Source organism: Rhodoglobus galactosidasius (genome assembly GCF_054957775.1).
This window is the reverse complement of record NZ_JBQIAV010000001.1, coordinates 339,359-397,029: the sequence shown is the minus strand read 5'-3', so window position 1 is coordinate 397,029 and position 57,671 is coordinate 339,359. Positions and strand designations below refer to the sequence as shown.

51 protein-coding genes, 1 tRNA gene and 4 pseudogenes (2 of these 56 running past the window's edge) are annotated in these 57,671 nt (G+C 59.7%); 43 read left to right on the top strand and 13 right to left on the bottom strand.

The features are described from left to right. The 6 genes and pseudogenes from ACTJJW_RS02025 to ACTJJW_RS02000 form a co-directional block, all read left to right on the top strand. Window positions 1-341, top strand: the final stretch of a protein-coding gene (locus tag ACTJJW_RS02025) for a dihydrodipicolinate synthase family protein (protein ID WP_462642331.1). 565 nt of this gene lie to the left of the window's left edge; the window shows 341 of its 906 coding nt (coding positions 566-906); its start codon lies off the left edge, out of view; its stop codon occupies window positions 339-341. Then, window positions 341-1,114 carry an SDR family oxidoreductase gene (locus tag ACTJJW_RS02020; protein WP_462642330.1) on the top strand — a complete coding sequence of 258 codons (774 nt, stop codon included), beginning with the start codon at window positions 341-343 and terminating at the stop codon, window positions 1,112-1,114. The genes ACTJJW_RS02025 and ACTJJW_RS02020 overlap by 1 nt, the downstream gene beginning before the upstream one ends. A gap of 28 nt (window positions 1,115-1,142) precedes the next feature. Then, the gene (locus ACTJJW_RS02015; RefSeq protein WP_462642329.1) at window positions 1,143-2,006 is read left to right on the top strand and encodes a fumarylacetoacetate hydrolase family protein; all 864 of its coding nucleotides are present in this window, start codon (window positions 1,143-1,145) and stop codon (window positions 2,004-2,006) included. 17 nt (window positions 2,007-2,023) lie between these two features. Next, complete coding sequence (locus tag ACTJJW_RS02010) at window positions 2,024-3,244, top strand: CaiB/BaiF CoA transferase family protein (RefSeq protein WP_462642328.1); 1,221 nt, start codon at window positions 2,024-2,026, stop codon at window positions 3,242-3,244. Between the two features lie 4 nt (window positions 3,245-3,248). Then, window positions 3,249-4,409 (top strand): acyl-CoA dehydrogenase family protein, encoded by a 1,161-nt coding sequence (locus ACTJJW_RS02005; protein ID WP_462642327.1) that lies wholly within the window; start codon window positions 3,249-3,251, stop codon window positions 4,407-4,409. A 74-nt stretch (window positions 4,410-4,483) separates the two neighbouring features. Beyond that, window positions 4,484-4,728: pseudogene (locus ACTJJW_RS02000) on the top strand (transposase); the annotation flags it as partial. Window positions 4,729-4,908: 180 nt separating this feature from the next. On the opposite strand, the gene yczE reads toward ACTJJW_RS02000, so the two are convergent. Beyond that, window positions 4,909-5,574: a membrane protein YczE gene (gene yczE / locus ACTJJW_RS01995; RefSeq protein WP_462642326.1), complete on the bottom strand. Its 666-nt coding sequence runs from the start codon at window positions 5,572-5,574 to the stop codon at window positions 4,909-4,911. A 61-nt stretch (window positions 5,575-5,635) separates the two neighbouring features. Here yczE and yczR point away from each other — a divergent pair, with 61 nt between their 5' ends. The 6 genes from yczR to ACTJJW_RS01965 all read left to right on the top strand — a co-directional run bounded on the left by yczR (window position 5,636) and on the right by ACTJJW_RS01965 (window position 14,789). Next, window positions 5,636-7,057, top strand: a complete 1,422-nt coding sequence (gene yczR / locus ACTJJW_RS01990) for a MocR-like transcription factor YczR (protein WP_462642325.1) — start codon at window positions 5,636-5,638, stop codon at window positions 7,055-7,057. Between the two features lie 114 nt (window positions 7,058-7,171). After that, window positions 7,172-10,327 (top strand): efflux RND transporter permease subunit, encoded by a 3,156-nt coding sequence (locus ACTJJW_RS01985; protein ID WP_462642479.1) that lies wholly within the window; start codon window positions 7,172-7,174, stop codon window positions 10,325-10,327. 65 nt (window positions 10,328-10,392) lie between these two features. Beyond that, window positions 10,393-11,541: a hypothetical protein gene (locus ACTJJW_RS01980; RefSeq protein WP_462642324.1), complete on the top strand. Its 1,149-nt coding sequence runs from the start codon at window positions 10,393-10,395 to the stop codon at window positions 11,539-11,541. A 322-nt stretch (window positions 11,542-11,863) separates the two neighbouring features. Beyond that, window positions 11,864-14,023, top strand: a complete 2,160-nt coding sequence (locus ACTJJW_RS01975) for a DEAD/DEAH box helicase (protein WP_462642323.1) — start codon at window positions 11,864-11,866, stop codon at window positions 14,021-14,023. Window positions 14,024-14,199: 176 nt separating this feature from the next. Beyond that, complete coding sequence (locus ACTJJW_RS01970; RefSeq protein WP_462642322.1) at window positions 14,200-14,451, top strand: toxin HicA; 252 nt, start codon at window positions 14,200-14,202, stop codon at window positions 14,449-14,451. Continuing rightward, entirely contained in the window at window positions 14,442-14,789 is a 348-nt protein-coding gene (locus tag ACTJJW_RS01965) for a type II toxin-antitoxin system HicB family antitoxin (RefSeq protein WP_462642321.1), read from the top strand. Before ACTJJW_RS01970 ends, ACTJJW_RS01965 begins: the two co-directional genes overlap by 10 nt. Window positions 14,790-15,125: 336 nt before the next feature. Here ACTJJW_RS01965 and ACTJJW_RS01960 read toward each other — a convergent pair whose 3' ends face one another. Further along, on the bottom strand, window positions 15,126-15,326 hold the full coding sequence (locus ACTJJW_RS01960; protein ID WP_462642320.1) for a hypothetical protein: 201 nt from the start codon (window positions 15,324-15,326) through the stop codon (window positions 15,126-15,128). 228 nt (window positions 15,327-15,554) lie between these two features. Between ACTJJW_RS01960 and ACTJJW_RS01955 the strand changes: the two genes are divergently transcribed. The 9 genes and pseudogenes from ACTJJW_RS01955 to ACTJJW_RS01915 all read left to right on the top strand — a co-directional run bounded on the left by ACTJJW_RS01955 (window position 15,555) and on the right by ACTJJW_RS01915 (window position 21,656). Further along, complete coding sequence (locus ACTJJW_RS01955) at window positions 15,555-15,887, top strand: hypothetical protein (protein WP_462642319.1); 333 nt, start codon at window positions 15,555-15,557, stop codon at window positions 15,885-15,887. Window positions 15,888-15,956: 69 nt separating this feature from the next. Beyond that, window positions 15,957-16,379, top strand: coding sequence for a type IIL restriction-modification enzyme MmeI (locus tag ACTJJW_RS01950; RefSeq protein ID WP_462642318.1), 423 nt, complete (start codon window positions 15,957-15,959; stop codon window positions 16,377-16,379). Continuing rightward, on the top strand, window positions 16,379-17,374 hold the full coding sequence (locus ACTJJW_RS01945) for a PIN domain-containing protein (protein ID WP_462642317.1): 996 nt from the start codon (window positions 16,379-16,381) through the stop codon (window positions 17,372-17,374). The genes ACTJJW_RS01950 and ACTJJW_RS01945 overlap by 1 nt, the downstream gene beginning before the upstream one ends. Beyond that, window positions 17,367-18,173, top strand: coding sequence for a DUF1883 domain-containing protein (locus ACTJJW_RS01940; protein ID WP_462642478.1), 807 nt, complete (start codon window positions 17,367-17,369; stop codon window positions 18,171-18,173). The genes ACTJJW_RS01945 and ACTJJW_RS01940 overlap by 8 nt, the downstream gene beginning before the upstream one ends. 197 nt (window positions 18,174-18,370) lie before the next feature. Beyond that, on the top strand, window positions 18,371-18,556 hold the full coding sequence (locus tag ACTJJW_RS01935; RefSeq protein ID WP_462642485.1) for a hypothetical protein: 186 nt from the start codon (window positions 18,371-18,373) through the stop codon (window positions 18,554-18,556). A 144-nt stretch (window positions 18,557-18,700) separates the two neighbouring features. Beyond that, window positions 18,701-19,768, top strand: a complete 1,068-nt coding sequence (locus tag ACTJJW_RS01930) for a type IV toxin-antitoxin system AbiEi family antitoxin (RefSeq protein WP_462642316.1) — start codon at window positions 18,701-18,703, stop codon at window positions 19,766-19,768. Then, the gene (locus tag ACTJJW_RS01925; RefSeq protein WP_462642314.1) at window positions 19,758-20,591 is read left to right on the top strand and encodes a hypothetical protein; all 834 of its coding nucleotides are present in this window, start codon (window positions 19,758-19,760) and stop codon (window positions 20,589-20,591) included. Before ACTJJW_RS01930 ends, ACTJJW_RS01925 begins: the two co-directional genes overlap by 11 nt. Then, a pseudogene (locus tag ACTJJW_RS01920) lies at window positions 20,592-21,185 on the top strand (helicase-related protein); the annotation flags it as partial. A gap of 102 nt (window positions 21,186-21,287) precedes the next feature. Further along, window positions 21,288-21,656, top strand: coding sequence for a PGPGW domain-containing protein (locus tag ACTJJW_RS01915; protein WP_462642312.1), 369 nt, complete (start codon window positions 21,288-21,290; stop codon window positions 21,654-21,656). A 10-nt stretch (window positions 21,657-21,666) separates the two neighbouring features. Here the strand turns inward: ACTJJW_RS01915 and ACTJJW_RS01910 are convergent, their stop codons facing one another. The 4 genes from ACTJJW_RS01910 to ACTJJW_RS01895 all read right to left on the bottom strand — a co-directional run bounded on the left by ACTJJW_RS01910 (window position 21,667) and on the right by ACTJJW_RS01895 (window position 25,540). After that, window positions 21,667-22,098 (bottom strand): HAD-IA family hydrolase, encoded by a 432-nt coding sequence (locus ACTJJW_RS01910; RefSeq protein WP_462642476.1) that lies wholly within the window; start codon window positions 22,096-22,098, stop codon window positions 21,667-21,669. A gap of 24 nt (window positions 22,099-22,122) precedes the next feature. Continuing rightward, window positions 22,123-22,329, bottom strand: coding sequence for a hypothetical protein (locus tag ACTJJW_RS01905; protein ID WP_462642311.1), 207 nt, complete (start codon window positions 22,327-22,329; stop codon window positions 22,123-22,125). A gap of 62 nt (window positions 22,330-22,391) precedes the next feature. Beyond that, window positions 22,392-24,395 (bottom strand): ABC transporter ATP-binding protein/permease, encoded by a 2,004-nt coding sequence (locus ACTJJW_RS01900; RefSeq protein WP_462642309.1) that lies wholly within the window; start codon window positions 24,393-24,395, stop codon window positions 22,392-22,394. Continuing rightward, a complete protein-coding gene (locus ACTJJW_RS01895; RefSeq protein WP_462642308.1) occupies window positions 24,392-25,540 on the bottom strand; it encodes a hypothetical protein in 1,149 nt (382 codons plus the stop codon). Before ACTJJW_RS01895 ends, ACTJJW_RS01900 begins: the two co-directional genes overlap by 4 nt. Window positions 25,541-26,203: 663 nt before the next feature. On the opposite strand from ACTJJW_RS01895, the gene ACTJJW_RS01890 reads away from it, so the two are divergent. The 12 genes from ACTJJW_RS01890 to recQ all read left to right on the top strand — a co-directional run bounded on the left by ACTJJW_RS01890 (window position 26,204) and on the right by recQ (window position 43,303). Continuing rightward, window positions 26,204-26,995 (top strand): hypothetical protein, encoded by a 792-nt coding sequence (locus ACTJJW_RS01890; protein WP_462642307.1) that lies wholly within the window; start codon window positions 26,204-26,206, stop codon window positions 26,993-26,995. A 138-nt stretch (window positions 26,996-27,133) separates the two neighbouring features. Next, a complete protein-coding gene (kynA, locus tag ACTJJW_RS01885) occupies window positions 27,134-27,991 on the top strand; it encodes a tryptophan 2,3-dioxygenase (RefSeq protein ID WP_462642306.1) in 858 nt (285 codons plus the stop codon). Further along, on the top strand, window positions 27,988-29,127 hold the full coding sequence (locus ACTJJW_RS01880) for an amidohydrolase family protein (protein WP_462642305.1): 1,140 nt from the start codon (window positions 27,988-27,990) through the stop codon (window positions 29,125-29,127). Before kynA ends, ACTJJW_RS01880 begins: the two co-directional genes overlap by 4 nt. Next, on the top strand, window positions 29,124-30,335 hold the full coding sequence (locus ACTJJW_RS01875) for a kynureninase (protein WP_462642304.1): 1,212 nt from the start codon (window positions 29,124-29,126) through the stop codon (window positions 30,333-30,335). Before ACTJJW_RS01880 ends, ACTJJW_RS01875 begins: the two co-directional genes overlap by 4 nt. Before the next feature lie 6 nt (window positions 30,336-30,341). Next, window positions 30,342-31,160 carry a PaaX family transcriptional regulator gene (locus ACTJJW_RS01870; RefSeq protein WP_462642303.1) on the top strand — a complete coding sequence of 273 codons (819 nt, stop codon included), beginning with the start codon at window positions 30,342-30,344 and terminating at the stop codon, window positions 31,158-31,160. Window positions 31,161-31,416: 256 nt separating this feature from the next. Further along, window positions 31,417-35,625, top strand: a complete 4,209-nt coding sequence (locus tag ACTJJW_RS01865; RefSeq protein ID WP_462642302.1) for an ExeM/NucH family extracellular endonuclease — start codon at window positions 31,417-31,419, stop codon at window positions 35,623-35,625. Window positions 35,626-35,789: 164 nt separating this feature from the next. Then, entirely contained in the window at window positions 35,790-36,728 is a 939-nt protein-coding gene (gene cysK, locus ACTJJW_RS01860; RefSeq protein ID WP_462642301.1) for a cysteine synthase A, read from the top strand. A 65-nt stretch (window positions 36,729-36,793) separates the two neighbouring features. Further along, window positions 36,794-37,363 (top strand): serine O-acetyltransferase, encoded by a 570-nt coding sequence (gene cysE, locus ACTJJW_RS01855; RefSeq protein WP_462642300.1) that lies wholly within the window; start codon window positions 36,794-36,796, stop codon window positions 37,361-37,363. A 260-nt stretch (window positions 37,364-37,623) separates the two neighbouring features. Continuing rightward, window positions 37,624-38,958 (top strand): ABC transporter substrate-binding protein, encoded by a 1,335-nt coding sequence (locus ACTJJW_RS01850; RefSeq protein WP_462642298.1) that lies wholly within the window; start codon window positions 37,624-37,626, stop codon window positions 38,956-38,958. A gap of 169 nt (window positions 38,959-39,127) precedes the next feature. After that, window positions 39,128-40,261 (top strand): carbohydrate ABC transporter permease, encoded by a 1,134-nt coding sequence (locus ACTJJW_RS01845; protein WP_462642297.1) that lies wholly within the window; start codon window positions 39,128-39,130, stop codon window positions 40,259-40,261. After that, complete coding sequence (locus ACTJJW_RS01840; RefSeq protein WP_462642296.1) at window positions 40,258-41,226, top strand: carbohydrate ABC transporter permease; 969 nt, start codon at window positions 40,258-40,260, stop codon at window positions 41,224-41,226. Before ACTJJW_RS01845 ends, ACTJJW_RS01840 begins: the two co-directional genes overlap by 4 nt. 73 nt (window positions 41,227-41,299) lie before the next feature. Beyond that, window positions 41,300-43,303: a DNA helicase RecQ gene (recQ, locus tag ACTJJW_RS01835; RefSeq protein ID WP_462642295.1), complete on the top strand. Its 2,004-nt coding sequence runs from the start codon at window positions 41,300-41,302 to the stop codon at window positions 43,301-43,303. Window positions 43,304-43,573: 270 nt separating this feature from the next. Here recQ and ACTJJW_RS01830 read toward each other — a convergent pair whose 3' ends face one another. Continuing rightward, window positions 43,574-44,188, bottom strand: coding sequence for a nucleotidyltransferase domain-containing protein (locus ACTJJW_RS01830; RefSeq protein WP_462642294.1), 615 nt, complete (start codon window positions 44,186-44,188; stop codon window positions 43,574-43,576). A 220-nt stretch (window positions 44,189-44,408) separates the two neighbouring features. On the opposite strand from ACTJJW_RS01830, the gene ACTJJW_RS01825 reads away from it, so the two are divergent. Beyond that, the gene (locus ACTJJW_RS01825) at window positions 44,409-44,939 is read left to right on the top strand and encodes a helix-turn-helix domain-containing protein (RefSeq protein ID WP_462642293.1); all 531 of its coding nucleotides are present in this window, start codon (window positions 44,409-44,411) and stop codon (window positions 44,937-44,939) included. Window positions 44,940-45,030: 91 nt separating this feature from the next. Here the strand turns inward: ACTJJW_RS01825 and trxA are convergent, their stop codons facing one another. Then, window positions 45,031-45,432 (bottom strand): thioredoxin, encoded by a 402-nt coding sequence (gene trxA / locus ACTJJW_RS01820; RefSeq protein ID WP_462642292.1) that lies wholly within the window; start codon window positions 45,430-45,432, stop codon window positions 45,031-45,033. 231 nt (window positions 45,433-45,663) lie between these two features. On the opposite strand from trxA, the gene ACTJJW_RS01815 reads away from it, so the two are divergent. After that, window positions 45,664-47,772, top strand: coding sequence for an acyl-CoA dehydrogenase family protein (locus ACTJJW_RS01815; RefSeq protein ID WP_462642475.1), 2,109 nt, complete (start codon window positions 45,664-45,666; stop codon window positions 47,770-47,772). A 79-nt stretch (window positions 47,773-47,851) separates the two neighbouring features. Here the strand turns inward: ACTJJW_RS01815 and ACTJJW_RS01810 are convergent, their stop codons facing one another. Both ACTJJW_RS01810 and ACTJJW_RS01805 read right to left on the bottom strand, forming a co-directional pair. After that, the gene (locus ACTJJW_RS01810) at window positions 47,852-48,649 is read right to left on the bottom strand and encodes a tryptophan-rich sensory protein (RefSeq protein WP_462642291.1); all 798 of its coding nucleotides are present in this window, start codon (window positions 48,647-48,649) and stop codon (window positions 47,852-47,854) included. Between the two features lie 174 nt (window positions 48,650-48,823). Beyond that, complete coding sequence (locus ACTJJW_RS01805) at window positions 48,824-48,958, bottom strand: hypothetical protein (protein WP_462642290.1); 135 nt, start codon at window positions 48,956-48,958, stop codon at window positions 48,824-48,826. 62 nt (window positions 48,959-49,020) lie between these two features. Between ACTJJW_RS01805 and ypfJ the strand changes: the two genes are divergently transcribed. Next, window positions 49,021-49,899 carry a KPN_02809 family neutral zinc metallopeptidase gene (gene ypfJ, locus ACTJJW_RS01800; protein WP_462642288.1) on the top strand — a complete coding sequence of 293 codons (879 nt, stop codon included), beginning with the start codon at window positions 49,021-49,023 and terminating at the stop codon, window positions 49,897-49,899. 73 nt (window positions 49,900-49,972) lie between these two features. Here ypfJ and ACTJJW_RS01795 read toward each other — a convergent pair. Together ACTJJW_RS01795 and ACTJJW_RS01790 are read right to left on the bottom strand one after the other, a co-directional pair. After that, window positions 49,973-50,601, bottom strand: a pseudogene (locus tag ACTJJW_RS01795) (formylglycine-generating enzyme family protein); the annotation flags it as partial. Window positions 50,602-50,694: 93 nt separating this feature from the next. Beyond that, on the bottom strand, window positions 50,695-51,138 hold the full coding sequence (locus ACTJJW_RS01790) for a hypothetical protein (protein WP_462642287.1): 444 nt from the start codon (window positions 51,136-51,138) through the stop codon (window positions 50,695-50,697). Between the two features lie 414 nt (window positions 51,139-51,552). Here ACTJJW_RS01790 and ACTJJW_RS01785 point away from each other — a divergent pair, with 414 nt between their 5' ends. The 6 genes and pseudogenes from ACTJJW_RS01785 (at window position 51,553) to ACTJJW_RS01760 (ending at window position 56,604) form a co-directional block, all read left to right on the top strand. Then, window positions 51,553-52,020, top strand: a complete 468-nt coding sequence (locus ACTJJW_RS01785) for a methyltransferase family protein (RefSeq protein WP_462642285.1) — start codon at window positions 51,553-51,555, stop codon at window positions 52,018-52,020. Window positions 52,021-52,165: 145 nt separating this feature from the next. After that, complete coding sequence (locus tag ACTJJW_RS01780; RefSeq protein WP_462642284.1) at window positions 52,166-53,122, top strand: GIY-YIG nuclease family protein; 957 nt, start codon at window positions 52,166-52,168, stop codon at window positions 53,120-53,122. Further along, window positions 53,119-54,630: pseudogene (locus ACTJJW_RS01775) on the top strand (type I restriction-modification system subunit M). The gene ACTJJW_RS01780 and the pseudogene ACTJJW_RS01775 overlap by 4 nt, the downstream one beginning before the upstream one ends. Beyond that, the gene (gene rhuM / locus ACTJJW_RS01770; protein ID WP_462642282.1) at window positions 54,627-54,995 is read left to right on the top strand and encodes a RhuM family protein; all 369 of its coding nucleotides are present in this window, start codon (window positions 54,627-54,629) and stop codon (window positions 54,993-54,995) included. The pseudogene ACTJJW_RS01775 and the gene rhuM overlap by 4 nt, the downstream one beginning before the upstream one ends. Before the next feature lie 25 nt (window positions 54,996-55,020). Then, window positions 55,021-55,503: a type II toxin-antitoxin system death-on-curing family toxin gene (locus ACTJJW_RS01765; RefSeq protein WP_462642280.1), complete on the top strand. Its 483-nt coding sequence runs from the start codon at window positions 55,021-55,023 to the stop codon at window positions 55,501-55,503. A gap of 348 nt (window positions 55,504-55,851) precedes the next feature. Next, entirely contained in the window at window positions 55,852-56,604 is a 753-nt protein-coding gene (locus ACTJJW_RS01760; RefSeq protein WP_462642279.1) for a type I restriction endonuclease subunit R, EcoR124 family, read from the top strand. A 91-nt stretch (window positions 56,605-56,695) separates the two neighbouring features. Here the strand turns inward: ACTJJW_RS01760 and ACTJJW_RS01755 are convergent. Further along, window positions 56,696-56,768 (bottom strand) — tRNA-Phe (locus tag ACTJJW_RS01755). Between the two features lie 875 nt (window positions 56,769-57,643). On the opposite strand from ACTJJW_RS01755, the gene ACTJJW_RS01750 reads away from it, so the two are divergent. Continuing rightward, window positions 57,644-57,671, top strand: partial view of a DUF305 domain-containing protein gene (locus ACTJJW_RS01750; protein ID WP_462642277.1) — the beginning only. It continues 557 nt past the right edge of the window; the window shows 28 of its 585 coding nt (coding positions 1-28); its start codon is at window positions 57,644-57,646; its stop codon lies off the right edge, out of view.

The following is a 57,671-nucleotide window of genomic DNA, read 5'->3' as shown; positions in this document are numbered from 1 at the left end:
CGGTATTCGGCGGGCTCGGCGGAGTAGGCCTGCTGGATGAGTTGGCTGCGGGCGCGGCTGGCGCGATGACCGGTTTCTCCCACCCAGAAGGCCTGCAGGCTGCGCTGACGGCCTGGGATGACGGCGGCTACCGCAGCGCCCGCGCGGCCTTTGCTCCGTGGCTGCCGCTGGTCAATTTCGAAGCCCAGCCGAGTGTCGGACTGGCACTGCGCAAGGAGGTGTTGTGCCGCCGCGGCGTGATCGCCGAAGCACTGGTTCGGCCTCCATCGCCAACACTGCCAGCGCAGCTCGCCGAACTCATTGACGCCCACCTTGAGGCCGTGAAGGTTGGGGCTGCCTGATGGATACCGGACTCAAGGGGAAGAACGTTTTGGTTCCGGGCGCCAGCGCGGGAATCGGGCTCGCTATCGCCAGGTCGCTCTCGGCAGAGGGTGCCAACGTGGTACTCGCCGCTCGCCGCGGTGATATGGTTCGCGCAGAAGCGGAACGCCTACCATCCGCCGTCGGCATCGAAATTGACCTGACGGCAGACGATGCGCCGACAACACTGGCTGCAGCGGCTGCTGAGGCGTTCGGGCCCGTCGACGTACTCATCCTGAACTCCGGCGGACCGCCGCCCGGCGGAGCCTCGGCTGTCAGCGACGAGCAGTTGCTGTCGGCGGTACACCTGCTGCTGCTCCAGCACGTGCGACTGACCTCCCTGATAGTTCCCGGAATGCGGGAGCGCGGATGGGGGCGGGTGGTGGCAGTCGGCTCCAGCGGTGTGCAGCAGCCGCTGCCAGGGCTGGCACTCTCCAACATTGGACGCGCGGGACTTGCCGGATATCTCAAGACCCTGGCATACGAGGTGGCTGGTGACGGCGTGACTGTCAACATGGTGCTGCCAGGACGCATCGACACCGACCGCGTTGGCTCATTGGATTCGGCAGCAGCCCAACGCACCGGACGCACAGCCCAAGAGGTACGCGCGGCATCCGAGGGCTCCATTCCAGCAGGCCGGTACGGAAAGCCAGAAGAGTTTGCCGCCGTCGTGACCTTCTTAGCCAGCACAGCGGCGTCCTACGTCACCGGGGAGCAGATCCGCTGCGACGGCGGCCTCGTTCGTGCCTACTAATCGCATGCTTATCTACTGATTGGACCCCATGTTTTCTAGCACCCTGCACCTCTGTTCCATCCGCGAGGGCTCAGAAGAGCTCCCCGCCGTCGTGCACCCGCAGCGTGGCGCAGCACTCATTCGCGACCTCATTCCTGGCTACTCGGGTGATGTTCTCGACGTGCTCGTCGCCGACAGGCTCGAAGAACTCGAGGCGTCAGCATCCAGCGCGGCGGACTCGATGTTTCGGGACCCGGAGTCAGTGGAATTCGGGGCGCCGTACCGGCACCCGCGCATGCTGTGGGGTATCGGGCTGAATTACGTGGAGCATGCCTCCGACCTTGCCGAGGGCGTACCGGACGAACCAGCGTCCTTCATCAAGGGCGACCACACGATCATCGGCCCCGGTGAGAATATCCCCATCCCGGAGCAGAGCGAACGCACCACCACGGAAGCCGAGATTGCCGTGGTGATCGGTCGCTACTGCCGCAATGTCGAGCCGGAAGATGCGTTGTCCTACCTGGCAGGCGTGGTGCCCGTTCTGGACCAGACGGCGGAAGACATCCTGCAGCGAAACCCACGGTTCCTCACCCGGTCAAAGAACTTCCCCGGCTTCTTCTCCTTTGGCCCCCGGATCATTCCGCTCGCTGAGGTGCTGGAATCAGTGGGTTCCCTTGCCGAGGTCGAGGTCTCCACTGTCGTCAACGGCGAGGTCCACCGCAGCAACACGGTGTCGAACATGCGCTACGATCCGGCATTCCTGATCAGCTTCCACAGCAAGGTGATGCCGCTGTACCCGGGGGACATCATTTCCACCGGAACGCCTGGAGCTGTGCACGTGCGATCCGGGGACGTGGCGGAGTGCTGGGTTGCCGGAGTGGGTGTGCTCAGCAATCCCGTCGTAGCTTCCTAATGACTGCGTCTTCAGAAATGCGTCATCATACCTGGGCCCCGCTGACCTCCACCGCTCCGGCCGGGCCACTGGACGGTGTGAAAGTTGCCGACTTCTCGCGCGTACTCGCCGGACCGTTTGCCTCGATGATGCTCGCGGACTTCGGTGCAGACGTCATCAAGCTCGAAAGACCATCCGGTGACGACACGCGCACCTGGCTGCCGCCCGTAGATGAATATGGCGTTGGAACGTACTTTTCCAGCGTCAACCGCAACAAGCGCTCCGTGGTGTGCGACCTCGGCACGGCGGACGGGCTCGCGGAGGCTCTGGCGATCGCCCTGAGCGCTGACGTCATCATCGAGAACTTTCGCCCGGGGGTAATGGAACGCTACGGACTCGACTATGAGTCCATTCGGGCGGAACGACCAGACATGGTTTACTGCTCGATCACCGGGTTCGGCAACACCGGTGGGGCGCACCTTGCCGGCTACGACCTTCTGGTGCAGGCAGTCGGGGGGCTCATGAGCGTTACCGGTTCGGAAGACGCGGAGCCCAGCAAGGTGGGTGTCGCCCTCGTGGACGTGATGTCGGGCCAGAACGCCGTGGTGGGAATCCTCGCCGCATTGAGGTCCAAGGAACAGACCGGTGTCGGCCAACGGGTTGACGTAAACCTGCTGTCCTCGCTGCTGTCCGGCCTTGTCAATCAGGCATCCAGCACTCTGGCGACCGGCGAGGCTCCACCGCGAATGGGGAATGCACACCCCAGCATTGCTCCGTATGAAACGCTCCATACTGCCGACGGCCCGCTGGCCGTTGCGGTGGGAACCGACAAACAGTTCGCAGGCCTGGTACGCGTGCTGGGCATCCCGGAACTGTCCAGCGACATCCGTTTCTCCGGCAACGCCAATCGGGTGGCCAACCGGATAGCGCTGAAGTCGCTGCTGGAAGGGCAGCTGCAGACCCGGTCGGCCGCGGAATGGTCCGCGCTACTCAGTGCTGCTGGCGTGCCTGCAGGCAAGGTGAACTCGATCGTAGAAGCCCTGGAACTAGCGACCGAGCTCGGGTTGGAGCCAGTTATTGAAATAGGCGACGAAACCCGGACCAGGACAAGCCAGCAGGTGGCCAACCCGATTCGCCTCTCCGAAACTCCTGCGCAGTACCGGCGGTTGCCCCCGCTCCTGGGCGAACACAACGGCGCAACGTTCGACGAGCCATCCAGCCCGTCGGCTGCCATCCAAGAACCGCTAACTGGAAAGTAGAACCATGAACGACACATCGGACCTGATCGGAATCGAATCACTCCTCACCCTGGAAGAAATCACGCTCCGGGACAGCGTGCGCTCCTTTGTGGACGCCGAAATCAAGCCGAACATTGCCCGCTGGTATGAAAACGCCGAGTTTCCGCTGGAGATCGTGCCAGAGATGGCGAAACTTGGCCTGCTCGGCATGCACCTCACGGGCTATGGCTGCCCCGGCCGCAGCGCTGTGGATTACGGTCTGGCCGCCATGGAGTTGGAGGCCGGGGACTCCGGCCTGCGTACCTTCGTGAGCGTGCAGGGCTCACTCGCGATGAGCGCCATCTCCAAGCACGGTTCGGAAGATCAGAAGAGTGAGTGGCTGCCGAAGATGGCAGCCGGGGAGGCGATCGGATGCTTCGGGCTGACCGAGCCCACTGCTGGCTCCGACCCCGGGAACATGCTCACCTTTGCCCGCCGGGACGGCGATGACTGGATTCTCAACGGAAGCAAGCGCTGGATCGGGCTGGCATCGGTGGCGCAGGTCGCCATCATTTGGGCCATGACTGAGGATGGCATTCGTGGTTTCGTGGTTCCCACCGACAGCCCGGGTTTCACGGCCACCGCCATTGAGCAGAAGCTGTCCATGCGAGCCTCGATCCAATGCGATATCGAGATGACGAACATCCGGCTGCCCGGTACTGCGATGCTTCCGCACGCCAAGGGCCTTCGCGGCCCGTTCGAGTGCCTCAACGAGGCCCGCTACGGAATCATCTGGGGCGTTATGGGCGCGGCCCGCGACAGCTACCTCACCGCCCTGGCCTACTCGCAGCAACGCCTTCAATTCGGCAAGCCACTGGCCGGCTACCAACTGACCCAGGAAAAGCTGGTCAACATGGCACTCGAAATAAACAAGGGCACGCTGTTGGCGGTGCAGATCGGCAGGCTGAAGGATGCAGGGACGCTGCAGACTCACCAGATTTCGGTTGGCAAACTCAACAACTGCCGTGAAGCCATCCAGATTTGCCGTGATGCCCGCGCGATGCTCGGCGGCAACGGGATCACGCTGGACTATTCTCCGCTGCGCCACGCCAACAACCTGGAGAGCGTGCGCACCTATGAGGGCACCGATGAAGTACACACCCTAATTTTGGGCAATCACATCACGGGGATTCCAGCGTTCCGCTGAGGCAGCCATGACAGAGGTATCGCCACAGAACCCAGCGCACAGCACCGATCAAAACCGGACAACCGGGACATTCCCCGCGGCAACGACGGCTCTCCACCCCGCGGGAGGCTACCCCGCTAGCTGAACTCGTCCGGCTTAAAAAAATCCGTTGGCGGATCGAACACGACTACCGGGAACTGAAAACAGGTCTCGGTCTGGCCCACTTCGAAGGACGCACCTGGGCCGGTTGGCGCTACCAAGTGGCCCTCGTCACCGCCGCACACCTCTCTTCATCACCGCCCTGAGACTCACCCGCCTACAAGCGCCTGGGGCAGCCTGAGTCTCTACGGCATCCTCCATGAGCAACCAACAGCTCGTCGCCACACGAACCGGATACTGCCCCTACTGCAGACAACGAGCACCAACCTAACTAAGTACTACTAGACGTCGCCTGGACTTGGGCCGCCGAATGCGGCGTCGCCTCAGAAAGCGATGAAAGTGAATGGTTAGCCAAGCGCCGCTACGGTTGCGTTTGCTCACACGCATTTGGCGTAGCCGCTTCAGTTGCTGTCACGTCAGCAGGGGGAGTGATCGCGGCCGGGACCATTAGTCGCGGAATCGTGAAGTGCACGATTGGGCCGATCAGCAGGGCGAACGCAAGAGTGCCCCACCCCAGGTTTCCGCCGAGAATCGCGCCGATCGTGAGTACGACAATCTCGATACCGCTGCGGACGATCCAGATCTTGCCGCCAAATTTGTGATGGATGCCGGTCATCAGGCCATCGCGCGGGCCCGGCCCGAATCGCGCCCCCAGGTAGAGGCCTGTGGCGATGCCGAGCAATAGGAGTCCGGCCACGAAGACCAGGATGCGCAGGAATAGCCCTTCGATCTCGGGCAGCATCCAGAGTCCCAGCTGAGCACTGGGTCCAACGAGCGCAACGTTGAAGACGGTGCCGATGCCGGGCTTTTGCCGGATCGGGATCCACAACAGCAGCACGATCAGACCAACGATGTTAGTGACAAGGCCAAAGGGAAGGCCAGTGGTCAGCGAGACACCTTGGCCGAGAACATCCCACGGGGCGACCCCAACTTCTGCGCGAATCATGAACGCAATGGCGAAACCGTAGAAAAAGAGCCCAAAGGCGAGCTGGGCTACACGGCGAGCCATGATGAGGCGAGGAGTCATAAAGATATCCAATTACGCAATTGGACTCTGAACAAGAGGCCAATTCGGCTATTCTGGCCTCATGAATAGCCTTTCTGCACGCGCATTGGTCGTGATGATGGGTGAATGGCGTGCCGCAGCATCCGCTTCGGCGTATGTGGCTGTGGCCGACCGCATCCGCCTGCTGGTTATGGATGGTCGCATCCTGACTTCAACGCGCCTGCCTGCTGAGCGGGAGTTGGCTCTCGCTCTCGGTGTGAGCCGCACCACGGTGACAGCCGCATACTCCTCGTTGCGCGAGGGCGGCTACGTGGAGAGCACCCGTGGTTCCGGAAGTGTGGCGCAGCTGCCACATCGGTCGTCGCTGATTCCCGACACCGCAGCACCGCAGATGCTCGACTTCAGTAAGTCAACAATGTCTGCCGCACCCGAAGTGATTGCCGCGTCCCAGCTCGCAGCCGAACAACTTCCTGCCTATCTGGGCGAGTCAGGCTTCGACCCCGTCGGTATCCCGGTGCTGCGTGAGGCTATCGCCCAGCGCTACGCCGACCGCGGGCTGCCAACGAGCCCCGACCAGATCATGGTTACCCTCGGCGCCCAGCACGCCATTGCCCTCATCTCGCGCACCCTCATGTCGCGCGGCGACCGCGCCCTCATGGAGAACCCGAGCTACCCGCACGCCCTCGATGCTCTTCGTGCTGCCGGCGCACGACTCGTGCCCGTGGGAGTGTCGACAGAGACGGGGTGGGATGCGCTCGCCGTCGAACAGGCCATCCAGCGCACTAGCCCCTCACTGGCCTATCTCATGCCCGACTTTCACAACCCCACCGGGCAGTCGATGCCCGATGAGCTTCGCGAAAAGCTGCTGTCGCTCGCTGCGCGCCACGGCACCGCAGTAATAGCCGACGAGACGATGGCCGAACTCGATCTCGATGGCACAGGAAACCGGCTGCCGTTTGCCGCACACGGCAACGCGATCTCGGTTGGCTCCGTCGGCAAGACAGTGTGGGGCGGGTTGCGCACCGGCTGGATCCGCGCCGATCACGCCACCATTCGTCAGCTCGTCCGGGCCCGGTCTGCCGGCGACCTCGGTACCCCGCTGCTCGAACAGCTCGTCGTCACCAATGTGCTCGAAGACTTCCCTTCGATTCTGGATGATCGGCGCACCTCATTGCGCGCCGGTCGCGAACACCTCTCCTCCCTCCTCGCCGAACACCTGCCCAGCTGGCAGGTGCCACACACCCCCGGCGGAATGACCGCGTGGGTTGGGCTCGGTCAGCCAGTCAGCTCGCAACTCGTTTTAGCAGCGCGCAACGAAGGTCTCGTGATTGCTGCAGGCCCGCGCTTTGGCATGGATGGGGCATTTGAGCGATTCCTCCGCATTCCCTTCAGCGGAAACGCCGCGGAATTGGAACAGGGTGTTTCGGCACTGGCCGCCGCCTGGTCGACAGTGATGCGGCATCCGTTCTCCCCAGCAAGCAGCGAATTGGCGAACGTCGTTTAGTGCACAACTAATCTCGCGAGAGTATGCGTAGCTTGGTGCATCCTGCGAGAATTGACGCAACAAGTATGTGGATTTCTCACTGCACCCACTTTTCACAGCAACGAAAGTTACCTCGTGCACCTGCTCTCCGTTTTCTCTTTGCGCAACCGAGCTCTTATCGCGCTTGTCACAATCGTCATCGGAATCTTTGGTGGGCTGGCGCTGACGTCGCTCAAGCAAGAGCTCATCCCGTCGCTGTCGCTGCCGCAGATCTTCATCATCTCGACCTACCCCGGTGCGTCGCCCGCGGTCGTTGATAAGGACCTTTCGGCGCCGATTGAGGCTGTTATTCAGGGTGTACCCGGTCTCGAGTCGACTACGGCCACCTCGAACTCCAACTTCTCGAACATCTCAGCCTCGTTCGAATACGGGACCAACATTGCTACCGCCGAGCAGAAAATTCAGCTCGCCATCAACCGCATCTCGGGTCAGTTGCCCGACTCTGCCGACACTCAAGTCTTCACTTTCAACTTCACTGATCTGCCCGTGGTGCAGATTGCTGTCTCCAGCGATCTCGATGCCCAAGAGCTGTCTCGCAAGCTCGAAGCATCCACTCTGGTTGATATCAAGAAGTTGGATGGCGTCAGTGACGCAAGCCTGCTCGGCACGTCAACCCAGCGTGTGGTTATCACTCCCGACCCCGAGAAGCTCTTTGCGAATGGATTGAGCAACGCTGATATCCGCGCGGCACTTGACGACAACGGTGTGCTGTTGCCTGCGGGTGAGATCACCGAAGACGGCCAAACCCTCACAGTTCAGGCTGGCAACCGCATCACCACGACGGATGCGATCGCAGCCCTTCCGCTGCTGGGCGGCACGAATACCGAGGTCGTAACCCTCGACGATGTCTCCACTGTCGAAGTGATCGATGACCCTGAGACGGGAATCTCGCGAGTCGACGGCAGAGACGCGCTCACGATTGCCATCACCAAGAGCCCTGCAGGCAACACGGTTGCTGTTTCGCAGGCCGTGAACGATCTCATCCCTGAGCTCGAAAGTGCACTCGGTAGCAACACGAAGTTCACTGTCGTGTTCGACCAGGCACCCTTCATTGAGGAGTCGATCAACAGCCTCACCACCGAGGGACTGCTCGGGCTGGTCTTCGCCGTGATCGTGATCCTGGTGTTCTTGCTGTCAATCCGCTCGACACTGGTTACCGCAATCTCGATTCCGGCATCCGTGCTCATCACCTTCATTGGTATGCAGGTGTCGGGCTACACGCTCAACATCATTACCCTCGGTGCGCTCACCATTTCTATCGGTCGAGTGGTGGATGACTCGATTGTGGTCATTGAGAACATCAAGCGTCATGTGTCGATGGGGGAGCAGAAACTGCAGGCCATCCAGACTGCGGTGAAGGAAGTTGCGGGAGCTATTACGGCATCCACTGTGACCACTATTGCGGTGTTCCTGCCGCTCGCGCTCGTTGGCGACATCACGGGTGAGCTGTTCCGACCGTTTGCGTTGACGACGGCAATCGCGCTCGCGGCCTCGCTGTTCGTGTCGCTCACGATCGTTCCCGTGCTCGCCTACTGGTTCCTCGGAAACAAGGCGGCACCGCGTCACACCGAAGAAGCTGTCGCACACGCGCACGCCGCCGGTCTCCCGCAGGAGGAAAAGACGACTGCGCTGCAGCGCGGCTACCTTCCGGTGATTAAGTGGACACTCAAGCGTCCGGTTGCCACGCTCCTTGTCGCCGTTCTTCTGCTGGGTGGAACCGTTGCGCTTCTCCCGTTTATGAAGACAAACTTCATTGGCGACAGCGGACAGAACACGCTCACCGTGAGCCAAACTTTGCCTCTCGGCGCGAGCCTTGAGGCGCGTGACGAAGCAGCACAGAAGGTCGAAGATGTGCTCATCAACCTCGACGGCGTTGAGACTGTGCAGCTGTCGATCGGATCAAGCGGCGGATCGTTGCGCGCGGCATTCTCCGGCAGTGGCGCGAGCACCTTCTCGCTCACCACCGACCCCGCGGTCGACCAGGTCGAGCTGCAAAAGAACGTGCGTGATGCCGTCGCCAAAATCGACGACGCTGGTGAAGTAACGCTCGCTTCGGCGTCAAGCGGATTCGCCTCGAGCGACATCGAGATCAACATCACCGCAACCAGTGACTCCGAACTGCGCGAAGCATCGGATGCCCTGCTCAAGCAAGTGCGGGACCTCGATGTGGTTGCCGAAGCCACCAGCAACCTGTCGGAGCAGCAGCCATTCATTTCGGTGACCGTTGATCGCGAGAAGGCAGCAGAGCGTGGACTGAGCGAGATTGCGGTCGGCGGAATTGTGGCCGGCGCGATGAACCCGAATGCTGTCGGCAGCGCGGTGATTGATGAGGCAACTCTGTCGATTTACATCCTCAACGAGTCGGCACCCGTCACGATTCAGCAATTGCGTGACTTCGACATTCCGAGTGCTGCCGGGCTCGTTCCGCTCACTGATGTTGCGGCAGTAACGGTCGATGACGGCCCGGCGAGCATCACCTCGGTGAAGGGTGTGCGCAGTGCGACCCTGAGTGTGACTCCGAGTAGTGACGACGTGGGTACGGCATCCGCCCTAGTTGCTGCTGCCGTTGATGAAGCGAAGCTGCCTGCGGGGGCTTCGGCGTCGCTGGGTGGTGTTGCTACCGAGCAGACGGATGCGTTCCAGCAGCTTGGCCTTGCGCTCTTGGTCGCGATTCTGATCGTTTATGTCGTGATGGTTGCCACTTTCAAGAGCTTGCGCCAGCCGCTGCTCTTGCTGGTGTCGGTGCCGTTCGCGGCAACCGGTGCGATTGCGCTTCAGGTGATCTCGGGCATCCCGCTCGGTGTTGCTTCATTGATCGGTGTGCTGATGCTGATCGGTATTGTCGTCACGAACGCGATCGTGCTTGTTGACCTCATTAACCAGTACCGCGTGAAGGGGATGCGCGCTCGCGAGGCCATCATCGAGGGTTCGTCGCGTCGACTTCGCCCGATTTTGATGACCGCGGCGGCAACGATCTTCGCGCTGCTGCCGCTCGGCATTGGCCTCACGGGCGAGGGCGGGTTCATTTCGCAGCCGCTCGCAATCATCGTGATTGGTGGGCTCGTTTCCTCGACCCTGTTGACCCTCGTGGTGTTGCCCGTTCTCTACTACCTCGTTGAGGGTGCCAAGGAGCGTCGCGAAGATCGCAAGGCCGCAGGCACCGATCGCAAAAGCCGTCGCGCCGCGAAAAAGGCTCGGCGCGAGGCCGAACCGGTAGCGACTGCCGAATAAGGATTCTGTCTCGTCCATCTCCTGCGGATGCCCTAGGTTGAGCCGGGGGAAGTGGAGATTCTGTCATGAACGATGCTGGGGAAAGCAACTCGGTCGGCCAATCTATTCCGGTGCCGGTTGTGCGCTCGGATCACTTTGCGTGGGCTCAAAAACGGTGGCCAACGAAACTTACGTTGCAATATGGCCCGCCACCCTTGGTTGCGAAGCTCTCGGTGATCCTGCATTTGCTCATCGCCCTGTTCTCGTTGGCGGCACTCGCAAGCACTGTCGTGTACATGATCGAACTCTTCGCCCGTGTGGACGTGGAACCATTGCATCGCACAGGGCTCGGACTTATGTCGCTAGCGTTGGTGGCGGGCATGCTAGCAATCGGTCTTCGGCGAATTGACTCTGCGGGTGGCTTAGCCGGCGTACTCTTCACGGCTTTTGCGATCGTGTTGAGTGTGGGTGCTCTTTATCTGGGAATCCCTGTCCTCGTTGCGCCCAGCGGATCGTCCGAATTCATCACCGCTTTCGAATTCCATAACTCGACGGTCATAATCGTGCACGCAATCGTGCTGGTCGTGGGCGTAATGGCGTGGCGAATGTTGGACAAGCAAGTTGCGCGCTTTGCGTTTCAGCGCGACATGTATTGGTCGGCCTATAACACTGCCTTTCCTGAGGGCCAGCGAAGGCGAAAGTTCGCAAGTAGCCAAATGAACCCCGATGAAAGTTCGGGGGAGCTCAAACGTCGACTCGCAGTTGCGGAACGATTGACAGCTCCGCTGCTCGAGCAGTTACTTCTGATGCCTGGTGTCTCAATCGTTGAAGGTTTACATTTCCCGGGGGCCCCGAACGCTCACGTCGGTCACGCTATTGTCGCGAGCAACCGGATCGCTCTGATCGACTCCTATTTGTGGCTTCCTGGTCGGTACCACATGGATGCGTGGGCTCGCGTGGTGTGTGATGGCAAGATCGACGAAACGATCAACGTGACAACTGGGGTCGCAGCTGAGCGCTACGCTGACGGCCGCCAGGCCTTGGATATTCGGGCGTGGGCGGTGGTCCATGGCTTGACCGAAGGTGAGCTCACTATCTCCTGTGACCCCAGCAATCAGATGCGCCTCGTCAGTGCGGGCGACATGCTCGCAGAAGTGGGCGATTGGTTGGCACCTGTCGGGGAGATCGTGGATCTGTATCCGCTGCAGTTTGCAGTGAACTCACGCCTCAAGTAGTGCCGGACATCCATCCGCCCCTCGTAATTCGGCGCGCAATGGAGTAACGTAGTTAGGTCGGCTCAAGACAGCGCGAAATTTCGCGTAGGGTTTGTAAGTCTTGCGGGCCGGTTTGCCAGCATACGTGTCTGAAAAGTTCAGGCAGTTGGCGACAATCACACGAATGTATGTGACGGCCTCGGTCAAAGACTGCCCGGGTTCAGAAGTGCAGTGCACGAATGCTCAAGCTAGTTAGTAAACAACTAATTAAATTGGTGAGCGTTGGCGTGCGCGCGCTCCACGCACTAGATGTGTTTCATCTACGAATAACCCGGAAAGAACTATGCCTAATTTCAATAAACCTGCCACAGGCCGTGGCAACAAAAACTTCAAGTCCGCCCCTAAGGGTGGCGGCGGAGCGCGCAGCGAAGGTCACCGCGGATTCCGTGCAGACCAGGGCGAAGCGCCCAAGCGTCGGTGGAGTGCGGATGACCGTGCCGCGCGCACTGGCGACCGCAACACAGGAGCATCTCGTGGCGGACGCGATGAGCGTCGCCCCGACTGGACTCCTCGCGAAAAGCCTGCCCGTGGTGGCCGCCCCGAAAACGGCGACCGCAACGAGCGTCCCTCGTACGGTGACCGCCCGCAGCGCAACGAACGTGGCGCCTACGGTGACCGTCCCCAGCGCACTGAGCGTCCTTCATATGGGGACCGCCCCGAGCGTGGAGGCCGCCCGTCATACGGCGACCGCACCGAACGCCCGCAGCGCACTGAGCGCGGAAGCTATGGTGACCGTCCCCAGCGCGATTCGCGTCCCGAGCGTGGCGGTTACGCCGGCCGCTCAGAGCGCCCCTCATACAACGACCGCGCTCAGCGCACCGAGCGTCCCTCCTCTGGTGACCGCCCCGACCGCGGTGGCCGTCCCTCGTACGGCGACCGCAACGATCGCCCGCAGCGCACCGAGCGTCCGTCATACAACGACCGCGCTGACCGTGGTGGTTCCGCCGGTCGCTCAGAGCGCCCCTCGTATGGAGACCGTCCTGACCGCGGTGCATCCGCCGGCCGTTCAGAGCGTCCTTCCTACAACGATCGCGCACAGCGTTCAGAGCGTCCTTCCTACAACGATCGCGCACAGCGTTCAGAGCGCCCCTCATATGGTGACCGCCCCGACCGCGGCAGCCGTCCGTCCTACAACGACCGCAACGATCGCCCACAGCGCTCCGAGCCGCGCGAAAGCTCGTACTACCCGAACCGCGACGCTAAGTCGTCGCACGCGCAGCAGGAAGATGTTGTTCTCGAGCGTCTCGTCGCCAAGGTAGTTACCGCGAGCGACATCGAAGGCAAGTCCTTCATCGACCTCGGTATCGGCTCGAACATTTCGCGTCAGCTCGCATCCATGGGTGCAGAGTCACCGTTCCCCATCCAGGCAGCAACCATCCCCGACGTTCTCGCCGGTAAAGATGTTTTGGGTCGCGGAAAGACCGGATCGGGCAAGACCATTGCTTTCGGTGCGCCCCTCGTTGAACGCCTCATGGAGAACAACGGTGGCAAGGACCGTCAGATGGGTCGCAAGCCTCGCGCCCTCATCCTCGCTCCGACTCGTGAGCTTGCTCAGCAGATCGATCGCACCATTCAGCCCATCGCTCGCAGCGTTGGTCTGTTCACCACGACCATCGTTGGTGGCGTTCCTCAGTACAAGCAGGTTGCAGCCCTCCAGCGCGGTGTCGATGTCATCATCGCTACCCCCGGTCGTGTTGAGGACCTCATCGAGCAGGGTCGCCTCGACCTCAGCCAGGTGAAGGTTACTGTTCTCGACGAAGCCGACCACATGTGCGACCTCGGGTTCCTTGAGCCCGTTCAGCGCATTCTGCGTGAGACCAGCGATGGCGGTCAGAAGTTGCTGTTCTCGGCAACCCTCGACAAGGGTGTTGCCACTCTCGTGAAGGAGTTCCTTGTTGACCCGGCCGTGCACGAGGTAGCTGGCGAAGACCAGGCCTCATCCACGATCGACCACAAGGTTCTGCTCATCGAACAGCGCGAAAAGCGTGCGATCATCAAGCAGCTCGCTGCTGGCGATGGCAAGACTCTCGTCTTCACTCGCACGCGTGCGTTCGCTGAAGAGATGGCTGAATTCTTGAGTATGTCCGGAACTCCGGCAACCAGCCTCCACGGTGACCTCAACCAGTCGCGTCGTACCCGCAACCTGCAGATGCTCACGAGCGGCAAGGTAAACGTGCTCGTCGCGACAGACGTTGCAGCCCGCGGCATCCACGTGGACGACATCAGCCTCGTCATTCAGGCTGATGCTCCCGAGGAGTACAAGACGTACCTGCACCGCGCTGGCCGTACCGGTCGTGCAGGCAAGGTCGGCACCGTTGTCACGCTGATCAACCGCAACCGTCGTCGCAAGATGGACGAACTGCTCGGCCGCGCCGAGATCGATGCAGAGTCGATCGACGTTGCTGCCGGAGACGCCGTCATCGACAAGCTGGCTGCGCTCTAACCACGCACACACGAAAGCCCCGGATGCCCCACTCACGTGGTCGGCATCTGGGGCTTTTTGCGTCCGGAGTTCGCGCGGCCACAGCACGGCGACAACGTGGCCGAGATGCGCTGGTTTACGAGCAGTCAATCGCGGCACGACTTTTCTAACTGATATCAATAGTGATACTATGACTTGTGACAAGTGTAGAGAAGTTGTTGGCGCAGATGCGGCACGCACCGAAAGGAGTGAGGTTCGCGGATCTCGTGAAGGTCTGCGATCTGTACTTCGGAAAACCGCGACAAGAAGGTACCTCGCACAGGGTGTACCGGATGCCATGGCACGGTGACCCGCGCGTGAACATTCAAAACGACCACGGCAAGGCCAAGCCTTATCAGGTGCGGCAGGTGCTGGCGGCAATCGAGAAATTGGAAGGAGAATGGCTGTGAAGACTGTGAAGACTGTGAATGCAGAGCACTACACCTACCGAGTGCGGTGGTCTCCTGAGGATGAGGCATTTATCGGCGCAGTGGCCGAGATGCCGTCGCTATCGTGGGTAGGCGACAAATCGGATGATGCGTTCCAGGGCATTCAAGCTCTGGTCAAAGATGTCCTTGACGACATGCTCGAAAGCGGTGAGACCGCACCCGAGGCGATTGCGGACCGCACCTACTCTGGCAAATTCATGGTTCGTGTCACCCCTGAGTCGCATCGACAGCTCGTCATCGACGCGGCCGAACAAAACGTCTCCCTCAACCGCCTAGCTGCGAGCCGGCTCGTTCACTAGGGACCTTGTGGCTACGCGCGTCAGTGCTCTCAAATTGTCGATTCTCAGACTCGCTGCCACGAGCGTTCAAGGTTGCTTGCGTGAGTTCGACGGATCAGTTGCTGGCCCTCCCCGCGACCTGCTAGTCGTTGTACGTATCGACTATGGAGATTCTCGCGCCACTGGGATCTTCCGGAATACTGCTGTCGCATGCGAAGTCCCACGTATCGGTGGTCATCACGAGCGATGGGACGCGGCGCACATCGTCAGCCTCGCAAGTCATCACCGATCCGTCAGTAAAGGTGATCGTTGAGACCGGGCTGAACTTCGTGTTGTTGGCGTTGGTGATGTCGAACCCTAGTTTGAGCTCAGTGCCGAAGCCTGTCTGTTCCAGATCAGCCGAGGTGACGGTGTACCGGCCGGCCGGGTGTTGTCTTCGATGTTGGAGATGGATGCGCTAGCGACAACTGCAAGTGGATCGATCTCTGGCTCGGAGGAGCAGGCCGCGAGGGACACAATGGTCAGCGTGACGGTCGCGGTCGCGAGTAATGCTCTCATATCGGCGAGCATATCAACTGCGCTCCGCTCCACACCGATTCAAGGGGACTGCCGGTAGACCCAGACGGGCCCGACCCGCTCAGATACCGTTTGGGCATGACAGCCTAAATAATCCGCCCGCTGACAGGACGAATCGACCTCCACGGGCTACGCGGCCCGCGTGGCGATGGACCCTCCAACCGGAGCATGTTTAGGATTGCGACCGGCAGGATTATCCGACCAACCTGGGTGAATGCAGACGAGGGCAAACCGTACTGGCATGGCTACTGGACGATTAGCCGCGAACACCTCACAGCGGTCGCGGAGGTGATCGCCATTCGGGACGGCGAAGTGCAAATCGAGATGCACTACAGTCAAACCGAACAATGCGATCGGCGCTGTCAGACCGCAACGGGTGACGATTGCACGTGCTCCTGTGAGGGTATACACCACGGCGAAGCGCAGCACGAATCCTGGAAAGAGGTCGGCGACACAACTCTCGTGCGCGGAACAGGTGCAAAGGCGGTGAATCGCGTGCTCACTCGCAAGCAGGCATTAAAGGAACAGCGCCACTGCGAGTAACCGGTTGTCGCTGCTTCCCACTCGAAATGGGCCCCAGCCTAGTCGTAGCTCAAGCGATAAACTTCCCCCATGAGCGACGAGATCCTACTTACCAAAAGCCGCATTAGGGGGAAACGCCGAAGTACATATTTTCAACAACCGCGTCGAGTGGTCACTCGCTCATCGAGGCGCAGCGTTCAATATCACCGCGATCCTTGTCGCCTTCATGACAATCGGGGGACAGCTGGACGTGGTGTGCTTGCGGTGCGGGATCGTCTTGCCTCTAGATCGCTAGCCGAAATGTATGATCCGTTCGTAGTGAGCCCGGCACTCATCGAGGCCCACGACCACCTCGACCAGGTGGTAGATCGAGGTTTTGGTTTTACCGCACCTCCCATGCCCGCTGATCGCCAGCATCGCTTATTTGAACGCTACGTGGCGATGGTTAATGACGGGCAACTTGAGACGCCTAAGAAAAGCCGACCGAAAACGAAAAAAGCAAAGCTCACCTGATGCTTCATATGCTCGTCGACACTTCTTCCTGGCTCGACCTTTCCAAACGACGTGACGGCCAGCGGTGGATTGTGGCACTTCGCGTTCTCGTTAGTCAAAAGCAACTTGAGCTAATCGTTCCAGCGGTAGTTATCGACGAGTTCGAGCGAAATCGTGACCGCATCGAAGCGTCAATGACTGCGAGCGTCGCCCAGCGGTTCAAACTCATCAAGCAGGACCTCGATGACTTCGGCGGCACAAACCAAGAGGAAGCGCTCAAGCTGATTGAGGACCTCGCCCGCCACGTTCCTTTGATTGGCGCCATGACAACTCGCAACTTTGACGAGGTGCTGGAGTTGTTGCGTGCAGGTCGGACACTTGAACCGACCGATGCGATTCGCCACCGGATTGTCGAACGGGGTTTGGCGAAACGCGCACCGTTTCACCGGTCACGCAATAGTGTCGCCGACGCTTTGCTCATCGAGCTCTATGGGGCGGCGATGGACGGCGTTGATCTTGATCGTGAGCCGCACGCGTTTGTGACCACGAACAGCGATGACTTTTCGGTTCCGACAGGAGATCGCCGACAGCCGCATTCGGATCTGGGTGACTTCTTCGCAGCGGATGGATCGAGTTACGAGCTTGGCGTCGAGGGACTCAACGGAGTCCTCTTTCGCCATTTTGGTGACGAGATCGAGCAACTTTTCGAAGAGACCTATTTCGAAGAGGAGCCGAGGCGGCTCGACGCGATCCAAGAGGCCGAACGAGAGATGTTCGATAGGATCTGGTATCACCGGTCACTGCAGCATGAGTATCGGCTGGAAGATAGCGGAGATCAGGCTGCTCTGGACTACCTGCTCGCGGTCGCAGGGCCAGGACGCCTACGAGTTGAGACGGCGCACTCTGAGCCCGGGCAACTTGGGCCGTATACCGATTTCCAGTTGGGCATGCTTAACGGAAAGCTCTCTACCCTTCGGTGGGTATTGGGCAGCGAGTGGGACTTCTTAGATACTTAGAGTAGTTGTCGACCCGGCAGTCCGAAATGATGACCAGTTCAACGGGTTAACGCGACATCTGGTTTGCTCTCGCAACTGCTCGCTGCAAAGACATTCAGAGTCCACCGGATGGCAGTGGTCTCTCGTATGCTCCATTTATGGAGCACCTCAAGAAGGACCTCGGGCAACTGAAAAAAGGTCAATTGTAGTTGTGGCTCTGCGTCAGCAGGCGAACGTTTTATTGATGGATTCGTCGAATTACCGCACCTACGCAGCGAGCAAAGGTGGGCACTACCGCTACTTTGGCGGTCTGATAAAAAAGAGCCCGGCGAGGATCATCGTGCCTTCCAGCGGGCACTGGCTGCTCGCGATTGATCTCGGTGGGAAGTCAGGGCGCATCAACGCGACAATCGGCGTCGAACCTCCGCCACGGGGCAACCTTCCCGAGTACCGCACTCCACCCGACCAAGGTGTATCTGGTCAAGTCTCCGTCCGTCGCCCGTTACCGCCAGAGTCCGAAGCCGAGTTTGATGGGCGTACGTGGGACGTATTCCTCTCTCATGCAAGCGAAGACAAGGCGGCGGTCGCGCTTCCCCTCGCTCAGGCGCTTCAGGACCGCGGTGTCTCGGTGTGGCTCGACAAAGCAGAGCTCCGCATTGGCGATAGCCTGCGACGACGCATAGACCGCGGCATCCGCAGCAGTCGATTCGCCGCTGTCGTCCTCAGCGAGGCTTACTTCGCGAAAGGCTGGCCACAATACGAGCTCGACGGCATCGTCACCCTCACTGTCGGAGGCCAGCAAAACCTCCTTCCCATCTAACATGACCTCGACAGAGATGTCGTTGCCGCAAATAGTCCGTCTCTCGCTGACAAGTTCGCACGTTCCACCTCTGACACTGAGATCGGCACGATCGCCGCTGAGATCGCCCTCCTGGTCGTGGAAGCACGCGAGGCCCAGCTAGACGACCGGAGCTAGTCCTACCAGTAGCCGTCCGCATTACCGGGTCATCCGGATGTGTGCGACTGAGGGTCAAGTGGGACACCATTGCTCCCGAGGAGTACAAGACGTACCTGCACCGTGCTGGCCGTACCGGTCGCGCAGGCAAGGTCGGCATCGTTGTCACGCTGATCAACCGCAACCGTCGTCGCAAGATGGACGAGCTGCTCGGTCGCGCCGAAATCGACAAGTTGGCTGCACTCTAACCAACCGGATCTCTGAGCAGGTCAAAGGGAACTCAAAAGCGTCCATCAGATATTTAGTTGATGCTCTAGTCATTGGGGAGCCGCGGCCTCACAGCCAACGCCTAATGCTCGTGATCTGCAATTATTCGCTGTACAGTGAATAACATGCAAACCAGTGCAAAACGAGCAGGCGAGGCAATCATTAGATTATTGCCTCCGAAGTTGGTTTCCGCGGCGCGTCTAGAGAAGGATCTGGAAACTCGAATCGTCTTTGCCTGGAAGGGGGTCGACCTCAGCTTGAAACCGGTATGGGTTGGCCAAGGCTATCCGCGCGATCTGGAGCGCACAATACACGGCGTTGATGAACGACTATTGCCAGAAGTCGTGTTCGTCGCTCGAGAGTTCTCCCGTGGTTCGCGAGCGACATTGGCCGATCGAGAACTCAACTGGGCTGACGAGGCTGGAAACGCCTGGATCGCGTTGTCAAGCGGGCTACTCATTTCGAGTCAGGCGGCGCGAACGCCGTCTGCACGAAACCTCTCCGATCGGTGGAGCGCCGCTGTTGCGACAGTTTCTGAAACCATGCTCACAATTCACCTGCGCCTGTACGGACAAGCGGCAGGTTCTGAGTACCCAATGCCGCCTGTTGGCGAGCTTGCAGAACTAGGGAACCTCTCCGCCGGGCGTGTTTCGGAAATACTCCGACGGTTTGACAAAGCTGGGTACACCAAAAAGACAGGCCCACGCCGCGGGCCCGGATCGAGGAGACACGTCGCTGATCCAACTCGGATGCTGAGCGACTGGGCAGCATGGCACAGTAACGCAACAAGTCAAACCACCGGAATGCATACGCTGTGGAGCAGCCCATATGAGTTCGTTGAGCGTGGACTTACAGGGTCGATAAGCCGCGAACAGTGGGCGGTAACTGGATGGCTCGCTGCAGATATTCTCGCGCCACTCATAACCGAGGTTCCGACGATCTCCGTCTATCTTGACTGCGACGTGTACGACAGCGAACTTGACGCGCTTGCAGAACGACTGGACCTGCGTCGCGTGGAGTCGGGGCACAGGGTGCTCTTCATTCGTGCGGAACGACAAGTGCTTGCGTTGTCAACGACGGTGAGCGGTATCCGGATAGTCTCTCCAATCCGGCTTTACGGGGATCTATTGCGACAACAGGGGCGCGGAGAAGACGCAGCTGAACACTTGAGGAGAACGATAATTGGCTGGTGAGAACGAGCGTACGTTGTCGGGTCGCGCACGCGCCGAGGCGGCGCTCGCGGCCTTGGTGGAGAGTATTGGTGATCACACAAAAGTCACGGTAATCGGCGGGATGGTTCCCAAGACTCTGACTTTGCGGAGCCGGACGCCCCATATCGGAACTGCTGACCTTGACTTGCTCCTCGACGTCGCTCCCCGCTATGACCGCGACGAGGGCGACTTTGGGTGGCTGCAAGCTGCACTTGATTCAGCCGGATTCACGAGAATCGAGCAGAGTGGCGGATGGCAATGGCTCACAACCATTGAGGAGAAGCCCGTTATTGTCGAGTTCATCTGTGATGTTCCCGATTCTCAGGGGCTCACGATTGCGCTGCCCGGCGCACCGCAGGTAGCCGCACTCAATTTTGCAGGGCCCGCACCAGCGTTGCAGAATGCCGTCGAGATTCAACTCCATCGCGGCCTTGGTTCGCCCGCAGTACAGGTTCGATTTGCGGGCCTCGGGGGCTACCTTTTGGCGAAAGCAACTGCAGTTGTAAGTAGAGGCTTCGATAAGGACTTTTACGATTTCGCTTTCGTCATTCTCAACAATGATTTTGGTGGGCCGACCCAGGCTGGGCGGGACGCGGCATCCGCACTTCCCCGACACCCGACGCACGATTACACGGAGACGATTAGGCAAGCGGTGAGGCTCTTCGAAGGGGCCAATTCTCAAGGGGTCACAGCGTTTGTGAGAGAGATGCAGGCGGCGGGAGACTTGACCTCTTCTGACATTCTTGCCCAGGATGCCGTTGCCGCTGTTGGCCAATTCTTTGACGCGTTTATTCAGGTGCCCTAAGCAACTCTCGACAAGGGTGTTGCCACTCTCGTGAAGGAGTTCCTTGTTGACCCGGCCGTGCACGAGGTAGCTGGCGAAGACCAGGCCTCATCCACGATCGACCACAAGGTTCTGCTCATCGAACAGCGCGAAAAGCGTGCGATCATCAAGCAGCTCGCTGCTGGCGATGGCAAGACTCTCGTCTTCACTCGCACGCGTGCGTTCGCTGAAGAGATGGCTGAATTCTTGAGTATGTCCGGAACTCCGGCAACCAGCCTCCACGGTGACCTCAACCAGTCGCGTCGTACCCGCAACCTGCAGATGCTCACGAGCGGCAAGGTAAACGTGCTCGTCGCGACAGACGTTGCAGCCCGCGGCATCCACGTGGACGACATCAGCCTCGTCATTCAGGCTGATGCTCCCGAGGAGTACAAGACGTACCTGCACCGCTCTGGCCGCACAGGCCGCGCCGGCAAGGTCGGCACCGTTGTCACTCTCATCAACCGCAACCGTCGTCGCAAGATGGACGAACTGCTCGGCCGCGCCGAGATCGACGCAGAGTCGATCGACGTAGCTGCCGGTGACGCCGTCATCGACAAGCTGGCTGCGCTCTAACCACGCACACACGAAAGCCCCGGATGCCCCACTCGCGTGGTCGGCATCCGGGACTTTCTGCTGCGGACCGAAGAACAGAATCCCCTCTCGTAGAATCGCATCATGAACGACAAACCGTCAGTTGCAGCGCGGGCCGGTTCCGCACTGGGTCACGCGACTAGTTCTGCTGCCCATGGAACGCGCGAAGCGATTCGCAAAAATCCGAAGGCGAACCGCATCTACCGCACGACAGTCGGTGTCGTGGGCGGTACGACTGTCGCACTCGGCGCCGCGCTCATCCCGTTGCCCGGCCCGGGTTCTCTCGTTGCTATTGGCGGTCTCGCCCTCCTCGGCACCGAGTTCGAGACGGCGAAGAAGGCCAGCGGCAAAGCGAATGCCCTCGCCGCGGCGAACGAGAAACGCAAACGGCGCGCAGCTCGACGAGCCGACGCTGACGATCCCGGCTTCGGCGCAGAAGCTTCCGCGGACTGAGCGCTCTCGTTCAGCGAATGGGGCGATGCTCTCGAAGTAGCGAGGGCAGGTCGGTCATTGATGTAAAGACGGTGGCGCCTTCGGCGTGCAGCCATTCGGCGGGGCTGAGGCCGCCCGCGTAACCAAACGCGTGCATGCCCGCAGCGCGAGCCGCTTGGACACCGTACTCGCTATTTTCGATCACGACGCAACGTTCCGGGCGGTGCCCCATTTGTTCCGCGGCGTGGAGGAAGACGTCGGGGGCAGGCTTGCCATGGGCGACGTCGGCGGGGCTACAGATTCGTCCCTCGAACCGTTCGAACAAGCCGGTGAGCCCAAGGGTGTTGCGAATCTTCTCGTGGCTTCCGCTTGAGGCTACGCAGCTCTGAATTTTGATGTCGTCAAGCGCGGACCCGATTCCCGCAATGGCCTGAAGTCCCACGTCATAAGCCTCAAACAGCAGCGGCTGGTACTTGGCTTCCCAGCATTACGGAAGCTCAATGCAGAGGTTGTCCTGCAGCTTGGTGGCGAAGCTCGAGGCGGACTTTCCCAGAAACAGCTCGACAGCCTCTTCGGTCGTCAGCTGCCAACCAAAGTCTGCGCAGAGGAGGTTGTCGATCTCGACTGCGTGAACTTCGCTGTCGACGAGAACGGCATCGCAATCTAAAATGAAAAGATCGATGTGCTCGTTCATGGTGACTTTCTACCATTCCCCTTCAGCGCGCCCAGATAGATCCGCGGCTCCAGCTTCGAGGGTTAACCCCGTACAGCGTCTGCGGGGTTGGAGAACGCGGCAACGAGTGCTGGGTAGACGGCTGAGAGTAGCCCGCTTATCGTTCCTGTGAGTATTCCAACGGCAAGGTACGCGGGAGAAAGTACCGCAGTCCATTGTTGCAGTTGGCAGACTGCTACGATTGCGAGCAATCCGAAAGCGCTACCGGCAACGCCTCCTGCTAGGCCGATCACTAGTCCTTCGAGGGAGAAAAGCCGCCAGATGGATGCTCGGCTTGCGCCTAGTGCTCGCCGTAAGGCGATCTCGGGGGCTCGTGTCCGCACGGAGACGAACATTGTGGTTCCTGCACTCAGGGTTGAGAGCGCAAGCAGAATGAGCGACACGACTGCGATTAGGGTACCGAGGTCGTCGGCAACACCTTTACGCAGCGATCGTAGGTCTGCCACGGTGCTGGTTTTAACTTGACCGGGGTTGGCGGGGCTGATCGCGGTGGGTAGTGCTTCGGCCACGGCGGCAGGAAACCCGGGTTCAGTTCGCACGGTGAAGATTGGTTCTTTGTTGCTGATGATGTTTGCCGTTGCAGGCGCAAGGATTATGGAGTTCGAAAGCAACGGGTCGCGTGTTGCTCCATAGGCGAAACCAACGACCTCTACCGGGTAGCCTTCGAGCCACACACGCACGCCTGGCCCAGGCGCCGCAATCCCAAGTTCTTCGGCAGCGCCGACTCCAAGAATGGCTAGCATTTCCTCGCCTGTGTTCGAGAAGAGACTCTGGACTCCGGCAGGCTCGACACGGGCGCCTATGACGTCTAGGTAGCCGCTATCGGCAACGGTTCGCGGCCCGCTGAAGATCGGTTGGCTGAGGTATCTTCCGGGGGGTAGTAGCGTGATTTCTGAATCACCCGGAGCAACTCGCGCCGACCAGCCGACCCCGACTACTCGATCTAGATCTCCGATTCGCGCTTCGAGTTCCGGAATGCTTGCAATAGCGCTAGGGCCGCTACTGAGCTTGTCTTCAATGAGCACTTCATCGAGCGCTGCTGCCGTGAGCCTGTCGGAAACCTGACCCGCCGCGCTCTGGCTGATGCCGAGTGCGCTAACGAGCCCTCCTGTGCCGAGAAGGAAGGCAAAAATGAGTACGAGCGAGCGTGCGGGCGCGCTGGTGTGCGCTGAAATTGCTGTGAAGAATTCAAGGGCGAAGGTGCGCAAGAAGCGAGCAGCGCTCCGTGGACGTCGAGACGTCGTGGGAAAGTGAGCGGGCGGCGCATCCGCGCTGAGATCGTGGTGGCTGACTAGTTCCTGCCCTTTTGACGCTGAACGATGCACGGAGCCGCCGTGAAGCACTCCGTCCCGAATTTCAACTTGGCGGTCGGCGCGCGCGGCAACGCTCTGGTCGTGGGTAATAACGATTATGGTGGCTCCGCGACGGTTGAGTTCGCCAAGGTAGTCGATAACTGTTGCTGAGTTTTCGGAGTCGAGTGCGCCTGTTGGCTCGTCTGCAAGGATCACGGCCGGGTTGGTGGCGATTGCCCGTGCGACGGCAACTCGCTGTCGTTCACCTCCGGAAAGGTTCTTTGCGGCCGAACCTGCTCGCGACAGCATTCCAAGCATGGTGAGGGCTTGTGTAACCCTGCTGATTCGTTCGCGCCGAGGAAGACCAGAAACCTCAAGTCCAAGTCCGGCGTTGCTCGCTGCGGTGAGCGTGCCAACAACGTGGGATGCTTGGAATACGAATCCGAAGGTGTTCGCTCGTAACTGGTTGCGATCCCGCTCGCTTGCCGCTCGCACGTCTTGGCCGCGGATTCGATAGGTTCCGGTCGTGGGTCGATCTAGCAGCCCCAAGATGTTGAGTAGCGTTGATTTTCCGGAACCTGATGGCCCCACTATCGCAACGTAGTCCCCTTCATTGACCACCAGGTCGACGGAAGACAGCGCAGCAGTTGTTGCGCCACCTTGATACACCCGGCCAACGGAGCTTAGTTCCAGCAGTGGCGGTGGCTTTTGGTTAGCGTTCGAGGGGTCACTCACTGTGACACATACACCTTGTCTCCGATCGCCAACGAATCATTTGGTTCAATGGCGGCCCAGCCTTCGGCCTGCACTATGACGGCTACGTAGACTTTCTCACGCTCGTTTGCTGCACTTTCGGTGTTGTTCGCGGAGGCGTTCGGGAGTTCCACGTAGGTGCCGTTGTCGTCTTGCCGCAGCGCAATCACCGGAACGGCGGGGCCAACTTCAGCGACGCCGTCAATAGAAACGGTGATGGGTATTGACTCGGCAACTACAAAGTCGGTGGGTATTGCGACTGTGATATCTCGACCCGCGCCAGAGCCATCTTCTGGTGTTGTGAAATCCCCAATGCGCAACACTGTGGATTCTGCTGTAGATGAGCTCGAACTCAGTTGCACTGTTTGTCCTTCGCTCAGTTGGTCTACTTCAAGAACATTTGCGCGCATCACGATTACGTCTGGCGAGACCTTGATGGTCGCTAAGGGGACTTCGGGACTGAGTACAGTACCAACCGCAGCTGAGTTCACCACTACAGCGCCAGAGGGGACCGGCAGAAATTCTTTCCAGGGAATGGTTCCTGAAGCCGGCGGCGTTGCATCCAGGCGTTCGTAGAGGGCGCCCACTGCCGCAAGCGTTCGTGGCCCGACCTCTCCGGTGACGGACGCTGCTAGCCCGAGTTCTTGCAACACAGTTTGAAATGCTGAGACGTCAGAGCCGGTTGACCCATCAACAAGGTCGCGATACAAGGGCACGCCCTCGGGAATTGAAATTTGTGGCCGGCCAGAAACTTCACCGAGTAGCGTTCCTGTCGTGATGACGTCGCCAAGGGCGAGCGCGCGTTGAGTCACGATCTGACGCTCTGCTCCGCTGGCGTCACCGACGCTGGTTTCAGCCGTGAGGTTTCGTGTTTCGCCCGATACCACCCGCCCGGCTAACACAATCCCTGGCGCTACGACTCGCTCCTCAACTGAATATGTCACCTCGAGCTGTTCCGACACCACATCGAGAGCGGATTGCTGAGGCGCCCGCACGAAGATCCCTGCGACAAAAGCGAGTGCAGCAACAATCACCAGCACGACGAAAAACACGACGAGACGGCGTGCGTTGGCTACTACCGGAAGAGCGACTGTTGGGGCTGACTCTGGAGTGAGAGACGCCCTCACAGTTTCAAGATTTTTTGGCACAGTTACTCACTTCTATGCTTTGTCGAAATCAAAGTATTCCCGCTTGGTGAGGTTAAACCAAATGAATTCTCAAAAATATATCCGAACATTCTTGACTTGTCGAATAAACCCCACTTATGATCGCTCACAAATAAGTATATTTCAGGAAAACCAATGAAAGGGAGACAATGAGAAGTAAAAGATCTGTCACCATGGTTGCAGCGTTATGCGCGCTCGCCCTCGTTGCCGTGCCACTCCCAGCGAATGCTGGGAGCCCGGGTAGCAACAACGTGGACCTTAGGGCCAATCCGTACGGTGCGGCTTATTCTTTTGGCCAGGAGACCATATCCGTGAGTTCCTCCAGTAATACCATGCAGAGCGGTTGGAACGACCGGGTCAGTTCGCTTTGGGTGTGGAGCCCCGTCGACAAAATCTACCTTTTCAGAGATATAAACCGGACAGGACCATACAAGTCGTTCGTCTATGGAACGGACGATTTGCGATGGTATGACTGGAACGACTTGACCTCTAGCTACACCATCTATCGTTAATTAGGAGTTCGTCATCGGTATCAAGGTTGTGCGGAAAGCGCCGATTTCTCGAGCGTGGGGGAGGGGCATTGTTCTCGTGGTTGTTGGCGGTCTATTGACGGCGTGCGCGACGGTGAGCGGCCCCCTCTCCGACGCAGAGCCCGGTTCCATAGCCTTGGATATTGAGGGTATTGACCTAGAGCAGTACTCGAGCGTCACTGCACAGCTTGACTTCGAAGCGGGGACCGCAATACTCCCTCTCAACGCCATCAGTAAGTCCTCGCCAGAAGTCGAGGCGCTGAGGATCGAAGCAAAGCGAGTGCTCACGGACGCGTGCATGCGCGAAAGCGGGCTCCCAGATGTCGATTGGACCTCGCAAGCTGATGCGGTGGAAGAGGATCGACTTTACGGGGGGTGGAGTGTTTCAATAGCCACTCGTTACGGCTTGGAAATTCCCGACTCAGTCGCTTCGTCGACGGAGACGGAATATAGTAGCGACGAACTACGCTGCCTCGGATCGGCCAAAGACGATATGGAAGATTTATTGAAGCAGATTGACTCAGTCGGGCTTGACTGGCAGGTATACCTGAGCTCCTACGACGCCGTTCGCGCATCGTCGGAAGGAAAAGCGGCGATGGCGGCCGCGCAAGCGTGCATGACGAAACGTGGGTTGAAAATTGACGCTGAATCCGGATTCCCCGAGTTCGATGCTTCTTCCGCAGGCGACAGCGAAATAAACATACGGATCGCTGTTGCACAAGCTTCGTGCAACGTCGAGACTGGCGCGATCCAAACGCTATTTGACCTCACCGCCAAGTATCAGGCCGCACTAATAGACCGCAACGAAGCCGCGGCGGTCGCTTTGGCTGAACAAAAAGCAGAACTTATCGCAGGCTTCCGGGGCATCATTGAGGCCGACCGGTAGAGAGAGCTAGCGGCTTCTAGTCTCAAGAAGTTGAGGACCCCAGCAATGACCGTGTAGATCCGAGTCGTATTCGCAGGGCCCCTCAGCCATGCAAACGTAACTGTGGCGGTCGTCGCAAAAGTGCAATAGGGTGTCGGCATGCCCGATACACACAGCGAACGTGTCATAGAAGACGAGATTGTCACCGACTTTAGTAAGCGGATGTCGTACGGTGCGTACCTAGAACTAGACACGTTGCTGAGCGCGCAGACCCCGCAGAGCACCCCCGAGCATCACGACGAGATCTTGTTCATCATCCAGCATCAGACCACCGAGTTGTGGCTCAAGCTCGTGATCCACGAGCTCACCTCGGCCCGCGATCTGATCGCCAGTGACAACCTCTCTATCGCGCTCAAGCGCATTGCGCGTGTCAAGCACATCCAGCGCACCCTCACCGAGCAGTGGTCGGTGCTCGCGACGCTAACGCCGAGTGAGTACTCGCAGTTCCGCGACTACCTGGGCAGTTCATCCGGATTCCAGTCGTATCAATACCGAGCGGTGGAGTTTTTGCTCGGCAACAAGAACGCCGGCATGCTCAAAGTTTTCGAGTCGCATCCCGAAGCACACGCCCTGCTGAGCAAGCTGCTGGCCGAGCCCAGCGTCTACGACGAATTCTTGCGCTACCTCGACCGGCACGGCTACGACATCCCGGCAGCCGTACTCAACCGCGATGTCACCCGCGGCTATAAACAGAACGATGACCTGGTCGAGACGTTCCGCCACATCTACGACAACGAAAGCGAACACTGGCTCGCCTACGAAGCGTGCGAAGAGTTCGTCGACCTCGAAGACAACTTCCAACTCTGGCGCTTCCGCCACATGAAAACCGTCATGCGCATCATTGGCATGAAACGCGGCACCGGCGGCTCAAGCGGCGTCGGCTTCTTACAGAAAGCCCTCGACCTCACCTTCTTCCCCGAACTGTTCTCCGTGCGCACCGAGATCGGGCGCTCGTGAGCCCAGCAGACATCCCGAACCCTTCGCCGCAGCCTCCCGAGGCCGCGCTCGCGACAGAGTCATCCGTTGATTATGAAATCGACGCTTACTGGATGCGCGGATGGCACGGTCCAGCCACAGTACGGGTCACGCCAGACGCGATAACAGTACTCTCTGGTACCTCAACTGCGGATGCACAAACCGCGCACGCCCGAACCCTCGACGCCCGAACCGCCGATGCCCCGAAAGCCGCCGCCCGGCACCTTCCGGGCGTGCTGCTTCCGGGTTTTCGTGACTCACATGTGCACCTCGGTTTGATCGAGCCGCGCACCCTCATTGCTGGCGGACTTGCTGCCGTTGATGACTTGGGGGGCGACCCCGCTCGGCTGATCCAGTGGGCGGACGACGATGAGGTTCCCGCGCTGCGCTATGCCGGGGCGTTCATTACGGCTCCCGGCGGCTACCCCTCTACTCGGGCATGGGCTGCAACGCTTTCCGTGTGCGAAGTCTCAACCCCGGAGCAGGCAATCGCTGTCGTTGCTGAGCAAGTGGCTGCTGGAGCGACTCTGGTGAAGGTCACTCTGAACACCGACGACGGCCCCGTCATCTCTGACGCGATATTGGCCGCGATCGTGGAGTACGCACACAGCCGAGGTTGCGAAGTCGTCGCCCACGTTCAGGGTGAAGGGCAAGCACTGCGCGCATTCGCTGCCGGCGTTGACCGCCTCGCTCATAGCCCCTGGTCTGAGCGCCTCGATGACTCCCTGATCGAGCAGATGGCAAAGCCAAACCCTCGCTTCTTAGGCGGACTCCACTCGTGGATCAGCACCCTCGACATCCACGGCTATGGCCAGCGTGGCTCAGACTTCGAGACGGCCAGCGACAACCTGCGACGGTTCCATCGCGCCGGGGGCGTCGTGCACTACGGCACTGACCTGGGCAACGGCGACCTGCCTCCCGGGCTGAATCAACGCGAACTAACGGCACTGCAGGATGCCGGCGTGCGCAACGACGCCCTACTGCGTGCCCTCTGCCTGCCCAGTTTCGGCAGCAGCGTGAGCCACCTTCCGACCGCCCCCGATGCTGACACCGATCTTGCCGAATGGCTGATGACCGCAACCGTAGTGACCGCCCGAGAACTGATGAGGACCCGATGACCACCACACCCGACGCTGTGACTCTGGATGCAGTTGACCCGCTTGCCGACTTTCCCGCTAAGTTCGTGCAGTCGCCAGAAGTGCGCGCCTACCTCGACGGAAACTCGCTTGGACGGCCAACGACCGCGAGCGCTGAACAGTTAGCGTCATTCGTTAGTGAGCAGTGGGGCGGACGCCTCATCCGCGGCTGGGATGAAGCCTGGTACGAGCTTCCGCTGACGCTCGGCGATCGTCTTGGTGCTGCCACCCTGGGCGCTGCCCCCGGTCAAACCTTCATCGGAGACTCGACCACCGTTGTGCTCTACAAACTCATCCGAGCCGCGCTGACCGCACGCCCAGATCGCAGCGAAATCGTCATCGACACCGGCAACTTTCCTACCGACCGCTACCTCGTTGAGGGCATCGCCGACGAACTCGGCAAGACGTTGCGCTGGATCGACCCGCCTATCGACGGGGGAGTGACCGCCAACCACGTACGAGCCGCGCTCAGCGAGAACACGGCGCTTGTCGTGATTAGCCATGTCGCCTATCGCTCCGGCTACCTCGCCGATATGCCTGGCATCACCGCACTGGCCCATGGGGCGGGTGCGCTCGTGCTGTGGGACCTCTGTCACTCGGCCGGAGTCGTCGAAACCCAGCTCGATGATTGGGGCGTCGACCTCGCCGCCGGGTGCACCTATAAATACCTCAACGGCGGGCCCGGCTCCCCGGCCTTCGGCTACGTGCGCCACGAACACATCGAGGCCATGACACAGCCAATACAGGGGTGGATGGGCAGCAGCAGCCCCTTCGAAATGGGACCCGGCTATGCGCCGCACCACGGCATCCGACGCTTCATCAGTGGCACACCGTCGATCGTGGGATCGCTCGCGATGCAAGACATGTTGGGGCTTATCGAGGAAGCGGGGATTCCGGCGATCCGCGCCAAGTCTGTGGCACTCACCGAATATGCGCTCGCGCTCGTCGACGAACTGCTCGTGCCTCTCGGCGTTACCGTGAGCTCGCCACGCGATGCTGATGAGCGTGGCAGTCATGTCACGATCGACCACGAGAGCTTCGCGAGCGTGAATGCCGAACTGTGGAAGCAGGGGATCATTCCTGACTTCCGTCGGCCGCACGGCATCCGCTTAGGGCTGTCACCGCTCAGCACCACCTTTGCCGAAGTTCAGCTTGGCGTTGAAGCAATTCACGCCGCCATGGTGAAGTAGCAGACCATGATTCTGGATGACTTCGACTCCCGCCCCGGCAGCGCCACGTCACTCCTGCGCACCTTTGTTGGCTCGCAGCTGCGTCAGCTCGGTGGCTGGATCTCGTCGGCGCAGCTCGTACGCATCATGGAGGCGTTGGGAGTGCCAGCCAATGGCGCTCGCAGTGCGATTGCACGAGTGAAATCAAAAGGTCTGCTGTTTCCCGAGGTAGTGAATGGGCAACAGGGGTACCGGGTCAATGCCGACGCGGTGCCGATGTTGGAGAGTGGCGACCGCCGCATTTTTAATTTTCGGCAGCAGCGCGAAGAAGACCGCTGGTGTCTGATCTCGTTCTCGATTCCTGAGTCTCGACGGGATGCCCGCCACCAGTTACGTCGACGACTCGGCTGGATCGGCTGCGGAACTGTCGCAACAGGCCTATGGATTTGCCCCGCAGCGCTCAAGGATGAAGTGCTAGACATTCTCGACGACCTCGACCTGCGAGAGTGTGCGACCCTCTTCATCGCGGGGCGACCCGAGGCAGACCGTTCGTTGGAAGACGCCGCAGCCCAGTGGTGGGATTTAGAACGCCTGCGTGAACTTCACGAACGCTTTCTCGCTCAGCACTCGAGCCAGGTGGGCCCGGTCGCGACCGATGCTGAAGCGTTCGCCCGCTATATCTACGCCTTGGACCAGTGGCGCGTGATCCCCTATCTCGATCCCGGACTGCCCAACTCAGCACTGCCCTCGGAGTGGCCAGGTCAAGCGAGCCTCGAACTCTTTGGGCGAATCTCGCGTTCGCTGGCTGCGCGTGCGCACGCTTTTGCGCGGTCCGCTGCCCACTGAGCGAATGCCGGATCTGGGCGGATGTTGCGGCGAGCGACAGCAAGGATTTCCGTAAATGCGCACACGAACACTTGGTGACGCGCACATGAGCAATTCGATTTAACCCTTGGAAACAGCTGTGAGCGGGGCTATCGTCACTCATACCCCCAAAGGGGGTAGACCGCAGATTTCATAATTCTCGAGGGGATTGCCCGCTATGCATTATCGAAGCAGCCGGCCAACGCGACTCACGATAGGGGCACTTGCCACTTCGTTCGTGATCGCATTGACCACAATTACCGCCCCGGCCGTGCTGGCCGTCGAAGCAACGGCGACTATTGCCGACGTTCAAGGCACAACAGCAGCGAGCCCGATGGTGGGTTCGACCGTCACTGTAGAAGGTGTCGTTACTGCTGACTACCGCGGAGCTTCTGGCTACCGCGGTATCGTCATTCAGACTCCCGGTTCGGGTGGGGCGAGCGATGCAACGCCCGGCGCCTCCGACGGAATCTTCCTCTACCTCAACAATCTGAACCCGGCAGTATCAATCGGCGACAAGGTCACTGCGACCGGGCCAGTTGACGAACGCTTCGGTCAAACCCAGCTCGGTGCAGGGGCGATACCCGCCACTGTTGAACTGGTTGCCGCCGCTGCCGATCTCGCAGACGCAGACAAGGTTCAAGCAACGGCGCTTGATGCCAGTGTTGTCGGCGACGATCGCGAACCACTTGAGTCAATGCTTGTTGCCCCCACCGGCGACTACCTCGTCAGCTCAAGCCACCAGCTCTACAACTTCGGCACCCTCTGGCTCAGCCCAGGCGAACTTGCCGTCAAGAGCACCGAAACCACGGATGCTGGCGCTGCTGCAAACGCGATCGCAGCAGCCAACCGTGCGAGCCGTATCTTCCTCGACGATGGCTACAGCATCCAGATCTCTAACGGGGCCCACCCGGGCGACCAGCCGTATTTCTCGGCTGACACTGTTGTGCGCAACGGTGACACCGTTCAGTTCCCGGCGAACCCCTACGTTCTGAGCTACGGCTTCAACGACTGGCGTTTGCAGCCGACCATCGCGATCAACGATTCGAGTGCGGCAGAGTATCGCCCCACCTTCGCGTCGACGAACCTGCGCGAAGAGTCGGCTCCGGTAGTTGGCGGAGACTTCGCAGTCTCAGCGTTCAACGTCTTCAACTACTTCACGACGTTGAAGAGTGAAGATCCGGATGCGCGTGGTGCTTCCACCGCTGAGCAGTTCGCGATTCAGCAGTCGAAGATTGTTGCCGCGATCAATTCGCTCGATGCGGATGTTGTTGGTCTCCAAGAGATCGAGAACTCCATCAAGTTGGGTGGCGGCCTTGACGAAGCGCTCATGGATCTCGTGGGTGCTCTCAACGCGGCAGCCGGCGCGGGAACATGGGACTACGTTCGCACCCCTGCAGCGCTGAACGATGCGGCCATCACCGACTTCATCACCAACGCGATTATCTTCAAGCCGGCATCGGCGACTCCGGTTGGCGACAGCTTCACCGCTGTTGACGAGACGGTGTGGGACATCGCGCGTGAGCCGATCGCTCAAACCTTTGAGTCGAATGGCGAGCTGATTACGGTGATCGCTAACCACTTCAAGTCGAAGGGTGGATCGGGTGCTGAGCCTGCCGATGGTCAGGGTCGTTTCAACGCTGAGCGTGTTGAGCAGGCCACCGCGGTGAAGGCTCTCGTTGACAGCATTTCTGCTGACCCCGCCAAGAGCGATCAGGTTGTTCTTGTTGGTGACTTCAACTCCTATTCCGAAGAAGACCCGGTTCAGGTGTTCACTTCGGCTGGCTACGTTGACACCCTCGCGGCAACCACTGACGACAAGTACACCTACACCTTTGATGGTGAGCTGGGATCGCTTGACCACATCATCGTTTCGCCGTCGCTCGCCGACAAGGTGACCGATGCTGCGGTCTGGAACATCAACTCTCCAGAGTGGTCAGATCGTGGCTACGCTTTCGGGGCAGCAGAAGCCGGAACCGTGTTCCGCTCAAGCGATCACGACCCGATCAGCGTCGGCCTCAGCACTGAGGCTGCGCCGGTCGAGATTGAGATTCTCACAACGAACGACCTCCATGGTCGTATCGAGGCTGGCCGTGGCGTTCCGGGAGCAGCCCAACTCGGCGGAATGGTGAATTACTGGGAAGCACAGAACTCGAACACCACGTTTGTTGGTGCCGGTGACTTCATTGGTGCATCCACGTTCACCTCGTTCATTCAGAACGACCAGCCCACGATTGATGTGCTCAACGAAATCGGACTCGCCACGAGCTCGTTCGGTAACCACGAGTTCGATCAGGGGCGTGCCGATGTTGACGACCGCGTCTTGGATGCTGCGAACTGGCCGTATCTTGCAGCGAACCTCTACGACCGGGCAACCAACGCTCCGGCCTACGATGAGTACTTCCTGCAAGAGTTCGATGGCGTGACCGTCGGATTCATTGGTGCTGTTACCGAAGACCTCAACGAGCTTGTCAGCCCCGCTGGCATTGCATCGCTAGAGATTCGCAGCATCACCACCGAGGTTGACCGCGTTGCGAACTACCTCACTGACGGTAACGACGCGAACGGCGAAGCAGACGTTCTTGTCTTACTGGTGCACGAGGGTGCGGCAAAAGCCGATATCGCAGCATCGACCGACGACTCGGCCTTTGGCCAGATCGTCATGGGCTTGAGCCCAAAGGTTGACGCAATCGTGTCGGGTCACACTCACCTGGCCTACGACCACGAGGTCACGGTGCCCGGTATGGACCGCCCGCGTTTGGTGGTTTCGGCTGGACAGTACGGTGCCAACTACGGTCACTTCGATCTGACGGTTGATCCGGCAACGAATGAGATCCTCTCCTTCAGTGCTGAGGTACTGCCGATAGCGGGTTTCGAGCCCGATGCGGCAGTTCAGGCAATCGTCGACGAAGCGACCGCTGCTGCTGACGAACTCGGTTCCGCCAAGGTCGGTGAAGTCTCGGAGAGCATGTACCGTGCGGTGCAGTCTCCGACCGCAGGAACCCCGTTCCCGGAGAACCGCGGTGGAGAGTCGACGCTCGGCAACTTTGTCGCTGACGTTCAGCTCTGGGCGGCATCCGCATCGGGTGCTGAGATTGCGTTCATGAACCCCGGTGGTTTGCGCACGGATCTCGTCTACGAGTCCTCCGGTGAGGGCGATGCAGACGGCGATGTGACCTACCGCGAGGCGGCCAATGTGCAGCCTTTCGCGAACACGCTTGTGACGCTGACGCTCACGGGTGCGCAGCTCAAGCAGGTTCTTGAAGAGCAGTGGCAGCCGGATGGAGCACAGCGTCCATTCCTCAAGCTCGGTGTTTCGGAGGGCCTCACTTACGCCTACGACCCCACCGCAGCCAAGGGTGAGCACGTGTCTGCGATGTACCTCAATGGTGTTCGAGTGGATGCCGCAGCTAACTACAAGGTGGTTGCTAACTCCTTCCTCGCGGCTGGTGGCGACAACTTCGGCACTCTCGCCGAGGGTGCGAACCCGACCGACACGGGACGTGGTGACCTGCAGGCCATGGTCGACTACTTCGAGGAAATCCCAGTGGCATCACCGCCGTTTGAACAGCGCGCTATTGGTGCCGTTGTTTCGGCTCCGGATGCTGACGGCTACAACCCCGGGGATGACGTCACGCTTGACCTGTCGTCGCTTACCTTCAGCCGTGGCGGATCAAACGCCACCACGGTCGAGGTTTCGGTCGATGGCAACGTGCTCGGATCGGCAACGATCGACCGCACAATCGTCGACACGACGGATGAGCAGGGTCGCGCAACTGTGACCGTCACGATTCCGGCCGGTGTGCCTTCGGGCACGCTCGCGCTGACCGTGACGATTCCGGGAACGGATACCTCGATCACCGTACCGATAGAGGTTGTCACAACGGCTGAAGCAATTGAAAATATCAGCGCCCCGGGCATCCGCGGCAAGGTGGAGGTTGGCAAGACTGTCAAGGCACAGCCGGGGCGTTGGAGTGAGCGTTCGGCAGAGTTCAGCTACCAGTGGCTGCGGGATGGTGCGCCGATTGCTGATGCAACCGACCGTCGCTACCGCATCACGACGGAAGACATCGGAACCGAGCTGAGCGTGCAAGTCACGGCCAGCAAGGATGGCTTCTCGGATGGTGTTGCTGAATCAGAAGCACAATCAGTAGAGAAGATCTCGTCGCGAGTCAGCTCGAGTGTCTCCAACCGGTTCGTGTGGGGCAACCGTTCGATCACGGTCGACGCGAAAGTCAAGGTCGGCAAGGATGGCACTACGGCGGGCGAGGTGACCGTGTATGACGGTAGCACCGCTGTGGCGACATCCGAGGTGGACGACAAGGGCAAGACGTCGGTGAAGTTGCCGAAGCTCAGCCCGGGAATCCACTTCATCTGGGTCGAGTACTCCGGTAACGACACTGTGGAGTCGAGTTCAAGCTGGCCACGACTGGTGTTTGTCTTCTAGAGCACACCGGCAGCTAGTCGAATAACGAAAAGAGGGTCCCGCACCGCGGGGCCCTTTTTTCGTCTATTACCCAGTTTTATGAAATAAATTTGGTGCACAGATTGCTAGTAACTATGGTGAGCAAGCTCCCATCGATCTCCTACCTGCTAAGGAACCCCTGAATCATGGCTAGTCGCATCTACAAAAACATCACAGAACTCATCGGTAATACCCCGCTGGTTCAGCTCAACTCTGTAACAGAGGGAGTCGGGGCAACGGTGTTGGCCAAGCTCGAGTTCCAGAACCCGTCCGCTAGCGTGAAAGACCGCATCGGCGTTGCCATCATTGATGCAGCCGAGAAGGCTGGCGCTCTCAAGCCCGGCGGAACCATCGTTGAGGGAACCAGTGGCAACACCGGTATCGCACTCGCAATGGTCGGTGCCGCACGTGGTTACCGTGTTGTTCTCACCATGCCAGAGAGCATGAGCAAGGAACGCCGGATGTTGTTGCGCGCCTTTGGTGCAGAGCTCGTCTTGACCCCCGCAGGCGAAGGCATGCGCGGCGCCGTCGAGAAGGCAGCCGAGATTGTTGCCAACACGGAGGGCGCAGTTGCAGCCCAGCAGTTCGCTAACGCGGCGAACCCCGCCATTCACCGCGCGACCACCGGCCCCGAGATTTGGAACGACACTGACGGGACCGTGGACATTTTCGTCGCGGGAATCGGAACCGGTGGAACGATCACCGGTGCGGGCGGCTTCCTCAAGGAGCAGAACCCCGAGATCAAGGTTGTTGCAGTTGAGCCCGAAGAGTCGGCCATCCTCAACGGCGGTGCCCCTGGCCCTCACAAGATTCAGGGAATCGGCGCCAACTTCGTGCCCGAGATTCTTGACCGCGATGTCTACGACGAGGTTCTCGACGTCAACATCACTCAGTCAGTAACGATGGCTCGTCGTCTTGCTACAGAAGAGGGCATCCTCGCCGGTATCTCCTCGGGAGCGACCGTTCACGCGGCCCTCGAGTTGGCTAAGCGCCCCGAGAACGCGGGCAAGATCATCGTTGTGATCATCGCTAGCTTCGGCGAACGTTACCTCTCGACGCTGCTCTACGAAGACCTCGTCGACTAATAGCGACTCGCGCTACTGATCGCAACGACTGCACCACTGCCAACCCCGACTGACGGATAACCCTATTGTTTCCTCGAACCCGTGAAGATATCGCTGCTGTGCGTTTGCGCGACCCCGCAGCACGCGGAGCTTTCGAGATCTGGCTGACCTATTCGGGCATGCACGCCGTGTGGGGTTACCGTTTCACGCACTGGTTGTGGACCGCGCGGGCGTATTTTCTCGCCCGCGTGGTCTCCCAGTACGTTCGGTTCTTGACCGGCGTTGAGATTCATCCGGCAGCCGAGCTCGGTCGCCGCGTAATCATCGACCACGGCTCCGGCGTCGTCATCGGTGAGACCGCGATTGTCGGCGATGACGTGCTGATTTATCACGGGGTCACGCTGGGCGGCACGAGCGCTGAAGGCGGCAAGCGGCATCCAACACTCGGCAGCGATGTCGTTGTCGGCGCAGGGGCAGCGATTCTGGGCGATATCACGGTGGGCTCGGGCTCAGTGGTCGGGGCCGGGGCCGTTGTTGTTCAGGATGCTCCCGAGGATTCTCTGCTTGTCGGAGTGCCTGCCGTCGCCCGCCCAAAGCGGCGCACGAAGGCTCCGAAAGACTCGTTCAACTACACGGATCCCGCGATCTACATTTAGGCATCGGCGCGCCCCCGGTTGGACAAACTGAGCCGCGGAAGCAGGATTGCGTAGGGCAAGTTGCGCTCCAAGGTCTCATTCCGGTTGCGGTAGACGAGAGAGTCTTCGCAAGCGCTTGCATAATTCTGTCGGTGTGACCTAGCGTGAGTATTGAACACGCTCTCTTGAGCTTTGACCAGTGAGTAGGCGAGTTCAGAGCTGCAGTTGTTCCCCCGCATGCTGCTCGGCCTGCGGGCAAAACCTCGACGAGGAGAATTTGTATGATTTCCCACCACTATCGACGAGCCTTACTTCCGATCGCCACTCTCGGTATCGCAAGCATGGTTCTTACCGGTTGCGCGTCAGGCTCCGGTGGCTCCTCAGGTGGCCCCGGCGATTCAGGCGATGCTGATGGCGTTGTCACCATCTACGGCACCATCGCTGATACCGAAGCTGAACTGCTCGAAGAGTCCTGGGCCGACTGGGAAGACCAGAATGGCATCGACATTCAGTACGAATCCAGCAAAGAGTTCGAAAACCAGATCAGCATCCGTGCACAGGGCGGCAACGCCCCTGACATCGCAATCTTCCCGCAGCCAGGTCTTCTCGCAGACCTTGCATCGCGCGAATACATTCAGCCAGCGCCAGCAAGCGTTCAGGCCAACGTAGACGAGTACTGGTCAGCAGACTGGGCAGCCTACGGAACCACCGGAGATACCCTCTACGGCGCACCGCTCATGGCCAGCGTCAAGGGCTTCGTCTGGTATTCACCCGCTAAGTTTGCTGAATGGGGTGTTGAAGTTCCCACGACGTGGGATGAATTGCTCACCCTCACCCAGACAATCGCCGACAAGACCGGCACCGCACCCTGGTGTGCAGGATTCGGTTCGGATGCGGCAACCGGCTGGCCAGGAACCGACTGGGTAGAAGACCTCGTGCTTCGCCAAGCCGGACCAGAGACCTACGACAAGTGGGTGTCGCACGAGATTCCATTCAGTGACCCCGCGATTGTCTCTGCCTTCGACTCCGTTGGCGACATTCTGCTGAACCCTGACTTCGTGAACGCCGGTTTCGGCGATGTGAAGTCGATCAACAACACACCGTTCGGTGACCCAGCTCGCGCCCTCGGCGACGGTACATGTGCACTTCACCACCAGGCATCGTTCTTCGACGGATTCATCCAGGACCCCAAGAACGGTAACGCTACGGTCGGACCGGATGCTGACATCTGGGCCTTCGTCACTCCGTCCGTTGAGGCGGGTGGCAACGCCGTCACCGGTGGTGGCGAAATCGTTGGTGCCTTCTCGAATGACGAAGAAACCATCAAGGTTCAGGAGTATCTGTCGAGCCCAGAGTGGGCAAACAGCCGGGTGAAGCTGGGTGGTGTCATCAGCGCAAACAATGGCCTTGACCCGGCCAGCGCAAGCAGCCCCATCCTGCAACAGGCCATCACGATTCTGCAGGACCCAGATACGACGTTCCGCTTTGATGCCTCCGACCTCATGCCGGGAATTGTGGGTTCAGGATCGTTCTGGACGGGAATGGTCGACTGGATCAACGGCAAGTCAACCGAAGACGTGCTCTCCACTATCGACGCCTCATGGCCGTCTGAGTAGTTCGACACCGCCGCCCAACACCGTTGGGCCGTAGCGTACAGCGATAGCAGTGTGACGTGCGGGCTGGGAAATTCTTCCCGGCCCGCACTCATATCCGCCGCTCTATTGACGAGGTGTCGTAGAGTCACAGGTGTAGAGAGAGTTCAGTGAGGCACTCGAAAGGTTCGACATGTCAGCTTTCTTAGCGTGGATTTCCACCCTGCCAGCACTCGCACAAATACCGCTTGTGCTTCTGGCTTTCTTCGCAGTGATCGCACTGCTGATCTTCTTCTTAGAACTTGCGCCGCGAACCGGGCGCAAGTTCACGATCATCCGCGCCGCCGCCTGTGTTCTCATCCCAGGGCTCGTGTTTCTGGCGCTTGGCTCAGTGCTCTGGGCCGCTGCCGCAGCAACACTTTTTGGCGCACTCTTCTTTTACCTTGACTACCGGGCAAAACAGGGGGCTGGCTACCTCTTCCAGCTTGTTGGATTTCTGAGCCCCGCGATCTTCTTGCTCGGTGTCGGGCTCATCTACCCGACGATCCAAACCACCATTCAAGCCTTCATGAACAGCCGCGGAACCCGGTTCGTTGGTCTCGAAAACTTCATCTGGATCTTCACGCAAGACACCGGCATCCGCACCGTGCTCAACACTGTGGTCTGGGTGCTTGTCGTGCCCGCAGTCTCCACAATCTTTGGCCTTGCCTACGCCGTCTTCATCGACAAGTCCCGCGGCGAAAAAGTCTTCAAATTGCTCGTCTTTATGCCGATGGCCATCTCATTCGTCGGCGCGAGCATCATCTGGCGCTTCGTCTACGCCGTGCGCCCCGCAGGCCAAGAACAGATTGGACTGCTCAACCAGGTCGTGGTCTGGATGGGCGGAGAACCAGTTTCGTGGCTGTCAAACTCCCCGTGGAATACGTTCTTTCTCATTGTCGTGCTGATCTGGATCCAGACAGGTTTCGCCATGGTGATTCTGTCGGCGGCGATCAAAGGTGTTCCCGCCGAACAACTTGAGGCTGCGGAACTCGACGGAACCAACCCTTGGCAACGGTTCGTCAACGTCACTGTGCCTGGCATCCGCAGCTCACTTGTTGTCGTACTCACCACGATCTCGATCGCCTCGCTGAAGGTGTTCGACATTGTGCGAACGATGACGGCCGGTGCCAACGAGACCAGCGTGATCGCCAACGAAATGTACTCACAGTGGCAAGGATTTGAAGTCGGTCGGTCTGCTGCATTCGCGGTTGTGCTGTTCGTGATGGTGCTGCCGATTGTCATTTACAACGCAAGACAGATCAAAAAGCAGAGGGAGATCCGATGACCGCGACAGTTCCCGCGCGACTTCCGCTCGGTAAAAAAGACAAGAAGCAGCTGGCTCGCGGAGAAAAACTGGGAGCAGCTAAGCGCACCAAGAAACGCCTCACGAGTCGCGGCGCAACAATCGCGGCACTGATTATCGCTGTGCTCTGGACTACGCCGACCTTCGGTCTATTCGTCTCATCGCTCCGTCCGCCCGAGCAGATTCTGCGCAACGGTTGGTGGACAATCTTCCAGAATCCCGGATTCACGCTCAACAACTACACCGAAGTACTGGCGGCCGGAAACAGCACGCTCAACCTCGCTGGCGCCTTCATTAACTCGATCGCGATTACTTTGCCGGCCACGATCTTCCCGCTCGTCCTCGCGAGCCTCGCGGCCTACGCCTTTGCGTGGATCAAGTTTCCCGGTCGCAACTGGATGTTCATCGGCGTCTTCGCGCTGCAGATCGTGCCGCTGCAGATGGCACTCGTGCCGCTGCTGAGCCTGTTCTCTCGCGGCCTCTCGATCGGCGACATCGAACTGTTCTCCAGCCTGAACGCCTCGAACTCCTACTCTCAGGTATGGATCGCGCACACGATCTTCGCGCTGCCACTGGCGATCTTCTTGCTCCACAACTTCGTTTCGGAGATCCCTTCCGAACTGATTGAAGCCGCTCGAGTGGATGGTGCCGGTCACGGGCAGATCTTCTTCCGCATCGTGCTTCCCCTCACTATGCCGGCGATCGCCTCGTTCGCGATCTTCCAGTTCTTGTGGGTGTGGAACGACCTCCTTGTCGCCCTCGTGTTCGCCGATGGGCGGGTCGCACCAATGACGAAACTCTTGGCAGAGATCACCGGCAGTCGCGGTCAAGACTGGAACCTGCTCACGGCAGGTGCCTTCATCTCGATCCTGGTGCCGCTGATCGTGTTCTTTGCTCTGCAGCGCTACTTCGTGCGCGGGCTGCTCGCGGGTTCTACGAAGGGGTAGGGGGGGGTTGGTTGGTTCCACAGGGGCCAGCGCTCTCGGCTGAATGGTAGTGGCTGCGCCTAGACTTCTCGGCATGGTGTCTGCCCAGTCTGTTCTTGAGTCCACGTTCGGTTACGACTCGTTCCGGGGGCAGCAGGGCGAGATCATCGACACGATCGTTCAGGGTGGCGACGCACTCGTGCTCATGCCCACAGGCGGCGGCAAATCGCTCTGCTACCAGATACCCGCGCTTGTGCGTGAAGGCACGGGCGTCGTCATCTCCCCACTGATTGCACTCATGCAAGATCAGGTGGATGCCCTAGCCGCCGTTGGCGCTCGTGCGGCGTTCCTCAACTCCACTCAGTCCGCCGACGAACGCACTCGCGTCGAAAACGCGTATCGGGCTGGCGAGCTGGATCTGCTCTACCTCGCGCCCGAGCGGCTGCGGGTGTCATCCACAGTGTCGCTGCTCGAGCAGGGTCAGATCGGGCTCTTCGCGATTGATGAGGCGCACTGTGTTTCTCAGTGGGGTCACGACTTTCGGCCCGACTACTTGCAGCTCGATGTGTTGCACGACCGTTGGCCCGATGTTCCGCGCATTGCGCTGACCGCCACCGCGACTGAAGCCACTCGCAAAGAGATCGCGCAGCGACTGAAGCTCACCGACGCCACCCAGTATGTTTCTAGTTTTGACCGGCCCAACATCCAGTACCGCATCGAGGCGAAAGCGCAGCCGCTGCAGCAGCTACTCACGCTGCTCAACACGGAGCACTCGGGCGATGCGGGCATTGTGTATTGCCTATCGCGGGCTTCGGTTGAGAAGACGGCACAGTTTTTGGTCGACAACGGCATTGCAGCGTTGCCGTATCACGCGGGTCTCGACTCGCGCGTGCGGGCGAGCAACCAGAGTCGCTTCTTGCGTGAAGACGGCATGGTGATGGTCGCGACGATCGCGTTCGGAATGGGCATCGATAAGCCTGATGTGCGGTTCGTCGCGCACCTTGACCTGCCCAAGAGTGTCGAGGGTTACTACCAAGAGACGGGTCGTGCTGGCCGTGATGGGCTGCCCGCAACGGCGTGGCTCGCCTATGGTCTGCAGGATGTCATGCAGCAGCGCCGCATGATCGACCAGTCGGGTGGCGACCTGGCTCACCGTCGCAACCTGAGTGCTCACCTCGACGCGATGCTTGCCCTGTGTGAGACCGTCGAGTGTCGTCGCGTGCAGTTGCTCGGCTACTTCGGCCAGGAGTCGACAGCGTGCGGAAACTGCGACACGTGCTTGTCGCCGCCGCAGTCGTGGGATGGCACTGTTGCAGCCCAGAAAATGATGTCGACAATTGTTCGACTCGACCGCGAACGCAATCAAAAGTTTGGCGCTGGCCACCTGGTCGACATCCTGATCGGCAAAACCACACCGCGTGTAACGCAGCAGCGCCACGACGATCTGGCCACGTTCGGTATCGGTTCGGATGTCTCGGAGCAAGACTGGCGTTCTGTAGTTCGGCAGCTGTTGGCGCAATCGTTGTTGGCGGTGCAGGGCGAGTACGGCACCCTCGCGATTACGCCCGAAAGCGCTTCGGTGCTGAGCGGTGACCGCACAGTGAAACTGCGCCGCGAGGCGCCCCGGAAGGCGCGGGGTTCTGGCTCCGGTTCCGGTGCTGCGAAGCGCAAGGTTGCGGTCGATCTGCCCGAGTCGGCGACTGACCTGTTCGAGAACTTGCGGTCCTGGCGTTCCGGTGTTGCGCGCGACAACGGAGTGCCCGCCTACGTCGTGTTTGCGGATGCCACCCTGCGCGGTATCGCCGTCACTAAACCAGAATCACTGGCTGAGCTCGCCGAGATCAGCGGCGTCGGCGAGAAGAAGCTCGAAACCTATGGTGCGGCAGTTCTCGCGATTGTGGCGGGGGAGCCCGTTGAAGTGTCGACTGTGGGGGCCGCTGCTGGGGTTTCGGTCGGTGCCGCGCCCGCGTTCGCTGCTGCACCCGCGCGCCAATCTCGGCCCGCTGCCGCTCCCGCAGCATCCATTCCTGGCGACGAGAACGACATCCCGTCCTACTCCGACGACGACGCTCCGTATGACGGGCCGCCTGAATTTTAGAGGGCTGATCATGAGGCGAGAACGAAGTCCATCTCGTCTACAAGCCTGCTGGCGTACTTGAGGAGTTCCTTGGCCTTGGCCTCCGTGATGTGGCCGGTCCGTAGGAGGTAAGAGTTTTTGCTTCCAGTAGCCGGCCAAGGTCTCTCGCCGCAGTCTTCTTTTCAGGGATTGCTTGGGTGAGAAGCCCGATCGCCTGTTTGTGATCTTGACCGCTGGAGCGGTATCCGAGTTTGGAGCCGCAGATAGCGTCGGCCGCTGCGATTCCGGCATTTACGGCGCCTTTCGTATGCTCAAGATGCTCTTCCCGAAAACGATGAGTCCGTCTGCAGTCCAGCTTTCTATCATCGGGTCGCCGTCGTCGCGTTGTTTGGTCAATGCCGATGTTGTCAGGTCGTAGATCTGAGCGTCATTCCCGGTCCACAGTTGCACGCTGTTCCGTAGTTCAGTGACGAAAATGTCTGTGGAATCGAGACCGGTGGCATCTGGGAAGATCACAAGCAGATCAACGTCGCTTCTGGCGTTAGAGTCACCGCGGGCTACCGAACCGTAGAGGGCGACGGTAACGCCCGCAGGCGCGTTCGCCTCCGCAAATGACGCAATGCGCCGATTCAGTTCCTGACGCGCACTCATGACGATCTCAACGGCAGGCCAAAGAATGTGTGATCGGTTGGCGGAATACATGGTCGCGTGTGGCGCCGGGACTGAAATTACCAGGCCAATGTCGACGAGCCGGAGAAGGGACAGCCGGATATTCGCTGGTGTGCCTGTACCCGCGAGCCGGGCAACCTGCCGGCCAGTGAGCTCCGCCCCTGCTCTGGCGATGATGCGCAAGGAAACCGCATCAAGGCCATTCACCAGTGAAGCCATGGGGGCTGATAAGTCCATTGGAAATTTCCTCCGACTGTTCGTATTGTTTCACAATACGTCCGTATTATAAAAAGATACATCTGTATTGTAATTCAATACAAGCGTTGGAGGTTTGGGCACCGACGTTGTGCTGGCGGCACACCGACGGGATGTTGGCGGGCAGGTGTCGGGTAGCTGGCGGATCATTGGCGGCCAGTTGACGTAGCGAGCATCCATCCGTTCGTGGAGTATTGGTCACATGAATGAAGCACGCATTGTGGAACTCCGCCGAGAGCGGGCCTGGACCCAAGAAAAACTTGCCGACGAGTGCGGTGTAGGAATCAGAACCATCCAGCGACTTGAGGCGGGGAGTGACGCGAGTCTGGAAACGCTTTCGCTCGTCGCGGATGCTCTGGGAGTTCCTGTTCGAGATCTTTTCGCGACGATCGAGAGCGATGAACTCAACGGTCGCGTCGACTCGTTTGAGACCCGCGCGAACGATCAGCAGGCTGCGCGGGACAGGATCCGTGGTGGATGGTTTCGTCTATTCGTCGGAGTTGGTGTGGTGGTTGCCCTGCTGAGTGCAACAGGCGGTCAGCTAGGTTCGGTGATCGTCCCAGCATATTGGGGCGGTGGAGTGCTCATCCTTTTCGCACTCATGCGGCTCTATTTGGATCCGCACCTTGACGCTAAATTTCCGCTCTCGCGAAGTAAGCACGATCGCCGCGTGCAAAAGCGGCGCGAAGCTAAGGCGAAGGGCGCAATGCAGAGCAACTCAGTGCTGAAGTAGCCCGCGCTCGGACGAACCACGCAGAAAAGGGCCTGCCGACGGTAAACGTCGACAGGCCCTTCGTGGTCTGCGGGAGTTGCGTGCCGGCTAATTAGCTAGCGGGTGTTGCGGGTGCTTCGCCGGCTTCTGCGGCAGCCTGCTGTTCAGCAACCTGCTTGTGAACCTCAGTCATGTCGAGGTTCTTGACACCCTCAATGACCTGCTCGAGGGCAGGGGCAGGAAGTGCGCCGGGCTGTGAGAACACAAGCACGCCGTCACGGAATGCCATGAGGGTAGGGATGGAGGTGATTCCTGCAGCGCCAGCAAGTTCTTGCTGTTCTTCGGTATCCACCTTGCCGAACGTGATGTCGGCGTGGGTTTCGCTTGCGGTCTCAAAGATGGGCCCGAACTGCTTACAGGGGCCGCACCATTCAGCCCAAAAATCTACGAGCGTGATTCCTTCTTTGGTGACCGTCTGGCCAAAGTCTTCTGAGGTGAGAGTGATAGTCGACATAGTTACATCCTTTCACGGAGCCCAACAACGTCACCTGAACAAAGATTCCCGGGGCTCAATCCCTCCCGTAGCGCAAGACTTCCCACAACTCTAAGCCAGCTGTTTTGCAGTTTCTCACAAAGGGATGCGGTGGGTGCGGCATCCCCTTGGTTGACCGTGAACGAGACACTTTGCGCCCGCACGCAACGCTCGTACCGTGTGATTACCGAACTTTCACGAATCGAGATAGCCATGACCCAGGTTCACGACACGGCAACCGAGACCGCGCCAGAAGCACCGACCCCCGACGCCGTACCCACAACTTCCGCTGAGACCTCCCCCGAGACCCCGGCCATCAACGTCGAATGGTTGGGCGAATACCTTCTGGGCAAGTGGGCGAAGGCCCGCAAGGAGTCGCGCGCGCTCATGGCGAACCCTGAGCTTCACCAGGTCGGTGGGCTCTCGATGGCCGACCACCGCGAGCGTGTGCTGAACCAGATGTCGATCCTCGTCGACAACGATGCGATTCAGCGTGCCTTCCCCGCCGAGCTCGGCGGCAAGGACGACCACGGCGGAAATATCGCCGCCTTCGAAGAAGTAGTGCTCGCTGACCCCTCGCTGCAGATCAAGTCGGGCGTTCAGTGGGGCCTCTTCGGTGCTGCCGTGCTGCACTTGGGAACCAAGGAGCACCACGACAAGTGGCTGCCCGACATCATGAGCTTGACGACGCCGGGTGCGTTCGCGATGACCGAAATCGGTCACGGATCGGATGTTGCCAGCATCGCTACGACGGCAACCTACGACCCCGACACTGACGAGTTCGTCATCAATACCCCATTCCGCGCGGCGTGGAAGGACTACCTCGGCAACGCAGCACTTCACGGCAAGGCCGCGACGGTGTTTGCTCAGCTCATCACGAAGGACGTCAACCACGGCGTTCACGCGTTCTACGTTCCACTGCGCGACGACAACGGTTTCCTCCCCGGCCTTTCGGGTGAGGATGACGGCCTCAAGGGCGGGCTGAACGGTATCGACAACGGTCGGCTGCACTTCGACCATGTGCGTGTGCCCCGTACGAACCTCCTCAACCGTTACGGCAACGTCGATGAAAACGGTGAATACACCTCCGACATCGACAGCCCCGGGCGCCGCTTCTTCACGATGCTCGGCACGCTCGTTCAGGGCCGCGTTTCGCTGGATGGTGCCGCAGTGCTCGCGAGCAAGCTGGCCCTCACGATTGCGATCAAGTACGGTTCGGAGCGCCGACAGTTCACGGCATCCAGCAACACGAATGAAGAAGTGATTCTGGACTACCAGCGCCACCAGCGTCGTCTGCTGCCGCGTTTGGCTCAGACCTACGCAATGTCGTTTGCGCACGAGGAGTTCCTCGAGAAATTCGATGGTGTGTTTTCGGGTCGCACCGATACTGAGGCAGACCGCCAGGACCTTGAAACGATCGCCGCGGCGCTCAAGCCGCTCAGCACCTGGGCTGCGCTCGACATTCTGCAGGAAGCGCGCGAGGCGTGCGGTGGTGCAGGCTTCATGGCCGAGAACCGACTCACCCAGATGCGCGCCGACCTTGATGTCTATGCGACCTTCGAGGGCGATAACAACGTGCTGCTCCAGCTGGTTGCTAAGCGACTGCTCACCGACTACTCGCGCAAGTTCGCGGGGGCGGATGTCGGTGCTATGGCTCAGTACGTTGCCGACCAGGTCAGCGAGGCGGCAGTCAACCGCACGGGTCTTCGCCGCTTTGCGCAGAACGTTGTGGACTTCGGTTCAACGGCCCGCTCGATCGGCTACGTGCGCGACACTGACTCACAGCGCCAGTTGCTCACCGACCGCGTTGAGACGATGGTGGCGGATGTTGCAGGCAAGTTGCGTGCAGCGACGAAGCTTCCGCAGGCTGAGGCTGCCGCTCTCTTCAACAGTCACCAGAATCAGCTCATCATGACCGCGTACGCGCATGCCGAGCTGCTGCAGTGGGAGGCGTTCACTCGTGCCCTCGAAAAGATCGAAGATGAGGGCACCGTCAAGGTCATGACCTGGTTGCGTGACCTTTTCGGTTTCTCGCTGATCGAGAAGAACCTCGCGTGGTACCTCATGCACGGTCGTATCTCCACGAACCGTGCTCAGGCAATCACCGACTACATCGACGACCGCTTGTTGCCGCGTCTGCGTCCGCAGGCCTTGGATCTCGTAGCCGCGTTTGGCCTAACCGACGAGCTGGTGCGTGCACCGATCGCGTCGGGCGCTGAGGCTGTTCGCCAGAACGAGGCTCGCGACTACTATGCCGACCGCCGTGCTTCAGGCGAGGAGCCGGTGCATGAGAAGGATCTGAAGCAGAAGAAGCGCCGCTAGCGCCGCACTTCACCGGCTGCCGCCTCAAGCACAGGGGGTGCTGTCGGCAGCCTTAACCACGCGTACGCGAAGCTGTCGTTCATTTGGCAGTCTGTTCGGCGCGCAGCCGTTCAACCGCGAAGACTGCTGCACTCGCGAGCACGGCGACGACCGCAACAATCGCAGCGACTGCGGTGGGCTGCGAGATCAGGTCACCGCTGAGGCGCCCGACAGCGACCCAAGCGAGTCCCCAACTGAGGGAGAGCGCTGGGGAGAAGTGGGTGCGGCCGCGGGCAGCGAGGGCGATGCCTACTGCTCCGGCAAAAACGATGATGGCGACGCCCCACACGTCTTCAGAGATGCCGAAGCCCGTGAATCCGATGGTGACCAGCCAGGCAGTGATGTTCGCTGCGGTCGCAACACACACCCATCCGAGGTAGAGGCCAATGGTGCCGTCAGTGACGATCGCATCGATGGCACCGGCGGCGGGCAACTCTACGGTGATGAGGTAAGCCCGGATGAGCACGACCAGCAGGATGATGATCACGGAAACGCTGAGGGCGAGCAGGTTGAACTGGATGGAGAGAATCCAGGCGGCGTTGAGAACCAGGGATGCGGCAACCCAGTACCCGACGCGGCGGTGCAGTTCGGCGCTGGACTGTTTGGGCAGCATTTGCCAGACGGCGTAGGCGACGAGGCCGAAGTAGATGATGCTCCAGATGCCGAAGGCTGAACCGGCGGGGGCGATGACGGTGGCATCGGCCGCGAGCGCACCGCCCGCAGCATCCTGTATCGGGGTGCCGCCTGCAGCGCCTGAGCCAACGAATGCTCCGATGAGGGCGAATGTCGCGCTCGCGGCAACAGTAATCTGCCTGATCACATCTTTGGATTCACGCATCACGTTCTCCTTCGTTGGTTCCAAGCCTAGAACTCTTGTGCAGGAGTCGATCGAAGAATCGCTGAATTGTGGGTGTCGTTCAATGCTGGGCGCATCGCACAAGTTGGTCGGGCTGAGCGCGTTGCGTGCACTGAACCGCGTTGCGTCTAGAGACGCGAGGGGCTTGCGAGGTGGCTAGTGCGTGAAGCCGGCGAGCAGGCTCGGCACGGCAAGGTTGACGAGCAGAATGACGCCGGTGAGCGCAACGACTGCACCCATCACAACGAGTGCAAGTTTGCCGAGAACGGTGACAACGGAGATGGTTTTCATGTCTTAAGGATATCGGAGTGGTTGCTCTGGTGGAGCGTGCCAGCGAATAGTAAATTCTCTCTATGACGTTCAACGACAACGCGCGAATCAACCCCGGCAAGGTCTCTCGACGCGGCCGTAACACTGGCATCGCCGTGGGTGGTGGTGGCAGTTTGCTCGTCATCGGCCTGATCATCGCCTCCCAGTTCCTCGGCGTCGACCTGACCGGGCTTGTGGGTGGTGGAACGACCGGCGGCGGTGAGCAGCAGGGCCAGCCGCTCTCCGAATGCACGACGGGCGAGGCAGCCAATAACAGCGTCGACTGCCGGATCGCTGCCGCAGCAGATTCACTGGACACGTACTGGGCGAACGAGTTGCCCGAGCTCGGGCAGTCGTATCGCACGACCAATATCGTGCTCTTCACCGGCCAGACGAGCACCGGATGCGGTGGCGCGAGCAGCGCAGTCGGGCCGTTTTACTGCCCGGCGGATGAGCTGATCTACGTCGACACCGCTTTCTACGATGACCTTCGCAGCCGCTTCGGTTCGACTGGCGGGCCGCTCGCGGAGATGTATGTGATTGCGCATGAGTGGGGTCACCACATCCAGAACTCGACCGGAATTATGGAGGGCCTCGACCGTCAGGAAACGGGGCCGTCGTCAGCGACGGTGCGTCTGGAACTGCAGGCGGACTGTTTCGCGGGAGCGTGGGTGGGTGCGGCATCCACCATCAAGAACGACGATGGCGTGGTCTTCCTTGATCCCGTGACAGAGGCGCAGATTGCGGATGCGCTGAGTGCAGCATCCGCTGTCGGCGACGACCGCATCCAGCAGTCGACCCAAGGGCAGGTCACCCCGGAGACCTGGACCCACGGCTCGAGCGAGAAGCGCCAGCAGTGGTTCATGACTGGACTGAATGGCGGCCCGGAAGCCTGCAACACGTTCGAGGTCGCGACCCCGTAATTGCGGCGCCGGACTTGTGCGTGTAGCGCGGCTCTCCCTAGAGAGCGACACTGTTCACGGCGCGACCCCTCTTAGCGGGCGACTCGGCGTAATAGTTGGCGCTGAACCAGTCGGAGCACCACTCCCAGACGTTTCCAACGGTTTGGAAGAGCCCGTAACCGTTGGGTTCGAAGGTGCGCACGGGGGCGGTGGTGAGGTAGCCGTCGTCGAGAGTGTTGTGGCGGGGGAATTCGCCCTGCCAGATGTTGGCGCGCCAGCCCCCGGCATCCACTTCATCGTCGCCCCGCGGGTATTTGGTTTGGTCGAGGCCGCCGCGGGAGGCGTACTCCCATTCGGCTTCGGTGCGGTAGCCGGTGTCGTCGACGAAACGCGCAAAATCGTTGTTGGTGACAGTGGTGACGTCGATGGAGAAGGCGTCGACAGTCACTCGATGTTGAGGGACCTCGCCATCTGCAGCATTGCGGTCGTCCGAGGAATCGCCCATGACGAAACTACCTGCGGGGATGAGTGCCTGCTCGATGCGGTGCTCGCCTGTGCGGGGTTCGAGCGGGGCTCGAGCGGCACTGCGGACGCCGCCGCTGGGCTTGCAGCGCCGGGCGCGGATGCGGTGGCGAGCGGCAGCCCGAGTGGCACCGATGTAGTGCGTTGGGGCGTGCAGGTGCAGGCGTCTCCGCAGCTCGAGTTCTTTGAGTCATCCACCATTCCAGCTTATGCCTGTGTGGTAGCGACTCTGCGCGGTCAGAGTTCCGCGTTTTCTTTGGCTGCTGGGCCTCGCTACGGGGTAGCGTGCCCGGGTTAGCGCAACGTCATTGGCGTCATTGGCAGGGCAGGCAGAGCTGACAGGTGCTTCGCTTTGAGCGTTGCCACGATCGCGATGCTTGTGAGTGCAATGTCGGCCCAGTTGAAGTCGATCGTGGCACTCGGCACGAACGGCATCACGATTGCGAGCGCAGCGAGCACGCCGAGCCCCCAGATGCTGAGCGTCAGAAATGCGAGTCGCGCCCATTCGTGCCCGCGCTTAGCCAGAATCAACAGCGCGATGCTAATTACGCCCCACGAGACGAGTGATTGGCCCGCAGCGTCGCCCTGAGCGACACCCATCAGAGTCGAGGCAATTTGGGTGATGAGTGCGATCGTCAGCCAGTATGACGCGGATGCACTGACGTGCGGCGGCACGGTGCGAGTGGCTCGGTGGCTGAGCGCCGCACTTGTTTCTGAAGATAACTCACTACGTGGCATATTCGAATTCTCACACAAGGGATGCGGCACCGCTAGAGCATTCTGCGCAGCTGCTTGTGCTCGCCGTCTGCGTCGTCGCCCTCTCTGCTTGCGCCGTCAGGGGAAGGATGGGCTACGACGAAGTCACCCGGGACTCCTCAGCACAGCTGGTCTGGGGCGCACGGGGCGTCAATGAACAATCACCTCGGGGCTGCCGTGAATAATGCGGCGTCACCGCGAGCGGAGGACTAGCCGACACCCAGAGTGTCGCGTCGGTGTTCCGACGACAACTCCCTCGACGTTCCCGGCAACGAGCCGTAGTCTCTAGGCAAGACCTCACGAGGGAGCGCGTCAGTATTACCGCGACCTCGAGGCCAGCGGGCAATCGCCCGTGATCGAGCAAGCCCCGAATAAATCGATGAAGAGGAGCTGATCATGAGCAGACGCGCGATCGGGATCACACTCGTCGTCGTGCAGGTTGTGCTGATCGCCGCGGTTCTGCTTCTGCCGTGGACCGATCCCCTGTGGGAACGCGAGGCCTTCGTCTACGCCATTGCGGGAGTGCTCGCGCTCGCCGGCGCGGTCGTGGCGGTGCTCGGGATGCGCGGGCTCGGCCGTTCTCTCACCGCCAACCCGGTGCCGCTTGATAGCTCAGAACTGGTGACCGATGGCCTGTACAGGCTGGTGCGCCACCCGATCTATAGCGGTCTTATGCTCGGTGCCCTCGGTGTCGCGCTGGCTGGCGCAACCTGGTGGCACCTGGGCGCGTGGCTGGCGCTCGTAGTGCTGCTCATGGTGAAGGCACGCTGGGAAGAACGGATGCTAGCGGAGCGCTACGCCGATTACGCCGTCTACGCGCTCCGCGTCGGCCGCTTCATCCCCGGCATCGGGCGTATCGGCTGAACGACGGCATCACCCGCGACACAGCCGAGCACCACAACCTGCCCGGCGGGCTGCGGCACAACTGCCTGCGTCAGCACAGAGCCCTAAGCTGAAAGTTACTGATTCAGATTTCAGCGATGAAGGATTATTTGGGGGTGGGGCTCTAATGAATCTTGGCAAACAAGTGTTGCTCTATTTGGTTGATGGCAAACCTGGTGGTTTACGAACCGCTGAGATTGCGAACTGGACGGGCCATATTGTGGCGGCCCCGCGTGCTGACCTCACTAGATTGCTCTCACGTGATGAGGCAAGACGCACCGGAATCTACCTGCTGCTTGGGGATGACTCGGAAGCATCACAGCCAGGCCAGGGCAAGGTGTACATCGGTGAAAGCGACGAGGTCGCCAGCCGTTTGCGTCAGCACCAGGAGAAGAAAGACTGGTGGGACCGCGTTGTTGTGATTACTTCGCAGGCGCAAGCGCAGCAGCTCAAGAAGCACGAGGTGCGCTATCTCGAGTCGCAACTGATCTCTCGTGCGAAGCAGACTGCCAGAGCTACTCTCGACAACAACACTGACCCAGGGTTTGCGCTCCTTTCCGAAGCTGAAATGTCCAACATGCACTATTTCTTGGATCAGCTCCACGTAGTGCTGCCCGCTATCGGCGTCGACGTCTTTCGAGGTGTGGTGTCGAGAGAAAGGCCGAGCGCACCTGCTGCGCAACTTCAGTCTGAGATGTCTCCTGTCTTCCGATTGAGCAGCGCGAAGCGCGGCGTGAGCGCAAGCGCTCAGCTAGTCGACGGAGAGTTTTTGGTTCTCGCGGGTTCAGTGTTTGCTCCAAGAATTCTGGATAGCGAGAAATATAGCGACAGTACGCGACGCGGTTACGCGAACTACCGTGCGATCCGCAGCAATCTCGTCGCGAAGGGGATTCTCATTGTTGAGGGCGGGGTCTCGCGATTGGCTAAGGACGCGCCTTTCTCGTCGCCGTCGACTGCCGGCAGCGTAGTCCTTGGTCGCTCCTGCAACGGCCGAACATCATGGATTAGTGACGACGGCGTGAGTTTTGGCGACTGGGAAGGTCGCGATGTTTCAACCCCGACTATTGAAGATGGAACAGAATGACAAAAGAGTCACAGCGCGCTGAACTCCACAAGACGATTTGGCAGATAGCGAACGACCTTCGCGGCAGCGTTGATGGTTGGGATTTCAAAAGTTAAGTGCTCGGGATGCTCTTCTACCGTTTTATCTCAGAGAATCTGGCCGCGCACCTCAACTCACACGAGCGCGCGGCAGGAGTTGAGGGTTTCGAATATGCAAACCTGAGCGACGCGGATGCCGAGTTCGGCCGCGAGGATGCGGTCGCCGAGAAGGGCTTCTATATCCTGCCGAGCGAACTCTTCGACAACGTACGCGCTGGTGCGGCCCAAGACGAGAATCTGAACGAGACGCTTCAACAGATCTTCCGCAACATCGAGGGTTCGGCAGTCGGCTCCGGCAGCGAGGACGATATCAAGGGCCTCTTCGATGACCTTGATGTGAATAGCCAGAAGCTGGGCCAATCAGTGGCGAAGCGCAACGAGAAGCTCGTGAAGCTGCTGAATGCGATCGGCAATCTTCCCCTCGACGACTTTGGTGACAACACGATTGATCTCTTCGGTGATGCGTATGAATACTTGATGCAGATGTATGCGTCGAGTGCAGGCAAGTCGGGTGGCGAGTATTACACGCCACAGGAAGTGTCCGAGTTTCTGGCACGCATCACCGTGGTCGGCAAGACTGAGGTGAACAAGGTTTACGACCCCGCCGTCGGCTCCGGCTCGCTGCTGCTCAAGTTTGCGAAGGTGCTCGGCAAAGAGAATGTGCACCAAGGCTTTTACGGTCAAGAGATCAAGTTAACGACCTACAACCTCGCGCGCATCAGCATGTTTTTGCACGATGTGAACTACGAGAAGTTCCACCTTGCACATGGAGATACGCTCACGGATCCGGCGCACTGGGATGACGAACCTTTCGAGGCAATCGTCTCGAATCCACCCTATTCAATCAAGTGGGATGGCGATGCCAACCCGCTGCTGATCAATGACCCGCGTTTCGCGCCCGCTGGAGTGCTTGCACCGAAGTCGAAGGCTGACCTCGCGTTCACGATGCACATCCTGTCGTGGCTCGCGGTCAACGGCACCGCGGCAATTGTCGAGTTTCCTGGTGTGCTCTACCGTGGCGGCGCTGAGGCGAAGATTCGCAAGTATTTAGTCGATAACAACTATGTGGATGCTGTAATCCAGTTGCCGCCTGACCTCTTCTTTGGCACGACGATCGCCACGTGCATTGTGGTGTTGAAGAAGTCGAAGAGTGACAACTCGGTGCTGTTTATTGACGCGTCGGCTGAGTTCTCCCGCAGCGGTAGCAAGAACAAGCTGAAGGAACCGCACCAGAAGAGAATCCTCGACACGTTTGCCGCGCGTGCGGACGTTGGACATTTCGCGAAGCTCGTTCCGAATTCTGACCTTGCAGAGAACTCCTACAACATTGCCGTCTCTTCCTATGTTGAGCAGGAAGACACTCGTGAGGTTGTGGACATCACGGTGCTGAACGCTGAGATTGTGGCGGATTTGGAAGGTACGAATAAATGACTGAGACACACGACGTTATTGTCTATACGGCTCCCGGGGTGGAACTTGCTTTGCCGCTTGATCGTGATCGTGAGACGGTGTGGGCTACGCAGGCGCAAATCGAGGAGCTTTTTGCTATCGATCAGTCTGGTGTTTCCAGACACATCCGAAACATTGTGCGGGATGCTGAGGTGGATGAAGAGAGCAATATGCAAAAAACGCATATTGCTGGTTCTGACCGCCCGGTAACTCTGTACAGCCTCGACATTATTTTGGCGGTTGGCTACCGTGCCAACTCGTCACGTGCGATTGCTTTCCGTCGTTGGGTGACGGCAACTTTGAAACAGTACATTCTTGAAGGTGCTGCGCTGAACGCTGAACGCTGATCGCTTAGAGCAGCTTGGATCGATCGTGAACATTCTGTCGCGCTCTGCGGATGAACTGGTGTCGGGTGTCGCGGATGTGTTGGCGGGCTATCTGCCGGGGTTGCAGTTGTTGCGCGACTACGACGAGGGCCAGCTGGGGGATGTGGCTGGTTCGTCGCCGGGGTGGGTTTTGACGGTGGTCGAGGCCCGTTCGGTGATTGCTCAGGTGGCGGCAGAGTTTCCAGAAGATGCGCTGTTCGGCAGGGAACGTGGTGGCACGCTAGAGGGCGTAGTTTCTGCGATCTATCAGGGTTTTGCGGGGCAGGAAATGTATCCGAGTGCGGAACAGAAGGCCGCGAACCTTCTGTATCTGATTGTGAAGGACCACCCGCTGTCGGACGGCAACAAGCGCAGCGCCGCAGCCCTGTTCGTTACTTTCCTCAGCTATAACGGCATCCTGAATGCCGCTAGCGGCAATCCGAGAATCAGCACAACGCGCTCGCCGCAATCACTCTCATGGTCGCAATGAGCGACCCCAAGGAGAAGGAACTCATGGTGGCACTTGTCATGCGGATGCTCGCGGACGGTGCAGCATGAGCCGCTTCGATGAGTTGATTGCGGAGCACTGCCCGGATGGGGTGCTGTTCAGAGAGCTCGGCGAGATCGCGGCCTACTCAAGCACTCGTATTTCCGCGAATGAAGTCGATCAGAACTCCTTCATCGGGGTCGATAACCTCTTAGCGAATCAGGCCGGGCGGAAAAGGTCGGATCATGTTCCAAGCGATGGAAACCTGACTGAGTTCCGTGCCGGAGATGTCTTGATCGGAAACATCCGACCGTATTTGCAGAAAATCTGGCTTGCATCCCACGATGGCGGATGCGGCGGGGATGTTCTCGCGATTCGACTCCGCGACGAAAGTCAGCACGACATCGAGCGGGTCTGCTGCACGAGTACTACAGCGAATACGCCGGGAAAGTCGAAGAGCTGCTCGCGCAGTTCCCGCTTGGCGAACCAATCGTCGGTGAGGCAGCGCAGAAGCAGTTCATCGGACTGCTCGGCGTTATCCTTCGGCTCCAGAACATCCTCAGCTCGTTCGACGATTTCGTGGGTAACGAGATTCTCACCGAACGTCAGATGCAGGACTACCGCAGCATCTATCTCGACCTCTACGCCGAGTTCCGCAAAGACACCGACGCCGACAAAGAAGCAATCAACGACGACGTTGTCTTCGAAATCGAACTCATCAAACAGGTCGAAATCAATGTCGACTATATCCTGATGCTCGTGCAGAAATACCGCGACGAACACGGCGACGGTGAGGACAAAGAACTACGCGCCACCATCACCCGTGCCATCGACATCGACGAAGAGTGGCAAGCATTCATGGCTGCCCGACGCAAAGAAGAACTCGACCGCATCATCGACGAAGAGCAACTCAAACCAGAAGAAACCAGAGCGTTCATGGAGAGCGCATTCCGTGACGACCTCATCCAGAGCAGCGGCACCGCCATCACCAAGATCCTCCCGCCCACACCGCGATTCTCGGCAGCCCGCGGCCACAGCGAGAAGAAGCGGACCGTCGTAGAAAAGCTCAGCGCTTTCTTCGACCGGTTCTTTGGACTTGGGTAGACGAGCCTTGCACCACTCCACGGGACGTGACCAAATGATGGGTGTTGCAACGACCGCTAGAACCCAGGAACAACGGGGAGGGACTTGAGCGTGGCTCTGACGGGCGTCGATCCCGTGACCTCACGATTTTCAGTCGTGCGCTCTACCAACTGAGCTACAGAGCCGTAAGAGTTGTCTCTTACTCGCAAGGGTTTCCCCCTACTACAGAAAGAGCCCCGCCTTTCGAAGAGGCGTTCTGTTTGCGACCCTGACCGGACTTGAACCGGCGACCTCCGCCGTGACAGGGTGGCGCGCCGTTTACAACGTCCTTGGGAGGTACGCCTAGGGCTCACCGACAAGGGCACTGCGTGCGCGTGCGTTAAAACAGTCGCTCGGTAAGATCCGGGAGCGATCGTGCGGACTCACTGCAGCCAGAGCGTCAGAGGCAGGTATCGCGCTCGGCTGATTGACAGCTTCGCAGCGCCCTAGGCAAACTATGCTAATACTTTGGTGAAGCGGAAGGGCGGTTGGATGAGTATGATGCTGTCCCTTTCTTCTCGTCCGAGTTCACGTTGGCGGCGCATGGCGATCGTCTTGATCGCAGTTCCCACAGTTCTCGTCGCGCTGCTCGCCATGCATTTCCTACTTTCAGAGTCTCCGGCACCAGAATCTCACGCCTTGAGTGCGTCAGCTGCCTCATTAAGTGCGTTGGCTGTGGATTCGCCGATGCTTGCGGTAGCTCAGAAAGACTCCGCGGTGCCCGATACCTGCGTCGAGACATGCGGTCCCACGCACGACGTGCTGACGATGGCGTGTGTGCTAGTGCTCCTAGCCTCCGCGCTCCTCATACTTTTTCATTATTCGCGCTTCCAATTCCGCATCCCAAGCACGGTGCTTCAGGGGGGATTCCCACGCGTATTCGCGCTGGTTCCTGCGCTCCAGCCTTCGCTTCACATTCTCTCTATTAGTCGAACCTGATTCGCTTCTCGTCCGGTGTTATCCGGCGAACTCCGCACGCGGTAAAGCGATTCATATTATTCGATAAATAGAGAGATTTGGAATGAAAACTAGAACAATCGCGCTCCTGT

Excerpts from the sequence above, each read along its gene's own strand:
- ACTJJW_RS02020 (WP_462642330.1), top strand. The coding sequence starts at position 341 with ATGGATACCGGACTCAAGGGGAAGAACGTTTTGGTTCCGGGCGCCAGC.
- ACTJJW_RS02015 (WP_462642329.1), top strand. The coding sequence starts at position 1,143 with ATGTTTTCTAGCACCCTGCACCTCTGTTCCATCCGCGAGGGCTCAGAA.
- ACTJJW_RS02010 (WP_462642328.1), top strand. The coding sequence starts at position 2,024 with ATGCGTCATCATACCTGGGCCCCGCTGACCTCCACCGCTCCGGCCGGG.
- ACTJJW_RS02005 (WP_462642327.1), top strand. The coding sequence starts at position 3,249 with ATGAACGACACATCGGACCTGATCGGAATCGAATCACTCCTCACCCTG.
- yczE (WP_462642326.1), bottom strand. The coding sequence starts at position 5,574 with ATGACTCCTCGCCTCATCATGGCTCGCCGTGTAGCCCAGCTCGCCTTT.
- yczR (WP_462642325.1), top strand. The coding sequence starts at position 5,636 with ATGAATAGCCTTTCTGCACGCGCATTGGTCGTGATGATGGGTGAATGG.
- ACTJJW_RS01980 (WP_462642324.1), top strand. The coding sequence starts at position 10,393 with ATGAACGATGCTGGGGAAAGCAACTCGGTCGGCCAATCTATTCCGGTG.
- ACTJJW_RS01975 (WP_462642323.1), top strand. The coding sequence starts at position 11,864 with ATGCCTAATTTCAATAAACCTGCCACAGGCCGTGGCAACAAAAACTTC.
- ACTJJW_RS01965 (WP_462642321.1), top strand. The coding sequence starts at position 14,442 with ATGGCTGTGAAGACTGTGAAGACTGTGAATGCAGAGCACTACACCTAC.
- ACTJJW_RS01960 (WP_462642320.1), bottom strand. The coding sequence starts at position 15,326 with ATGAGAGCATTACTCGCGACCGCGACCGTCACGCTGACCATTGTGTCC.
- ACTJJW_RS01950 (WP_462642318.1), top strand. The coding sequence starts at position 15,957 with ATGAGCGACGAGATCCTACTTACCAAAAGCCGCATTAGGGGGAAACGC.
- ACTJJW_RS01945 (WP_462642317.1), top strand. The coding sequence starts at position 16,379 with ATGCTTCATATGCTCGTCGACACTTCTTCCTGGCTCGACCTTTCCAAA.
- ACTJJW_RS01930 (WP_462642316.1), top strand. The coding sequence starts at position 18,701 with ATGCAAACCAGTGCAAAACGAGCAGGCGAGGCAATCATTAGATTATTG.
- ACTJJW_RS01915 (WP_462642312.1), top strand. The coding sequence starts at position 21,288 with ATGAACGACAAACCGTCAGTTGCAGCGCGGGCCGGTTCCGCACTGGGT.
- ACTJJW_RS01905 (WP_462642311.1), bottom strand. The coding sequence starts at position 22,329 with ATGAACGAGCACATCGATCTTTTCATTTTAGATTGCGATGCCGTTCTC.
- kynA (WP_462642306.1), top strand. The coding sequence starts at position 27,134 with ATGCCCGATACACACAGCGAACGTGTCATAGAAGACGAGATTGTCACC.
- ACTJJW_RS01875 (WP_462642304.1), top strand. The coding sequence starts at position 29,124 with ATGACCACCACACCCGACGCTGTGACTCTGGATGCAGTTGACCCGCTT.
- ACTJJW_RS01870 (WP_462642303.1), top strand. The coding sequence starts at position 30,342 with ATGATTCTGGATGACTTCGACTCCCGCCCCGGCAGCGCCACGTCACTC.
- cysK (WP_462642301.1), top strand. The coding sequence starts at position 35,790 with ATGGCTAGTCGCATCTACAAAAACATCACAGAACTCATCGGTAATACC.
- ACTJJW_RS01850 (WP_462642298.1), top strand. The coding sequence starts at position 37,624 with ATGATTTCCCACCACTATCGACGAGCCTTACTTCCGATCGCCACTCTC.
- ACTJJW_RS01845 (WP_462642297.1), top strand. The coding sequence starts at position 39,128 with ATGTCAGCTTTCTTAGCGTGGATTTCCACCCTGCCAGCACTCGCACAA.
- ACTJJW_RS01840 (WP_462642296.1), top strand. The coding sequence starts at position 40,258 with ATGACCGCGACAGTTCCCGCGCGACTTCCGCTCGGTAAAAAAGACAAG.
- recQ (WP_462642295.1), top strand. The coding sequence starts at position 41,300 with ATGGTGTCTGCCCAGTCTGTTCTTGAGTCCACGTTCGGTTACGACTCG.
- ACTJJW_RS01830 (WP_462642294.1), bottom strand. The coding sequence starts at position 44,188 with ATGGACTTATCAGCCCCCATGGCTTCACTGGTGAATGGCCTTGATGCG.
- ACTJJW_RS01825 (WP_462642293.1), top strand. The coding sequence starts at position 44,409 with ATGAATGAAGCACGCATTGTGGAACTCCGCCGAGAGCGGGCCTGGACC.
- trxA (WP_462642292.1), bottom strand. The coding sequence starts at position 45,432 with ATGTCGACTATCACTCTCACCTCAGAAGACTTTGGCCAGACGGTCACC.
- ACTJJW_RS01815 (WP_462642475.1), top strand. The coding sequence starts at position 45,664 with ATGACCCAGGTTCACGACACGGCAACCGAGACCGCGCCAGAAGCACCG.
- ACTJJW_RS01810 (WP_462642291.1), bottom strand. The coding sequence starts at position 48,649 with ATGCGTGAATCCAAAGATGTGATCAGGCAGATTACTGTTGCCGCGAGC.
- ACTJJW_RS01805 (WP_462642290.1), bottom strand. The coding sequence starts at position 48,958 with ATGAAAACCATCTCCGTTGTCACCGTTCTCGGCAAACTTGCACTCGTT.
- ypfJ (WP_462642288.1), top strand. The coding sequence starts at position 49,021 with ATGACGTTCAACGACAACGCGCGAATCAACCCCGGCAAGGTCTCTCGA.
- ACTJJW_RS01790 (WP_462642287.1), bottom strand. The coding sequence starts at position 51,138 with ATGCCACGTAGTGAGTTATCTTCAGAAACAAGTGCGGCGCTCAGCCAC.
- ACTJJW_RS01785 (WP_462642285.1), top strand. The coding sequence starts at position 51,553 with ATGAGCAGACGCGCGATCGGGATCACACTCGTCGTCGTGCAGGTTGTG.
- ACTJJW_RS01780 (WP_462642284.1), top strand. The coding sequence starts at position 52,166 with ATGAATCTTGGCAAACAAGTGTTGCTCTATTTGGTTGATGGCAAACCT.
- rhuM (WP_462642282.1), top strand. The coding sequence starts at position 54,627 with ATGACTGAGACACACGACGTTATTGTCTATACGGCTCCCGGGGTGGAA.
- ACTJJW_RS01760 (WP_462642279.1), top strand. The coding sequence starts at position 55,852 with ATGCGGCGGGGATGTTCTCGCGATTCGACTCCGCGACGAAAGTCAGCA.